At 74.8% G+C, this 53,002-nt stretch carries 57 protein-coding genes and 1 other RNA gene (1 of these 58 cut by a window edge); 29 read left to right on the top strand and 29 right to left on the bottom strand.

The window, feature by feature from the left end; all coding sequences use genetic code 11:
- From ACFVU3_RS34945 to ACFVU3_RS34915, 7 genes are all read left to right on the top strand, one after another.
- Positions 1-129, top strand: partial view of a hemin ABC transporter substrate-binding protein gene (locus tag ACFVU3_RS34945; protein WP_390072763.1) — the end only. 873 nt of this gene lie to the left of the window's left edge; the window shows 129 of its 1,002 coding nt (coding positions 874-1,002); its start codon lies off the left edge, out of view; it ends in the stop codon at positions 127-129.
- Positions 126-1,226 carry a FecCD family ABC transporter permease gene (locus ACFVU3_RS34940; RefSeq protein WP_390072762.1) on the top strand — a complete coding sequence of 367 codons (1,101 nt, stop codon included), beginning with the start codon at positions 126-128 and terminating at the stop codon, positions 1,224-1,226. The genes ACFVU3_RS34945 and ACFVU3_RS34940 overlap by 4 nt, the downstream gene beginning before the upstream one ends.
- Entirely contained in the window at positions 1,223-2,095 is an 873-nt protein-coding gene (locus ACFVU3_RS34935) for a heme ABC transporter ATP-binding protein (protein ID WP_390072760.1), read from the top strand. Before ACFVU3_RS34940 ends, ACFVU3_RS34935 begins: the two co-directional genes overlap by 4 nt.
- A 176-nt stretch (positions 2,096-2,271) precedes the next feature.
- Positions 2,272-3,426 (top strand): iron uptake system protein EfeO, encoded by a 1,155-nt coding sequence (gene efeO, locus ACFVU3_RS34930; RefSeq protein WP_390072759.1) that lies wholly within the window; start codon positions 2,272-2,274, stop codon positions 3,424-3,426.
- A complete protein-coding gene (efeB, locus tag ACFVU3_RS34925; protein WP_390072757.1) occupies positions 3,423-4,667 on the top strand; it encodes an iron uptake transporter deferrochelatase/peroxidase subunit in 1,245 nt (414 codons plus the stop codon). The genes efeO and efeB overlap by 4 nt, the downstream gene beginning before the upstream one ends.
- An 18-nt stretch (positions 4,668-4,685) precedes the next feature.
- Entirely contained in the window at positions 4,686-5,564 is an 879-nt protein-coding gene (gene efeU, locus ACFVU3_RS34920) for an iron uptake transporter permease EfeU (protein WP_390072755.1), read from the top strand.
- A complete protein-coding gene (locus ACFVU3_RS34915; protein WP_390072753.1) occupies positions 5,524-6,561 on the top strand; it encodes a hypothetical protein in 1,038 nt (345 codons plus the stop codon). The genes efeU and ACFVU3_RS34915 overlap by 41 nt, the downstream gene beginning before the upstream one ends.
- Positions 6,562-6,679: 118 nt before the next feature.
- Here the strand turns inward: ACFVU3_RS34915 and ACFVU3_RS34910 are convergent, their stop codons facing one another.
- Positions 6,680-7,456 (bottom strand): bifunctional DNA primase/polymerase, encoded by a 777-nt coding sequence (locus ACFVU3_RS34910; RefSeq protein WP_390072751.1) that lies wholly within the window; start codon positions 7,454-7,456, stop codon positions 6,680-6,682.
- A gap of 112 nt (positions 7,457-7,568) precedes the next feature.
- Positions 7,569-8,192 (bottom strand): TetR/AcrR family transcriptional regulator, encoded by a 624-nt coding sequence (locus ACFVU3_RS34905; protein ID WP_390072750.1) that lies wholly within the window; start codon positions 8,190-8,192, stop codon positions 7,569-7,571.
- Between the two features lie 179 nt (positions 8,193-8,371).
- On the opposite strand from ACFVU3_RS34905, the gene ddaH reads away from it, so the two are divergent.
- Positions 8,372-9,202: a dimethylargininase gene (gene ddaH / locus ACFVU3_RS34900; protein ID WP_390072749.1), complete on the top strand. Its 831-nt coding sequence runs from the start codon at positions 8,372-8,374 to the stop codon at positions 9,200-9,202.
- Here ddaH and ACFVU3_RS34895 read toward each other — a convergent pair.
- Genes ACFVU3_RS34895 through ACFVU3_RS34885 form a run of 3 tightly spaced genes read right to left on the bottom strand, consistent with a single transcriptional unit; the run spans position 9,199 to position 11,985 of the window.
- Positions 9,199-10,185 carry a small ribosomal subunit Rsm22 family protein gene (locus ACFVU3_RS34895; protein WP_390072747.1) on the bottom strand — a complete coding sequence of 329 codons (987 nt, stop codon included), beginning with the start codon at positions 10,183-10,185 and terminating at the stop codon, positions 9,199-9,201. The two genes, ddaH and ACFVU3_RS34895, sit on opposite strands and share 4 nt — an antisense overlap.
- Before the next feature lie 9 nt (positions 10,186-10,194).
- Positions 10,195-10,683: a hemerythrin domain-containing protein gene (locus ACFVU3_RS34890; protein ID WP_390072745.1), complete on the bottom strand. Its 489-nt coding sequence runs from the start codon at positions 10,681-10,683 to the stop codon at positions 10,195-10,197.
- Positions 10,684-10,698: 15 nt separating this feature from the next.
- Positions 10,699-11,985: a Bcr/CflA family multidrug efflux MFS transporter gene (locus ACFVU3_RS34885; protein WP_390072789.1), complete on the bottom strand. Its 1,287-nt coding sequence runs from the start codon at positions 11,983-11,985 to the stop codon at positions 10,699-10,701.
- 77 nt (positions 11,986-12,062) lie between these two features.
- Here ACFVU3_RS34885 and ACFVU3_RS34880 point away from each other — a divergent pair, with 77 nt between their 5' ends.
- Positions 12,063-13,064, top strand: coding sequence for a Gfo/Idh/MocA family protein (locus ACFVU3_RS34880; protein WP_390072743.1), 1,002 nt, complete (start codon positions 12,063-12,065; stop codon positions 13,062-13,064).
- On the opposite strand, the gene ACFVU3_RS34875 is transcribed toward ACFVU3_RS34880, so the two are convergent.
- Complete coding sequence (locus ACFVU3_RS34875; protein WP_390072741.1) at positions 13,051-14,682, bottom strand: alkaline phosphatase D family protein; 1,632 nt, start codon at positions 14,680-14,682, stop codon at positions 13,051-13,053. The genes ACFVU3_RS34880 and ACFVU3_RS34875 overlap by 14 nt on opposite strands.
- Before the next feature lie 167 nt (positions 14,683-14,849).
- Between ACFVU3_RS34875 and ACFVU3_RS34870 the strand changes: the two genes are divergently transcribed.
- Positions 14,850-15,593, top strand: coding sequence for an SDR family oxidoreductase (locus tag ACFVU3_RS34870; protein WP_390072739.1), 744 nt, complete (start codon positions 14,850-14,852; stop codon positions 15,591-15,593).
- 4 nt (positions 15,594-15,597) lie between these two features.
- On the opposite strand, the gene ACFVU3_RS34865 is transcribed toward ACFVU3_RS34870, so the two are convergent.
- Positions 15,598-15,930, bottom strand: coding sequence for a nuclear transport factor 2 family protein (locus ACFVU3_RS34865; protein ID WP_390072737.1), 333 nt, complete (start codon positions 15,928-15,930; stop codon positions 15,598-15,600).
- Between the two features lie 159 nt (positions 15,931-16,089).
- On the opposite strand from ACFVU3_RS34865, the gene ACFVU3_RS34860 reads away from it, so the two are divergent.
- The gene (locus ACFVU3_RS34860; RefSeq protein ID WP_390072735.1) at positions 16,090-16,524 is read left to right on the top strand and encodes a hypothetical protein; all 435 of its coding nucleotides are present in this window, start codon (positions 16,090-16,092) and stop codon (positions 16,522-16,524) included.
- Positions 16,525-16,566: 42 nt separating this feature from the next.
- On the opposite strand, the gene rnpB is transcribed toward ACFVU3_RS34860, so the two are convergent.
- Positions 16,567-16,965: RNase P RNA component class A (gene rnpB, locus ACFVU3_RS34855), an RNA gene on the bottom strand.
- A gap of 102 nt (positions 16,966-17,067) precedes the next feature.
- On the opposite strand from rnpB, the gene ACFVU3_RS34850 reads away from it, so the two are divergent.
- Together ACFVU3_RS34850 and ACFVU3_RS34845 are read left to right on the top strand one after the other, a co-directional pair.
- The gene (locus tag ACFVU3_RS34850) at positions 17,068-17,832 is read left to right on the top strand and encodes a MerR family transcriptional regulator (protein ID WP_390072733.1); all 765 of its coding nucleotides are present in this window, start codon (positions 17,068-17,070) and stop codon (positions 17,830-17,832) included.
- Entirely contained in the window at positions 17,819-18,682 is an 864-nt protein-coding gene (locus ACFVU3_RS34845) for a hypothetical protein (protein WP_390072732.1), read from the top strand. The genes ACFVU3_RS34850 and ACFVU3_RS34845 overlap by 14 nt, the downstream gene beginning before the upstream one ends.
- Here the strand turns inward: ACFVU3_RS34845 and ACFVU3_RS34840 are convergent.
- The gene (locus tag ACFVU3_RS34840; RefSeq protein WP_390072730.1) at positions 18,627-20,075 is read right to left on the bottom strand and encodes an RNB domain-containing ribonuclease; all 1,449 of its coding nucleotides are present in this window, start codon (positions 20,073-20,075) and stop codon (positions 18,627-18,629) included. The genes ACFVU3_RS34845 and ACFVU3_RS34840 overlap by 56 nt on opposite strands.
- A 96-nt stretch (positions 20,076-20,171) precedes the next feature.
- Between ACFVU3_RS34840 and yaaA the strand changes: the two genes are divergently transcribed.
- Together yaaA and eda are read left to right on the top strand one after the other, a co-directional pair.
- Complete coding sequence (gene yaaA, locus ACFVU3_RS34835; RefSeq protein ID WP_390072729.1) at positions 20,172-20,939, top strand: peroxide stress protein YaaA; 768 nt, start codon at positions 20,172-20,174, stop codon at positions 20,937-20,939.
- A gap of 63 nt (positions 20,940-21,002) precedes the next feature.
- Positions 21,003-21,680 (top strand): bifunctional 4-hydroxy-2-oxoglutarate aldolase/2-dehydro-3-deoxy-phosphogluconate aldolase, encoded by a 678-nt coding sequence (eda, locus tag ACFVU3_RS34830; RefSeq protein ID WP_390072727.1) that lies wholly within the window; start codon positions 21,003-21,005, stop codon positions 21,678-21,680.
- Here eda and ACFVU3_RS34825 read toward each other — a convergent pair.
- From ACFVU3_RS34825 to ACFVU3_RS34805, 5 genes are all read right to left on the bottom strand, one after another.
- On the bottom strand, positions 21,664-22,467 hold the full coding sequence (locus ACFVU3_RS34825) for a GNAT family N-acetyltransferase (RefSeq protein WP_390072725.1): 804 nt from the start codon (positions 22,465-22,467) through the stop codon (positions 21,664-21,666). The two genes, eda and ACFVU3_RS34825, sit on opposite strands and share 17 nt — an antisense overlap.
- Before the next feature lie 51 nt (positions 22,468-22,518).
- Entirely contained in the window at positions 22,519-23,934 is a 1,416-nt protein-coding gene (locus ACFVU3_RS34820; protein ID WP_390072723.1) for a bifunctional RNase H/acid phosphatase, read from the bottom strand.
- A complete protein-coding gene (locus ACFVU3_RS34815; protein ID WP_390072788.1) occupies positions 23,934-24,677 on the bottom strand; it encodes a zinc ribbon domain-containing protein in 744 nt (247 codons plus the stop codon). Before ACFVU3_RS34815 ends, ACFVU3_RS34820 begins: the two co-directional genes overlap by 1 nt.
- Entirely contained in the window at positions 24,674-25,492 is an 819-nt protein-coding gene (locus tag ACFVU3_RS34810) for a Nif3-like dinuclear metal center hexameric protein (protein WP_390072721.1), read from the bottom strand. The genes ACFVU3_RS34815 and ACFVU3_RS34810 overlap by 4 nt, the downstream gene beginning before the upstream one ends.
- A gap of 69 nt (positions 25,493-25,561) precedes the next feature.
- Complete coding sequence (locus ACFVU3_RS34805; RefSeq protein ID WP_390072719.1) at positions 25,562-26,596, bottom strand: ABC transporter substrate-binding protein; 1,035 nt, start codon at positions 26,594-26,596, stop codon at positions 25,562-25,564.
- Between the two features lie 239 nt (positions 26,597-26,835).
- Between ACFVU3_RS34805 and ACFVU3_RS34800 the strand changes: the two genes are divergently transcribed.
- Both ACFVU3_RS34800 and ACFVU3_RS34795 read left to right on the top strand, forming a co-directional pair.
- Positions 26,836-28,068 carry a hypothetical protein gene (locus ACFVU3_RS34800; RefSeq protein WP_390072717.1) on the top strand — a complete coding sequence of 411 codons (1,233 nt, stop codon included), beginning with the start codon at positions 26,836-26,838 and terminating at the stop codon, positions 28,066-28,068.
- 60 nt (positions 28,069-28,128) lie between these two features.
- Entirely contained in the window at positions 28,129-28,266 is a 138-nt protein-coding gene (locus tag ACFVU3_RS34795; RefSeq protein ID WP_390072715.1) for a hypothetical protein, read from the top strand.
- 119 nt (positions 28,267-28,385) lie between these two features.
- Here the strand turns inward: ACFVU3_RS34795 and ACFVU3_RS34790 are convergent, their stop codons facing one another.
- Genes ACFVU3_RS34790 through ACFVU3_RS34780 form a run of 3 tightly spaced genes read right to left on the bottom strand, consistent with a single transcriptional unit; the run spans position 28,386 to position 31,309 of the window.
- A complete protein-coding gene (locus ACFVU3_RS34790) occupies positions 28,386-29,330 on the bottom strand; it encodes a 3-oxoacyl-ACP reductase (protein WP_390072713.1) in 945 nt (314 codons plus the stop codon).
- 12 nt (positions 29,331-29,342) lie between these two features.
- Positions 29,343-30,419: a Zn-dependent alcohol dehydrogenase gene (locus tag ACFVU3_RS34785; protein WP_390072711.1), complete on the bottom strand. Its 1,077-nt coding sequence runs from the start codon at positions 30,417-30,419 to the stop codon at positions 29,343-29,345.
- A 35-nt stretch (positions 30,420-30,454) separates the two neighbouring features.
- Complete coding sequence (locus ACFVU3_RS34780; protein ID WP_390072709.1) at positions 30,455-31,309, bottom strand: MaoC/PaaZ C-terminal domain-containing protein; 855 nt, start codon at positions 31,307-31,309, stop codon at positions 30,455-30,457.
- Between the two features lie 304 nt (positions 31,310-31,613).
- Between ACFVU3_RS34780 and ACFVU3_RS34775 the strand changes: the two genes are divergently transcribed.
- Genes ACFVU3_RS34775 through ACFVU3_RS34760 form a run of 4 tightly spaced genes read left to right on the top strand, consistent with a single transcriptional unit; the run spans position 31,614 to position 35,110 of the window.
- Positions 31,614-32,546 carry an ATP-binding cassette domain-containing protein gene (locus ACFVU3_RS34775; RefSeq protein ID WP_390072707.1) on the top strand — a complete coding sequence of 311 codons (933 nt, stop codon included), beginning with the start codon at positions 31,614-31,616 and terminating at the stop codon, positions 32,544-32,546.
- Entirely contained in the window at positions 32,543-33,283 is a 741-nt protein-coding gene (locus ACFVU3_RS34770; RefSeq protein ID WP_390072705.1) for an ABC transporter permease, read from the top strand. Before ACFVU3_RS34775 ends, ACFVU3_RS34770 begins: the two co-directional genes overlap by 4 nt.
- A gap of 19 nt (positions 33,284-33,302) precedes the next feature.
- On the top strand, positions 33,303-34,472 hold the full coding sequence (locus ACFVU3_RS34765) for a sensor histidine kinase (RefSeq protein ID WP_390072703.1): 1,170 nt from the start codon (positions 33,303-33,305) through the stop codon (positions 34,470-34,472).
- Between the two features lie 5 nt (positions 34,473-34,477).
- Positions 34,478-35,110: a response regulator gene (locus ACFVU3_RS34760; RefSeq protein WP_390072786.1), complete on the top strand. Its 633-nt coding sequence runs from the start codon at positions 34,478-34,480 to the stop codon at positions 35,108-35,110.
- 38 nt (positions 35,111-35,148) lie between these two features.
- Here ACFVU3_RS34760 and ACFVU3_RS34755 read toward each other — a convergent pair whose 3' ends face one another.
- The 7 genes from ACFVU3_RS34755 to ACFVU3_RS34725 form a co-directional block, all read right to left on the bottom strand.
- Entirely contained in the window at positions 35,149-35,823 is a 675-nt protein-coding gene (locus tag ACFVU3_RS34755) for a response regulator (protein WP_390072701.1), read from the bottom strand.
- Positions 35,820-37,163 carry a sensor histidine kinase gene (locus tag ACFVU3_RS34750; RefSeq protein WP_390072699.1) on the bottom strand — a complete coding sequence of 448 codons (1,344 nt, stop codon included), beginning with the start codon at positions 37,161-37,163 and terminating at the stop codon, positions 35,820-35,822. Before ACFVU3_RS34750 ends, ACFVU3_RS34755 begins: the two co-directional genes overlap by 4 nt.
- A gap of 7 nt (positions 37,164-37,170) precedes the next feature.
- On the bottom strand, positions 37,171-37,842 hold the full coding sequence (locus tag ACFVU3_RS34745) for a DUF998 domain-containing protein (RefSeq protein WP_390072697.1): 672 nt from the start codon (positions 37,840-37,842) through the stop codon (positions 37,171-37,173).
- A gap of 114 nt (positions 37,843-37,956) precedes the next feature.
- Positions 37,957-39,429 (bottom strand): MFS transporter, encoded by a 1,473-nt coding sequence (locus ACFVU3_RS34740; protein WP_390072696.1) that lies wholly within the window; start codon positions 39,427-39,429, stop codon positions 37,957-37,959.
- A 40-nt stretch (positions 39,430-39,469) separates the two neighbouring features.
- Positions 39,470-40,663, bottom strand: a complete 1,194-nt coding sequence (locus ACFVU3_RS34735) for a lipid-transfer protein (protein ID WP_390072694.1) — start codon at positions 40,661-40,663, stop codon at positions 39,470-39,472.
- A gap of 11 nt (positions 40,664-40,674) precedes the next feature.
- A complete protein-coding gene (locus tag ACFVU3_RS34730) occupies positions 40,675-42,963 on the bottom strand; it encodes an acyl-CoA dehydrogenase (RefSeq protein WP_390072693.1) in 2,289 nt (762 codons plus the stop codon).
- 73 nt (positions 42,964-43,036) lie between these two features.
- Positions 43,037-43,843 (bottom strand): helix-turn-helix domain-containing protein, encoded by an 807-nt coding sequence (locus ACFVU3_RS34725; RefSeq protein WP_390072692.1) that lies wholly within the window; start codon positions 43,841-43,843, stop codon positions 43,037-43,039.
- 234 nt (positions 43,844-44,077) lie between these two features.
- Between ACFVU3_RS34725 and ACFVU3_RS34720 the strand changes: the two genes are divergently transcribed.
- The 5 genes from ACFVU3_RS34720 to ACFVU3_RS34700 all read left to right on the top strand — a co-directional run bounded on the left by ACFVU3_RS34720 (position 44,078) and on the right by ACFVU3_RS34700 (position 47,247).
- Complete coding sequence (locus tag ACFVU3_RS34720) at positions 44,078-44,746, top strand: DUF4097 family beta strand repeat-containing protein (protein ID WP_390072690.1); 669 nt, start codon at positions 44,078-44,080, stop codon at positions 44,744-44,746.
- A 72-nt stretch (positions 44,747-44,818) separates the two neighbouring features.
- Positions 44,819-45,223, top strand: a complete 405-nt coding sequence (locus ACFVU3_RS34715; protein ID WP_390072688.1) for a DUF4259 domain-containing protein — start codon at positions 44,819-44,821, stop codon at positions 45,221-45,223.
- 64 nt (positions 45,224-45,287) lie between these two features.
- Positions 45,288-45,698, top strand: coding sequence for a hypothetical protein (locus ACFVU3_RS34710; RefSeq protein WP_390072686.1), 411 nt, complete (start codon positions 45,288-45,290; stop codon positions 45,696-45,698).
- A gap of 90 nt (positions 45,699-45,788) precedes the next feature.
- Positions 45,789-46,385, top strand: coding sequence for a DUF1349 domain-containing protein (locus ACFVU3_RS34705; protein WP_390072684.1), 597 nt, complete (start codon positions 45,789-45,791; stop codon positions 46,383-46,385).
- A gap of 25 nt (positions 46,386-46,410) precedes the next feature.
- Positions 46,411-47,247, top strand: coding sequence for a hypothetical protein (locus ACFVU3_RS34700; RefSeq protein ID WP_390072682.1), 837 nt, complete (start codon positions 46,411-46,413; stop codon positions 47,245-47,247).
- Here ACFVU3_RS34700 and ACFVU3_RS34695 read toward each other — a convergent pair.
- The 3 genes from ACFVU3_RS34695 to ACFVU3_RS34685 are packed head-to-tail and all read right to left on the bottom strand — an operon-like array spanning position 47,228 to position 48,716.
- The gene (locus tag ACFVU3_RS34695; RefSeq protein ID WP_390072680.1) at positions 47,228-47,629 is read right to left on the bottom strand and encodes a hypothetical protein; all 402 of its coding nucleotides are present in this window, start codon (positions 47,627-47,629) and stop codon (positions 47,228-47,230) included. The two genes, ACFVU3_RS34700 and ACFVU3_RS34695, sit on opposite strands and share 20 nt — an antisense overlap.
- Before the next feature lie 6 nt (positions 47,630-47,635).
- Positions 47,636-47,908, bottom strand: a complete 273-nt coding sequence (locus ACFVU3_RS34690; RefSeq protein WP_390072678.1) for a DUF397 domain-containing protein — start codon at positions 47,906-47,908, stop codon at positions 47,636-47,638.
- Positions 47,877-48,716 carry a Scr1 family TA system antitoxin-like transcriptional regulator gene (locus tag ACFVU3_RS34685; protein WP_390072676.1) on the bottom strand — a complete coding sequence of 280 codons (840 nt, stop codon included), beginning with the start codon at positions 48,714-48,716 and terminating at the stop codon, positions 47,877-47,879. The genes ACFVU3_RS34690 and ACFVU3_RS34685 overlap by 32 nt, the downstream gene beginning before the upstream one ends.
- Positions 48,717-48,800: 84 nt before the next feature.
- Between ACFVU3_RS34685 and ACFVU3_RS34680 the strand changes: the two genes are divergently transcribed.
- Entirely contained in the window at positions 48,801-49,208 is a 408-nt protein-coding gene (locus tag ACFVU3_RS34680; RefSeq protein ID WP_390072674.1) for an ATP-binding protein, read from the top strand.
- 50 nt (positions 49,209-49,258) lie between these two features.
- Positions 49,259-49,891 carry a class I SAM-dependent methyltransferase gene (locus ACFVU3_RS34675; protein WP_390072672.1) on the top strand — a complete coding sequence of 211 codons (633 nt, stop codon included), beginning with the start codon at positions 49,259-49,261 and terminating at the stop codon, positions 49,889-49,891.
- A gap of 22 nt (positions 49,892-49,913) precedes the next feature.
- On the opposite strand, the gene ACFVU3_RS34670 is transcribed toward ACFVU3_RS34675, so the two are convergent.
- On the bottom strand, positions 49,914-50,573 hold the full coding sequence (locus ACFVU3_RS34670) for a dihydrofolate reductase family protein (protein WP_390072669.1): 660 nt from the start codon (positions 50,571-50,573) through the stop codon (positions 49,914-49,916).
- A 120-nt stretch (positions 50,574-50,693) separates the two neighbouring features.
- On the opposite strand from ACFVU3_RS34670, the gene ACFVU3_RS34665 reads away from it, so the two are divergent.
- Positions 50,694-51,275, top strand: coding sequence for a TetR/AcrR family transcriptional regulator (locus ACFVU3_RS34665; RefSeq protein WP_390072667.1), 582 nt, complete (start codon positions 50,694-50,696; stop codon positions 51,273-51,275).
- Positions 51,276-51,329: 54 nt separating this feature from the next.
- Here the strand turns inward: ACFVU3_RS34665 and ACFVU3_RS34660 are convergent.
- Positions 51,330-53,002, bottom strand: a 1,673-nt coding sequence (locus ACFVU3_RS34660; RefSeq protein WP_390072665.1) for a hypothetical protein, incomplete at its 5' end; no start/stop codon positions are given.

Here is a 53,002-nt window from a genome sequence, read left to right as displayed (position 1 = left end):
GCCGAGACCCCGGCCGGAGCCGACCGCCGCGTCGTCTCCGTCGACGACGGCGTCCTCCTCAACTACGGGCCCCGCACCGACCAGGTGCTCGCCTCCCTCGTGGACCAGCTCTACGGGGAGGAGAAGTGACGGCGCTCCAGGAACGTCCGGTGGACGCGCCCGGGGAGACGGCCGCCGGAGCGCCCGGACCCGCGCCCCGGCGCGGCCGCACCGCGCTGCTCACCGGCGGGCTGCTCGCGGCGCTGCTGCTGCTCGCCCTGCTGTCGGCCGGGATCGGCGCGTACGAGATCCCGCTCGGCGACGTCCTCGCCTCGGTGCAGCACCGGATCGGCCTCGGCGGGCATCCGCTCGACCGGACCGCCGAGAGCGTGCTGTGGAACATCCGGCTGCCCCGGGTGGTGCTCGCCCTGCTCGTCGGCGCCTCCCTCGGCTGCGCCGGCGCGCTGATGCAGGGCGTCTTCGGCAACCCGCTCGCCGAACCCGGCGTCATCGGCATCTCGTCCGGCGCCGCCGTCGGCGCGGTGGGCGCGATCGTGCTCGGCGCGGGCTTCCTCGGCACCTGGACGGTGACCGTCTTCGCCTTCGCGGGCGGGCTGGTCACGGTGGTGCTGGTCTACGCGATGTCCCGCTCGGGCGGCCGGACGGAGGTCGTCACGCTGATCCTCACCGGCATCGCCGTGACCGCCTTCGCGGGCGCGCTCATCGGGCTCTTCATCTTCTTCGCGGACAACGCGCAGATCAGCCAGATCACCTTCTGGCAGCTGGGTTCGCTGGCGCAGGCCACCTGGCCGAAGGTGCTCGCGGTGCTGCCGTGCGCGCTGCTGGGCCTGGCCGTCGCCCCGCTCTACTCCCGCCGGCTCGACCTGCTCGCGCTCGGCGAGCGGCCCGCCCGGCATCTGGGCGTGGAGGTGGAGCGGCTGCGGATCGCGCTGATCCTGGTGGTGGCGCTGCTGACGGCGGCGGCGGTCGCGGTCTCCGGCATCGTGACCTTCGTCGGCCTGGTCGTCCCGCACGTGCTGCGGATGGCGAACGGCCCCGGCCACCGCTTCCTGATCCCCGGCAGCGCGCTCGGCGGCGCGGTCGCGCTCACCGCGGGCGACCTGGCGGCCCGCACCCTCGCGGCCCCCGCCGAACTCCCCCTGGGCGTCCTCACCGCCCTCATCGGCAGCCCGTTCTTCTTCTGGCTGCTCCGCAGGACCCGTCGGAAGCAGGGTGGTTGGGCGTGATCGGCGTGATCGACGTGTTCAGGAGGCGTACGAGGGAGCTGCCGGCGCCCGTGGAGCCCGGCGGACCCGTCGTCGAGGCGGACGGGGTACGGGTGGTGCGGGGGCGGCGGGCCGTCCTCGACGGAGCCCGGATCGGGGTGCGCGCCGGCGAGGTGCTGGCCCTGGTGGGGCCCAACGGGGCCGGGAAGTCGACGCTGCTGTCCGTGCTCGCCGGGGACCTGGCGCCCGCGGCGGGGACGGTACGGATCGGGGGCCGGGCCGCCGGCGACTGGAGCGCGCCCGAACTGGCGCTGCGGCGGGCGGTCCTGCCGCAGACCGCCGAGCTGTCCTTCCCCTTCCCGGTCGCGGACGTGGTCCGGATGGGCCGGGCCCCGTGGGCCGGGACCGAGCGGGAGGCGGAGGACGGGGCGGCGGTGGCGGAGGCGATGGCCGCGACCGAGGTCGCGGAGTTCGCCGCGCGCCCGTTCTCCGCGCTGTCCGGCGGGGAGCGGGCCCGGGTGGCGCTCGCCCGGGTGCTGGCCCAGCGGACCGGGCTGCTGCTGCTCGACGAGCCGACGGCGGCGCTCGACCTGCGCCACCAGGAACTGGTGCTGCGGGTCTGCCGGGAGCGGGCGGCGGCCGGGGACGCGGTGGTGGTCGTGCTGCACGACCTCGGCCTCGCGGCGGCGCACGCGGACCGGGTGGGGATCGTCCACGGGGGCGGGGTGACCGCCGACGGGCCGCCCGCCGAGGTGTTCGGCGAGGAGCTGCTGAGCCGGGTCTACCGGCAGCCGGTGGAGGTCTTCCCGCACCCGCGGACGGGCGTCCCGCAGGTGGTCCCCCGCCGGGACGCGCTCACGGCCGATTCCGGGGCGAAACGCCCTGCTTGACCGGTACTTGACCGGGCGATGGGGCGGTCATGGCGCGGCCGTGACCGCCTCGTGTCCGATCCGCCGGACGTGAGAGTCACCTCACTGGACGGGCGGGTTTGCCTGAGGTAAGCCTCGGTTAAGTTAGGTCCGCCTCAGTGGCACGTCCCGTCCCCTCGCCCCGTCCTGGAGCCGTCATGCGAGCCGTCCGCACCACCGCCGCCACCGCCCTGGCGGGCGCCGCCGTCCTGGCCGCCGTCACCGGATGCACCGCGAAGAGCGACGCCAAGGCGGACGGCGGCGGGATCACCGTCACCGCCAAGGACGACTCCTGCGAGGTGTCGAAGAAGGAGTTCCCGGCCGGCCACGTCACCCTGGACGTGGAGAACCGCGGCTCCAAGGTCACCGAGGTCTACGTCCTCTACCCGGACGACCGGATCGTCACCGAGCGGGAGAACATCGGCCCCGGCACCAGGGCCACGCTCACCGCCGAGATCAAGGCCGGCGCGTACGCGATCGTCTGCAAGCCCGGCATGACCGGCGCCGGCATCCGCCAGGCCGTCACCCTCACCGGCGGCGCCGCCGCCCCGAAGCGCTCCGCCGAGATGGACGCCGCGGTCGCCGCGTACCGCCAGTACGTGCAGGCCCAGGCCGAGGAGACGCTGCCGAAGGTGAAGGTCTTCACCGACGCCGTCCGCGCCGGTGACCTGGAGGCCGCGAAGAAGGCGTACGCCCCCTCCCGGATCGGCTGGGAGCGCACCGAGCCGGTCGCCGAGTCCTTCGGCGACATCGACCCGAAGGTCGACGTCCGCGAGGACGGCCTGGAGGAGGGCCAGGACCCGGCGAAGGACTGGACCGGCTGGCACCGCCTGGAGAAGGCGCTCTGGCAGGACAAGAAGATCACCCCCCGCGAGAAGCAGCTCGCCGACCTCCTCGACAAGGACCTCGCGGACTGGGTGAAGCGCGTCGGCACCGCCGAGATCACCCCCACCTCCATGGCCAACGGCGCCAAGGAGCTCCTCGACGAGGTCGCCACCGGCAAGGTCACCGGCGAGGAGGAGCGCTACTCCCACACCGACCTGGTCGACTTCAAGGCCAACGTCGAGGGCGCCCAGAAGTCCTTCGACCTGCTCAAGCCGGTCGCCACCAAGAACGACGCCGCGCTCGTCGCCGAGATCGACAAGCAGTTCGGCGCGCTGAACACGCTGCTCGACAAGTACCGCGCCGACAAGGCCGGTTACGACTTCACCTCCTACGACAAGGTCGGCGAGGCCGAGCGCAAGAAGCTGTCGGACGGTGTCAACGCGCTGGCCGAGCCGCTCTCCAAGCTCGCCGCCGCGGTCGTCAAGTGACCACCGGGACCGGCGGCCCGGGCCGCCGCACCGTCCTCGCCGCCGGCGGCGGACTCGCCCTCGGTGCCGCCGTCGCCGGCGGCGCCGCCGCGCTGACCCGCGACGGCGACCCCACCGCGCCCGTCGCCGACGGCGGCGCCGCCGTCCCCTTCCACGGCCCGCACCAGGCCGGCATCGCCACCGCCGTCCAGGACCGGCTGCACTTCGCCGCCTTCGACGTCACCACCGACGACCGCGGGAAGCTGGTGGAGCTCCTCAAGGAGTGGACCCGGGCCGCGGAGCGGATGACCGCGGGACGCGAGGTCGGCGAGGGCGCGTACGGCGGGCTCCCGGAGGCGCCGCCGGACGACACCGGCGAGGCGCTCGGCCTGAAGCCGTCCCGCCTCACCCTCACGATCGGCTTCGGCCCCTCCCTCTTCGACGGACGGTTCGGGCTGAAGGACAGACGGCCCGGGGCCCTGGTGGAGCTGCCCAGGTTCCCGGGCGACAACCTCGATCCGGCGCGCAGCGGCGGCGACCTGTGCGTCCAGGCGTGCGCCGACGATCCGCAGGTCGCGGTGCACGCCGTCCGCAACCTCGCCCGGATCGGCTTCGGCACGGTCGCCGTCCGCTGGTCCCAGCTGGGCTTCGGCAAGACGTCCTCGACCACCCCGGACGCGCAGACCCCGCGCAACCTCTTCGGCTTCAAGGACGGCACCCGGAACGTCTCCGGCACCGACACCGCCGCCCTCGACCGGCACGTGTGGGTCGGCGCGAAGGACGCCGCCGGCGGCGGCGCCTGGATGGCCGGCGGCTCGTACCTGGTCGCCCGCCGGATCCGGATGAACGTCGAGACCTGGGACCGCACCCCGCTCGCCGAGCAGGAGGACATCTTCGGCCGCGACAAGAAGGAGGGCGCGGCCGTCGGCAAGGCGAAGGAGCACGACGAGCCGTTCCTGAAGGCGATGAAGCCGGACTCCCACGTCCGGCTCGCCCACCCGGACACCAACGGCGGGGCGACGCTGCTGCGCCGCGGCTACTCCTTCACCGACGGCACGGACGGCCTCGGCCGGCTCGACGCGGGCCTGTTCTTCCTCGCCTACCAGCGGGACGTCCGGTCCGGCTTCGTCCCGGTGCAGACCGCGCTGGCCCGGGCGGACGCCCTCAACGAGTACATCCAGCACGTCGGTTCGGCGGTCTTCGCCGTCCCCCCGGGCGTCCGCGACGCGGACGACTGGTGGGGCCGCGGCCTTTTCTCGTAACCCTGGGAGGTATCCGCCGTGTTCGGCAACTATCTGATCGGCCTGCGCGAGGGGCTGGAGGCCAGCCTCGTCGTCTGCATCCTCATCGCCTATCTGGTGAAGACCGGCCGCCGGGACGCCCTGAAGCCGGTCTGGGCCGGCATCGGCGTGGCCGTCGGCATCGCGCTCGCCTTCGGCGCCGGCCTGGAGTTCGGCTCGCAGGAGCTGACCTTCGAGGCGCAGGAGCTGCTCGGCGGCTCGCTGTCGATCCTCGCCGTCGTCCTGGTGACGTGGATGGTCTTCTGGATGAAGAAGACCGCCCGGCACCTCAGGGCGGAGCTGCACGGCAAGCTGGACGCGGCCCTGGCGATGGGCACCGGCGCGCTGGTCGCCACCGCCTTCCTGGCCGTGGGCCGGGAGGGGCTGGAGACCGCCCTGTTCGTGTGGGCGTCGGTACGGGCCTCCTCCGACGGCAGCCACGCGCCGCTGACCGGTGTGGTGCTGGGCCTGGCGACGGCGGTGCTGCTGGGATGGCTCTTCTACCGGGGCGCGGTGCGGATCGACCTGGCGAAGTTCTTCACCTGGACCGGCGGGATGCTGGTCGTGGTGGCGGCGGGCGTGCTCGCGTACGGCGTGCACGACCTCCAGGAGGCGCGCTTCCTCGGCGGCCTCGCGGACAAGGCGTTCGACGTCTCGGCGACGGTCCCGCCGGACAGCTGGTACGGCACGCTCCTCAAGGGCGTCCTGAACTTCCAGCCCGACCCGACGGTCCTTCAGGTCACGGTGTGGACGCTGTATCTGATCCCGGCGCTCGCGCTCTTCCTCGCCCCGATAGGGTCGGGTCCGTCCGTGCGCGTGGAGAAGCAGAAGGCGACCGATGAGAAGGCTGAGGCCGGAACGGCAGACCCGGCGGTCTGAGGAGCGGCGGGGCGGGCGTCCCGCGAGGGCCCTGGCGACCGTCGCCGCGGCGACCGCCGTGGCGCTGACGGCGAGCGGCTGTGTGACCGTCCACGGCGAGACCGCGGTCGTGCCGGGCGCGACGGCGGAGGAGGCGACGGCGGCACTGGCCGGTTTCGTCACCGCCTTCAACCGGGCCGACAAGGCCAACGACCCGGCGCTCGACGCCCGCCAGGTGACCGGCCCGCTGGGGGCGATCAACCAGGCGGGCCTGAAGGCGAAGTCGGTGACCCAGCCGGAGGGCAATCCGCGCCACAAGCCGCTGGAGCTGAGCGACGCCCGCTTCCTGGTCCCCAGGAAGGCGGGCTGGCCGCGCTGGTTCGTCGCGGACACCGACGCGAACCGGGACGACGGCACGTCCGGGGCGGACAACCGCTGGCTGGTGGCCTTCGTCAGGAACGGCCCGGACGAGGCGTGGAAGGCCGCCCACCTGGTGATCCTCGGCCAGGACGAGATGCCCGAATTCGCCGAGGCGGAGGGGGACGAGGTGAGCGTCGCGGCCGGCTCGGACGCGGTCGCGGTCGCCCCCGGCACGCTGAGCGAGCGGTACGCCGCGTATCTGAAGGACGGCGGGGAGAGCCCGTTCGCCGCCGGTCCGCACACGAGCGAGTGGCGCGACGAGCGGGCCCGTACCGCCCAGCGGCCGGGCCTGGCCACCCAGTTCATCGACCGGGCCGCCGACACGGGCGACTTCGCGCCGCTGGCGCTGGGGACGAAGGACGGCGGGGCGCTGGTCTTCTTCGCGAGCCGGCACTTCGAGCGGCAGACGACGGCGAAGGGCTACCGGCCGAAGCTGGGCGCGGAGCTGCGGGCCCTGATGAAGGGCGAGATCGTGAACACGGTGACCAAGGAGTGGGTGTCGAGCCAGGCCGTCCTGGTGAAGCCGGCGGGCGCGGACCGGGACGCGGTCACCTTCGCGGGCCGGCTCCAGGGCGTGGTGTCCGTCGAGGGCTCGTAGGTCCGGTCCGGGCGGCGGGCCGGGCGGGAATCCCGGACGGGTCCCCGGCTCCGGTCCGGAGCGGTCGCCTGCCGCCCGCCCGGTACGGCTCCGGGGGCGGGGTGCGGCGGGCGGGGACTCAGCGCGTGAGGGGCCAGGCGACGCCGTGGGCGGTGTGCTCGTCGCCGTCGGCCTTCCGCTCGGCGGCGTGCCGGGCGCAGGCTTCGGTGAGCGTCTCCAGGAGGTTCAGCGGGTCGGGCAGCGCGTGCTCGGGGCCGCGGACCCAGCCGACGACCGGGTGGTCGTCCTCGTCACCGGGCAGCCGGGCGGGCGGGACGAGGACGTAGCTGCCCCGGCAGTGCCAGCGCAGGCCGGGATGCTCGTCCATGGTCTCGGGGTGGCAGTCCAGCTCGCAGGGCCACCACTCGTCCTCGTCCTCGGGGGTGCCGCGGGTGGCGGTGAAGAAGAGCATCCGGCCGCCGTCTCCGGTGCTGTCCGGGGACTCGGCGACGGGTCCGACCTCGACGCCCTCGGCGAGGAGGCGGTCCAGGGCGGCGCGGCCGGCGGACAGCGGCACGTCGAGGACGTCGTGGACCATGCCGGTGGCAGTGATGAAGTTCGCCTCGGGCTCGTTCCGCGCCCAGCGCTCGATCTGCGCGCGGTCGGTGGTCGACTGGGTCTGCCAGGCGAAGGAGACCGGGTGGCGGGCGGGGGTGGGACAGCCGATCCGCTCACAGGAACAGCTGTAGCCGACGGGGTAGGCGGCGGGGGCCAGGGGCAGGCCGGCGGCGGCGATGGCCAGGAGCAGCGTCTCGCGGGTGTTCCCGTCGTCGGCCGCGGTGCGTTTCGGGCGCCTGCGCAGCCACTGTGCGAGTTTGCTCTCCGTGCCGCGGTAGCGGCCGATGCCGTCGCCCATCTATCCCCTCACACCTCATGCTCGCCCGTTCGGCTCTGCCCATGGTCCCACCATCCTGCTCCCCGGGTGACCGGAGTGGGGAACCGGGGGCCGGTGACGACGCTCACGCTCGTCACGGGCGGGGCGTGAGGCCGCGCAGGGCGAGGTCGACGAGGGCGTCGGCGTAGGCGTGGGTGAGGGGGCCGGTGCGGTGGAGCCAGCGGTGGTGGAGGGGGCCGACGAGGAGTTCGGTGGCGAGCCGGGGGTCCACGCCGGGATCGGCCTGGCCGGCGGCCTGGGCGGCCTCGATGCGGCGGGCGAAGACCTGGAGCTGGGGTTCGAGCAGGGCCTCGGTGAAGCGGGCGCCGAGCTCGGGGTCGGTGGAGCCCTCGGCGGCGAGGGCGCGGGTGGGGGCGTCGTAGCGGGGGTTGGTGAGCTCGTCGACGGTGGCCCGCAGGACGAGCCGGAGGTCGGCGGCGAGGTCGCCGGTGTCGGGCAGCTCGGTCTGTCCCTCCGCGGCGCCGGCCTCCTCGGCGGCGCGGGCGGCGAGGTCGAGGAAGGCGTCGAGGAGGACGGCCGCCTTGGAGGGCCACCACCGGTAGATGGTCTGCTTGCCGACCCCGGCGCGGGCGGCGATGCCCTCGACGGTGGTCTTCGCGTAGCCGGTCTCGGAGACGAGGGCGAGGGCGGCGTCGAAGATGGCGCGGCGGGAGCGCTCGCTGCGGCGGGAGGCGTCGGGGGCCTTGGGTGCGGACATGGCGCCCAACCTACCACCAGGCGAGACGATACGTCTCGCCATCCTGGCCCGGGCGTCGACCAGGTGTGCGGGGGACGAACCACCCGAACGGTCCACTGCGCGCGGGGCCGCGACGGCGGACCATGGCTCCACCGATCCACGGCCCGCCCCGCGGGCCGCCCGTCCGTGAGGAGGCCCGATTGCGCCCCACTCCGCGCGAGTCCTCGCCCCGCCGCTACCTGATGTGCCCACCCGCGCACTTCTCGGTGACGTACTCCATCAACCCGTGGATGGATCCGACGAAACCCGTCGACCTGCCGCTCGCCCTCGCCCAGTGGGAGGACCTGCGCGACCGCTACCGGGCCCTCGGCCACACCGTCGAACTCCTCGCCCCCGACCCGGCGCTGCCCGACATGGTCTTCGCGGCGAACGGCGCGACCGTCGTCGGCGGACGGGTGCTCGGCGCCCGGTTCGCATACCCGGAGCGGACCGCGGAGGCCGACGCGCACCTCGCCTGGTTCCGCGGCAACGGCTGGGCCGAGGAGGACCTGTGGATCCCCCGGCACGTCAACGAGGGCGAGGGCGACTTCGCCGTCACCGCCTCGTGGATCCTGGCCGGCACCGGCTTCCGCTCCAGCCCGCTCTCCCACGGCGAGGCCCAGGAGTTCTTCGGCCGCCCGGTGATCGGCCTGGAGCTGGTGGACCCGCTCTACTACCACCTCGACACGGCGCTGTGCGTCCTCGACGAGGCGGGCGACGAGGTCATGTACTTCCCCGGCGCCTTCTCCCCCGGCAGCCGGGCCGTCCTCGCCCGGCTCTTCCCCGACGCCCTCCTGGCGACCGAGGAGGACGCGGCGGCCCTCGGGCTCAACGCGGTCAGCGACGGCCGCCACGTGCTGCTCCCGCAGACGGCGACGGGCCTCTTCGGCCCGCTGCGGGACCGGGGCTTCGAGCCGCTCGGCATGGACCTCGGCGAACTCCTCAAGGGCGGCGGCAGCGTGAAGTGCTGCACCCAGGAGCTACGGCCCTAGGCTCCGTCCTCCGGCGGCCAGGAGTCGCCCCACTCGGCGTCACGGGCCTGCTTGTAGAGGGGTCCGTGGCGCTTGGTGACGGTCTCGCGGCCGAGTCCCTCCGGGGCGCAGAGGTCGAGCAGGACGAGGCCCTTGCGGATCTGCGGCCTGCGGACGACGCGGCCGGGCGCCGGGCGCACGGGGAACCGGGTGGCGGCGACGTACGCGTACTTCTCGTCCTCGTAGGGCAGCGAGCCGCCCTTGACCTTCCGGTGCAGCGAGGAGCGGCTGACCCGCGCCGAGAAGTGGCACCAGTCGGTGCCGGGCTCGATCGGGCAGGCGCCGCTGTGCGGGCAGGGCGCGGCGACGGTGAGGCCGGCGTCGATCAGCACGGACCGGGCGGCGATGATCCGCTCGTAGCCGTCGGGGGTGCCGGGCTCGACGACGACGACGGCGCCGCGCGCCGCCCGGGCCGCCTCGGTGACGAGCGCGGTCCGGTCGGCCTCGGTCAGCTCCTTGAGCACGTACGAGACGGTGACCAGGTCGGTCTCGGCGAGGCGCAGCGCCGTGCCGATGCGCTCGCGCCGCCACTCGGCGTCCAGGACCCCGCCGGCCAGCTCGCGCCCGAGGACGAGGGCGGGCTCGGCCCAGTCGAGGACGGTGGTGCGCGGCGGGGCGTCGCCCCACGCCTCGGCGACCGCCCAGCTCGCGGCGCCCGTCCCGCCGCCCACGTCGGTGTGGGTCGCCGGGACCCACTCCGGCGCCGCGTCCCGCAGCGCGTCCAGCGCCCCGCGGGCGGCCTCGAAGGTGGCGGGCATCCGGTAGGCGGCGTAGGCGGCCACGTCCGAGCGGTCCCGCAGCACGGGCGCGTCGGTCGGTGTCGCCCCCCGGTAGTGCGTGATCAGCCGGTCCACGGCCTTCGCGGCCTGCGTGGGCGGCAGCCCGTCCAGCAGCCCGGCGAGGGCGGCGCGCAGGGACTCGGCGGAGGCGGCGGTTTCGTTCACCGACCCAGTCTAGGCGGCGCCGTCGCCCGCCCCGGCCGGGGCGACGGGGCGGCCGTGGACCTCGCTCCAGGCGGTCATCGCCTCGTTCCACTGGGGGCCCGTGAGCTCCGTGAGGGACGCGGGGAAGAGGCCGTCCTCCTCCTTGGCGATGTGGTGGTGGAGCTCGTCGACCGCCGCGGCGAAGGCCGCGCGCTGCGCCGCGTCCTCCAGGTCGAGGCCGGTGAGGAACGCGTCGAGTGCGCGGTGCTCGGAGGCGAGCGCCGCCACGTACCCCGCGTACTCCTCGTTCTCGGCCATGACCCGGAAGAGGCCCGCCTCCTCGCCCGCCCAGTGGCGGCGCAGCAGCACCGCCATCTCGGCGGCGAGGAGCGCCGCCCGGGCGCGGTCGCCCGTGCCGAGGGCGCGGACCGCGTCGCCGCCGAGGTCGGTGACGGCCTCGTGCTCGGCGATGAACTCCTTGATCAGCGGGATGTCGCGGCAACCGCAGTAGTGGCACATCCCGGGATCGTCACATCAGATCCCGGTCTTCTCCCGGGCGGCGCGCCAGGGCCGGCACAGCAGCAGGAAGCAGGCGAGCGCGGCGGCCGCGCAGACGAGCTGGACGACGGCCATGGGGACGGCGGTCCGCTCGCCCGCGATGCCGACGAGCGGCGAGGCGATCGCGCCGATGAGGAAGGAGGAGGTGCCGAGGAGCGCGGAGGCGGAGCCGGCGGCGTGCGGGGTGCGCATCAGCGCCTGCGCGTTGGTGTTCGGCATGGCCAGGCCCATCGCGGACATGAGGACGAAGAGTCCGGCGGCGATCGGGACGAGGCCGACCTCGCCGAAGACGCCGGTGGTCATCAGGAGCAGCGCCGCCGAGGCGAGCAGGATGACGGTGAGGCCGCAGCCGAGCGCCTTGTCGAGGCTGACCCGGCCGACGAGGAGCTTGCCGTTGACCTGGCCGACGGCGACGAGCCCGATGGAGTTCAGCCCGAAGAGGAGGCTGAAGGTCTGGGGGGAGGCGCCGTAGATCTCCTGGACGACGAACGGCGAGGCGGAGATGTAGGCGAAGAGGGCCGCGAAGGCCAGGCCGCCGGCGAGCATGTAGCCGGTGAAGACGCGGTCGGCGAGCAGTCCCCGCATGGTCCTCAGCGCCTGCCCGACGCCGCCCTGCTGGCGGCGTTCCGGGGGGAGGGTCTCGTGGAGGAAGCGCCAGACGACGAGGGTGAGGAGGACGCCGATGACGGCGAGGACGTGGAAGACGCCCCGCCAGTCGGTGATCCGCAGGATCTGGCCGCCGATGAGCGGCGCGATGATCGGCGCGACGCCGGAGATCAGCATGAGGGTGGAGAAGAAGCGGGCCATCTCGACGCCGTCGTAGAGGTCGCGGACGACGGCGCGGGCGATGACGATGCCGGCGGCGCCGGCGAGGCCCTGGAGCAGCCGGAAGGCGATGAGGAGCTCGGCGCTGGGGGCGAAGGCGCAGACGGCGGTGGCGAGGACGTAGACGACCATGCCGGCGAGGAGGGGCCGGCGGCGGCCCCACTTGTCGCTCATGGGGCCGACGACGAGCTGGCCGAGGGCCATGCCGGCGAGGCAGGCGGTGAGGGTGAGCTGGACGGTGGCGGCGGGGGCGGTCAGCGCGCGGGTGACCTCCGGCAGGGCCGGGAGGTACATGTCCATGGACAGCGGCGGGAGTGCGGTGAGTCCGCCGAGGACGAGGGTGACGAGGAGTCCCGCCCGCCGGGCGGCGGGGGCGGGAGCGGCCGGGGACGGTCCGGTTATGTGTCCTTGTGTTGTTTTCTGGCCGCTCTCCGGCATCGACTGCTCCATTTCGTTGAAACCTTGCCTATGCTCTCAGCTCGATCGGACAGGGCGAAACCAGTGGGGTGGCACGCATGAGCGACGGCATACGGTGGGGCGTTCTCGCGACGGGCGGGATCGCCGAGCGGTTCGCGACGGATCTCGCGGAACTGGACGGCGCCGAGGTGGTGGCGGTGGCGTCCCGCACGGAGGCGTCGGCGCGGGCCTTCGCCGACCGGTTCGGGATCGCGCGGGCGTACGGCGGCTGGGACGGCCTCTTCGCCGACCCCGAGGTGGACGTGGTGTACGTGGCGACCCCGCACCACGCCCACCGGGAGGCGGCCGGGCGCGCCCTGGAGGCCGGCAAGGCGGTCCTGTGCGAGAAGGCGTTCACGCTGAACGCCCGGGAGGCCCAGGAACTGGTCGGCCTCGCCCGGGACCGCGGCCTCTTCCTCATGGAGGCCATGTGGATGTACTGCAACCCGCTGATCCGGCGCCTCGCGGAACTGGTCCGGGACGGGGCGGTCGGCGAGGTGCGGACCGTCCAGGCCGACTTCGGGCTCGCCGGCCCCTTCGGCCCGGACCACCGGCTGCGGGACCCCGCGGTCGGCGGCGGGGCCCTGCTCGACCTGGGCGTCTACCCGGTGTCGTTCGCCCAGCTGCTGCTCGGCGAGCCGGACTCGGTGCGGGCGCACGCGCGGATCTCCCCCGAGGGCGTCGACCTGAACACGGCCATGCTGCTGGGCTGGGAGTCGGGCGCCTCGGCGCTCCTCTCCTGCTCGCTGGAGGCGGACACCCCGCTGACCGCCTCGGTGACGGGCACGGAGGGCCGGATCGACGTGCCGCGCGGCTTCTTCTTCCCGGAGCGGTTCACGCTGCACCGGAACGGGGCCGAGCCGGAGGAGTTCGCGAACACGGACGACCCGCACTCGCTGCGCCACGAGGCCGCCGAGGTCATGCGCTGCCTGCGGGCCGGGGAGACCGAGTCGCCGCTGGTCCCGCTGGACGGCACGCTCGCGGTGATGCGGACGCTCGACGCGGTGCGGGACCGCGTCGGCGTCCGCTATCCGCAGGAGGCGGCGCTCACGCGGGGGTGAGGCCCGGGTCGCCGGCCTCCGTCACGAAGGAGCCGGCCGTGGTGACCGGGGCGCCCGGCGTCGTCACGTACGGGACCGTACGGAAGTCGGCGCGGGCGCTCTCCTCGGTGAGCGCCACCGTGACGTAGCCGCGCCGCCCGTTGAAGAACTTCAGGTGCGGGTTGGCCTGCATGAGCTTGTCGTAGTTCGACGGGCGGTCGGCGCCGTCCTTGCCGCTGGCGATCGAGGTGGCGACGATCTCGGTGCCGACGGTGCGGGAGCCGGGGTCGCGGAAGTCGGCCTTGAGGTCGAAGCCGTAGCCGACGTGCACGTCGCCGGTGAGCACCATCAGGTTCTCCACCCCGGCGGACTCGGCGCCCGCGAGGATCCGCCCCCGCGAGGCCGGATAGCCGTCCCAGGAGTCCATGGAGAGCTTGAAGTCGGCGGTGGAGCGGTCCCGGCGCTCGGCGAACACGACCTGCTGGGGCAGGACGTTCCAGCGGGCGTCGGAGGCGCGCCAGCCGTCGAGGAGCCAGCGCTCCTGGGCGGCGCCGGTCATCGTGCGGGACGGGTCCTCGGAGAGCGGGCCCGGGACCTGCCAGCCGTCGCCGTACGCCTGGTCGGAGCGGTACTGGCGGGTGTCGAGGATGTCGAACTGGGCCAGCCGGCCGAACCGCAGCCGCCGGTACAGCCGCATGTCCGGTCCCTCGGGGAGCTGGGGGCGGCGCAGCGGCTGGTGCTCCCAGTAGGCGCGGTAGGCGGCGGCGCGGCGGAGCAGGAACTCCTCCGGCGGGACGCCGTTCTCGGGGATGCCTCCCGCGTAGTTGTTCTCGGTCTCGTGGTCGTCCCAGGTGACGACGAAGGGGTGCGCGGCGTGCGCGGCCCGCAGGTCGGGGTCCGTCTTGTAGAGGCCGTACCGGAGCCGGTAGTCCTCCAGGGTGATCGTCTCGCGGTTGAAGACGGCCGGGAGGGTGCGGTCGGTGTAGGCACGGGCGCCGCCGGTGGCGTTGACGGCGTACTCGTACAGGTAGTCGCCGAGGTGGAGGACGACGTCGAGGTCCTCCTCGGCGAGGTGCCGGTAGGCCGTGAAGTACCCGTCGTGGTACGCCTGGCAGGAGACCGCGCCGAGCCGCAGCCCGGCGGGCCGGGCCCAGGGCGCGGGCGCGGTGCGGGTCCGCCCGGTCGGGCTGGTCCACTCCCCCGCCCGGAAGCGGTAGAAGAACTCCCGTCCCGGCTCCAGGTGTTCGACCTCCACGTGCACGGTGTGGCCGAACTCCGGGTGCGCGGTGGCGCGTCCGCGCCGCACGGGCCGGGCGAAGCGCTCGTCGCGGGCGAGCTCCCAGTGGACGGACACCCGCTCGGCGGGCAGGCCGCCGCCGGGCTCGAAGGGGCGCGGGGCGAGCCGGGTCCACAGCAGGACGGAGCCGGGGTGCGGGTCGCCGGAGGCGACGCCGAGGGTGAACGGGTCCTCGGTGATGCGGCGGCCGTCCAGCTCCGCGGCGGCGGCGGTGCCGGCGGCGGGCAGCTGGGTGGCGAAGGCCAGCGCGGCGGCGGCGCCGGTGACGGTGAGGAACCGGCGGCGGCCGAAGTGGCGTGCGGCGGCGCGGAGTTCCTCGCTGTGCTGCGGTGCGGGTGTCATGTGCCCCTCCCCTGACGGTTGGTGTCCGTCGGTATTCGAGGGGTCCGGGGCGACATCGCATTGTCGGGGACAGGTCATCCACGTGTCGGACGGATGAGTTCATGGGGCACGCGTCTGGCGTACGCTGCGCGGCCGGGGGCGACACGAAGCTGGAAGGTGGGTTCGGCATGGGCGTCGCTGTGGTGACGGGAGCGGGTTCGGGCATCGGCCGGAGCGTGGCGCGGGCACTCGCGGAGGCGGGCTGGTCGGTGGCGCTCGCGGGCCGGCGGCTCGCACCGCTGGAGGAGACGGCCGGGGGCCTGGCGGACGACCGCGTCCTCTGCGTCCCGACGGACGTGACGTCACCGGAGGCGGTGGCGGCCCTCTTCGGCGCGGTACGGGAGCGCTTCGGCCGCGTCGACCTGCTCTTCAACAACGCGGGGACGTTCGCCGGCGGCGGCACCCCGGTCGAGGAGCTGTCCTACGACACCTGGCGCGCGGTCGTCGACGTCAATCTGACGGGCGCCTTCCTCTGCGCCCAGGCCGCCTTCCGGGCCATGAAGGAGCAGTCCCCGCAGGGCGGCCGCATCATCAACAACGGCTCGATCTCCGCCCATGTGCCGCGCCCGCACTCGATCGCGTACACGGCCACCAAGCACGCGATGACGGGCCTGACCAGGTCCCTGTCGCTGGACGGCCGCCCGTACCGGATCGCCTGCGGTCAGATCGACATCGGCAACGCTGCCACGGAGATGACGGCCCGCATGCAGACCGGCATCCTCCAGGCCGACGGCGGGCTGGCGGCCGAGCCGGTGATGGACGCGGCGGACGTGGCCGCGACGGTGGTCCACATGGCGGCCCTCCCCCTGGAGGCGAACGTGCAGTTCGCCACGGTCATGGCCACGGCGATGCCGTACATCGGCCGCGGCTGACGGTTCACTCCGCGGGGGCCTGCCCCGTCTCGAAGCGGGACACCTTCCCTCCCTCGACGGTGAACCGCCAGGCGGTCCGCATGGCCCCCCACGTGTCGTTGCTGTAGGTGGCGACGAGGGCGAGGCCGTCCTCCTCCTCGCTCTCCACCTCCATCCGCCCGCGCGAGGAGAAGACCTCCCGCTCGGTCCACTCCCGCAGGTCCCGCTCCGACCCGTCGTCGGACATGGTCGCGCCGGGCGCGAGCGCGTCGGCGAAGGCCGCCCGGTCGTTGGCGTTCAGGGCGGCGACGAAGGCGCGCACGGCGGGCTCGGTGAGGCGGTCCACGGGAAGGGTCATGGACCAGCCGTACCCGCCGCGGGGCCCGGCGCCCCGCTCCGGCGCCCGGGATGGGCCAGTCGGGCGAGCCCCGTACCGGCCCCCCGGCAGCCTCCGGCGGCCCGGCCGCCGTCCCGTGCAGTATCGGGGGGCCAGGCCCCCGTCCCCGCTGGAGGAGCGATGTCGGAGCACGACCGGATCGTCAGGCTGTACGCGAAGGGGGTCCCGGTCGGGGTCCACGAGGGGAGACTGGTCGGCTTCCCGGCCGACGGGCACCGCACCGCCGAGTGGGCGCTCGGCCGGGCGGACGGCGGCTTCCGCCTCACCGTCAAGGGCACCGAGGACTCCGTCACCGCCCCCGGCAGCGACCGCGCCCCCGCCCTGGTCCGCCCCGACGACTCCCCCGCCTCGGTCTGGCGCCTCCAGCGCGTCACCCCCGAGGGCACCATCCCCGTCACCGAGCTCGCCGGCCTCGGCACGGGCACCTACGTCATCACGCAGAACGGCCTCGCCCTCGGCCGCGACCTCTTCGAGGACCCCGCCGCCACCCCGAGACCGATCGTCATCCGCACCGACGACCGCGCGCCCCACTGGACGGTGGAGGTCCTGGTCTGAGCCCCGGACGCCACGAAGGGCCCCCGAGGGGGCCCTGAGGGGCAGACGAGCCGGGCTGTACGCCGGGTTCTGTACCCCGGGACCTCGCGGTCGTCGGGGTGACGGCCATCCATCTAGGGCCGGCGTCGCCGCCGGCCTCGTGCGGTCTACCCGCGAACTCGGGCGAGCAGCCCTCGATCATTCGCGCAGGGACACCGGGGTGTCCCCTCTTGACCTTGCTCCGGGTGGGGTTTACCTAGCCGCCTGAGTCACCTCAGGCGCTGGTGGTCTCTTACACCACCGTTTCACCCTTACCGTGGGCCGAGGCCCCCGGCGGTCTGTTCTCTGTGGCACTGTCCCGCGGGTCACCCCGGGTGGCCGTTAGCCACCACCCTGCTCTGTGGAGCCCGGACGTTCCTCGGGGGGATCCGAAGACCCCCACGCGGCCGCCCGCCCGGCTCGTCTGCCGTGCCGACCATGCTACCTGGCGGGACGGAGCCGGAGGGACGGAGCCGGCGGGACGGCGCTTGACCTTGTCGTAGCGTCAGGGTTTCTACTGAGGTCATGCGTATCGGAGAGATCGCCGCCCTGGTCGGGGTCACCCCCCGCGCGGTGCGGCACTACCACCGGCTGGGTCTGCTGCCCGAGCCCGAGCGGCTGCCCAACGGCTACCGGGAGTACGGCATCCGGGACGCGGTGCTGCTCGCGCGGGTGCGGCGGCTGACCGAGCTGGGGCTCGGGCTCGACGAGGTGCGCGACGTGCTCGCGGACGACGAGGGGCGGGAGCTGGTGGAGGTGCTGGAGGAGCTGGACGCGGACCTCGCACGCCAGGAGGCGGTGATCCGCGCGCGGCGGACACGGCTCACCGGGCTGCTCGCCGAGGCCAGGGCCGGGCGGATCACCGCCGAGGGGCCGGTCTCGCCGGAGCTGGCCGCGCTGCTCGCCGGGGTCGGCGAGCTGCCGGACTCGCCGATGGCCGTGAAGGACCGGGAGATCCTCGCGCTCCTCGACACCGTCGTGCCCGAGGAGGAGCGCGCGCGGCTGATGGAGCTGATGCACGAGGTCGCCGGGAGCGCCGGGCACGTGTACGGGCTCCTCGACGCGCTGGCCGGCGCCCCGGTGGACGACCCCCGGGTCGAGGAGGCCGCGCGGGCGCTCGCCGGGGCGCTGCCGGACGGGATCGGCGGCTTCGAGCTGCCCGCGGAGGGATCCGGCGGGCTGGCGGACGTGTTCTTCGCGGATCTCGCGCCCGCCCAGGCGGCCGTCGTGCGGCGGGCGCTCGGGCTGGTCCAGGAGCGGCAGGAGGGTGGCGGTCATGGCGGGCGGTGAGCGGGGGCCCGTGCTGCGGGTGCTGCGCGGGGTGGCGTACGCGGCGCTCCCGGCCGAGCTGGTGGTCCTGGTGCTGCTGCTCGGCGGGGTGCGGATACCGGGGGCGGTGCTCGCCGGCGCGGAGCTGGTCATGGTCGCGCTGCTCGCCGCCGAGGCGGTGGTGTGGCTGCGGCTGCGGCGGCGCGGTCTCTCGCGGCGGGAGGCGCTGGCGGAGCTCGTGCCGGAGCGGGTGCTGCGGCTGATCGGGCACGAGCTGGCGCTGATGGCGAGCCTCGGGCGGTGGGTGGCGCGGCGGCCGCACGGGACGGCGGGCGCCGCGGGGGTGTTCCCGCACGCCCGGGACCAGGCCGCCCTCATGTACGGCTTCGCCTTCGTCTGCCTGGTCGAGACGGCCGGCATGTCGTGGCTGCTGGCGGAGTGGCCGGTGGTCCACGCGGTCGTCCTCGTCCTCGACGTGTACACCGTCCTCTTCGTCCTCGGGCTGCACGCGGCCTCCGTCACCCGGCCGCACGTGCTCGCCGGGGGCCGGCTCCGGGCCCGGCAGGCCGCCCACGTGGACGTGTCCGTCCCGCTGGACCGGATCGCGGCCGTGCGCCGCGAGAACCGTTTCACCCACGAGAAGAAGGACGGCGAGCTGAACCTCGCGGTCGGGTCGCAGACCTCCGTCACCCTGGAGCTGAGCGAGCCGGTCGACGTCGTCGGGCTGCTCGGCCGGGTCCGGCCCGTGACGACCGTCCGGCTGCACGCCGACGACCCCGGGGCGCTGTACGCGGCGGTGCGCGACGCCGTCGCGCTCACGCGGGCGCGAACAGCACCTTCGCCCGCCCCGGATCCGCTTCCGCGAGCCTGACCCGCAGCCACTCCCCCAGCGGCAGCGCGGCGGTGCCGCCCGCGACCCGGGCGACGACCGCCGGGTCGTCGACGTGGACCGTGCCGACGGACGGCTCCCGCTCCTTGACGTCGATCACGTACGCGTCGAAGAGCTCCCCGACCCGGCCGCTGAGCAGCGCCGCCTCGACGATGTCGACGCTCTCCCGCTCCACGGTGTTGGCGCGGCGCGAGCCGGCCGCCATGGTGTCGGGCAGGCCGGGGAGCGCGGCCCGCACCCACTCGGGCGGCTCGTTCCCGGCCACCGCCGCCACGCACAGTTCGGAGGCGTACCGGTCGACGAGCCGGCGCAGCGGCGCGGTGCAGTGGGTGTACTCGTCGGCGACGGCCGCGTGGACGGCCGGGTCGGGGAGCTGCCCGTCGGTGAAGACGGTGTAGCCGGCGCCGCGCAGCAGGGCGGTGCACTCCTGGAGGAAGGCGGCCTGGCGCGGATCGGTGGGGTCGGCGTTCCTGACCACCTCCGCGTACGGCACGTGGTGCGGCCAGGCGACGCCGAGCGCCTCGGCGGAGCGGCGCAGCCGGGCGACGGCCCCGTCGGGGGCGACCGGCAGGGTGCGCAGGATGCCGGTGCCGGCGGCGGTCATGAGGTCGGCGGCGGCCATGCCGGTGAGAAGGGAGATCTGCGCGTTCCACCCCTCGGCGGGGACGGGCGCGCGGTAGGCGAGCGTGTAGGTGTGGTCGCCGGGGAGCTCGACGATCTCCTGCTCCGGCACGTCGAGGGAGATCCCGCCGCGCTCGATCTCGCGCTCCTCGCGGAGCCGGCCGATGTCACGGAGGAGGGCGAGGGGCTCCTCGGCGGTGCCGGAGTCGATGAGCCGCTGGACGCCCTCGTAGTCGAGCTTGGCGCGGCTGCGGACGAGGGCGCGGCGCAGGTCGGTGGCGACCCTGCGGCCCTCGGCGTCGAGGTCGATCCGCCAGAGGAGGGCGGGCCGGGTCTCGCCGGGCAGCAGGCTGGCGGCGCCCTCGGAGAGGACCGGCGGGTGGAGGGGGACCTTGCCGTCGGGGAAGTAGAGGGTGAGGACCCGGCGGTGGGCCTCGGCGTCGAGCGCCCCGCCGGGCGCGACGAAGGCGGCGACGTCGGCGATGGCGTAGTGGACGCGGTAGCCGCCGTCGGCCCGCCGGGCCAGGTGCATGGCCTGGTCGAGGTCGGTGGAGGCGGGCGGGTCGATGGTGAGGAACGGCAGGTCGGTGGCGTCGTACGCGGGGAGGCGCGGGTTCTTCGCGGCGGCCTCGGCCTCGGCGAGGACGGCGGGCGGGAAGCCCTCGGGGACCGCGAGCTCGGTACGGAGTGCGCGCAGGGCGGCCCGCAGCGGAGCCTCGGCTGCGCCGGTCACGTGGATGTGGCGGCGGGGCATGGAACCGAGCGTAGGGCGGGGGACGGTGCCCGGCACCTCGTACGCTGGCATGCCGGGGCCGCATCCCCGTTCCCGTCCGCATGAAGGAGAACCACCGTGCTCGTGCTGCTGCCGCCCTCCGAAGGCAAGGCCCCCTCCGGGTCCGGGGCGCCGCTCAAGCCGGAGTCGCTGTCGCTGCCCGGGCTCGCGGAGGCGCGGGCGGCCGTCCTGGACGAGCTGGTCGAGCTGTGCGCCGCCGACGAGGAGAAGGCGCGCGAGGTGCTGGGCCTGAGCGAGGGGCTGCGCGGCGAGGTCGCCAAGAACGTCGGGCTGCGCACGGCCGGCGCCCGCCCGGCCGGGGAGATCTACACCGGTGTGCTGTACGACGCGCTGGGCCTGGCCACGCTGGACGCGGCCGCCCGGAAGCGGGCCGGGGCCTCGCTCCTCGTCTTCTCCGGGCTGTGGGGCGCGGTGCGGGTGACGGACCGGATCCCGTCGTACCGCTGCTCGATGGGGGTGAAGCTGCCGGGGCTCGGCGCGCTGGGCGCGCACTGGCGCGGGGCGATGGCCTCGGTGCTGCCGGAGGCGGCCGGGGACGGTCTGGTGCTGGACCTGCGGTCGTCGGCGTACGCGACGGCGTGGAAGCCTAAGGGCGAGCCGGCGGCGCGGACCGCGACGGTGCGGGTGCTGCACGCGCCGACCCGGAAGGTGGTCAGCCACTTCAACAAGGCGACGAAGGGCCGGATCGTGCGGAGCCTGCTGGAGGCGGACGCGGCCCCGGGCACGCCGGCGGAGCTGGTGGAGGCGCTGCGGGACCTCGGGTACGTGGTGGAGACGGGCGCGAAGGCGGGGGCCCTGGACGTGCTGGTGGACGAGATCCACTGAGCCGCCGTTGCATTCTCCGCAACGGTCGTTGCGTGCGCTGGGGGCGCTGGGCAGGATGAGGCCATGCTCAGCACCCCCGGTCTCTTCGCGCTCGCCCCGCACGCCCCCGTCGTCCCGGTCGTGGTGATCGAGGACGCCGCCGACGCCGTGCCGCTGGCCCGCGCCCTGGTCGCGGGCGGGCTGCCGCTGATCGAGGTCACCCTGCGCACCCCGGCCGCGCTCGACGCGGTGCGGGCCGTCGCGGCCGAGGTGCCGGAGGCGGTGGTCGGCGCGGGGACGGTGGTCTCGGCGGCCGGCGCGGCCGGCGCGGTGCGGGCGGGCGCGCGGTTCCTGGTGAGCCCGGGGTGCTCGGGACGGCTGCTCGGGGCGCTGCGGGAGTCGGGCGTGCCGTTCCTGCCGGGCGTCTCGACCGCCTCCGAGGTGCTCGCGCTGGTCGAGGAGGGCGTCACGGAGCTCAAGTTCTTCCCGGCCGAGGCCGCGGGCGGCGTCCCGTATCTGAGGTCCCTGGCGGGTCCGCTGCCGCAGGCCCGTTTCTGTCCGACGGGCGGTGTCTCGGCCGCCTCGGCCCCCGCCTACCTCGCCCTGCCGAACGTCGCCTGCGTCGGCGGCACCTGGATGCTGCCGCCGGACGCGCTCGCGGCCCGCGACTGGGGCCGGGTGGAGGCGCTGGCGCGGAAGGCGGCCGGGCTGCGGACGGCCGGGACCGCGGCGGGAGCCGGGGGAGCTACCCCCGGGGCGTGAGCCGGACGCCGAGGTGGTCGGTCACCGGGCGGTAGCCGAGGCGCCGGTAGAGGGCGTTGCTGGTGGGGTTGGCGAGGTCGGTGAAGAGGAGGACGTGCGCGGTCCCGGCGTCGAGGGCGGCGCGGCTGATCGCGGTGGTGGCCCCGGCGGCGTAGCCCCGGCCGCGCTCGGCGGGCGGGGTGTAGACGAGGTGGACGCGGGCCTGGCCCTCGATCGTGCGGGAGACGGCGGCCATCGACACCGCCTGTCCGCCGGGCGCCTCCCAGAGGTGGAGCCGGCCCTCGCTGACGCGCTCGGTGAGGAAGCCGGTGTAGTCGGCCGCGGGTTCCTCGCCGATGGCGCGGACGAAGGCCGTGGTCCAGGCGCCGAGCAGCGGGAGGTCCGCCTCGGTCGCGGGCCGGGAGCGGCCGGCCGGGGCCGGGTCGGGCGGGGTGAGCTCGCCGAGCCGGAAGAGCCGCATCCGCGCGAGCGGGGTCGCGGCGCGGCCGGTGGCGTCGAGGTACGCCTCCACCGCCGCGGTCTCGCCGCGCACCTCCAGCGGCTCGTCGCCGTCGGGCAGGACCAGCGCCCGGGCCGCCTCGTCGGGCATCGCGCCCAGGGACGGCATGCCGGCCGGGGACTCGGCGAGGACCCCGGTGACGGTCCCGTCCGGCGCGGTCCACCAGCCGAGCCGTTCCGCCCCGTCCATCAGGGTCAGCACGGCGGTGTTGCGGGCCGGTTCGGCGGCGAGACGGGCGCCGGCTGCGGCGCGGAAGACCTCCGGGTCGGAGGTGAAGTGCCAGCTCATGCCGGGATGGTGGTCCAGGGGCGGGGGTGTCCGCCACCGGTTTCCCGGACATCAGCGCCGGAGGTGCGAGGTGTCGTTGAGGAGCCGTACGGAGGCGTTGCCGTCCGCGTAGTAGGCGACGGCGGAGAGCGAGGCGGCGGACAGCTCCATCTTGAACAGGGACTCCGGCGGGGCGCCGAGGGCCAGCCTGACCAGGGTCTTGATGGGCGTGACGTGGCTGACGAGGAGGACCGTGCGGCCCGCGTGGGCGGCGGCCAGCCGGTCGCGGGCGGCGGCCACCCGGCGGGCGACGGCGGCGAAGCTCTCTCCGCCGCCGGTGGGCGCGGCCTTCGCGGAGGCGAGCCAGGCGTCGAGGTCCTCGGGGTGGCGGGCGCGGACCTCGGCGAAGGTGAGGCCCTCCCAGGCGCCGAAGTCGGTCTCGCGCAGCCCGGGTTCGACGACGACGTCGAGGCCGAGGCGGGCGGCGACGGCCTCGGCGGTCTGGCGGCAGCGGACCAGCGGCGAGCTGACGATGTGCTGGACGGTGCCGCGCGCGGCGAGCGCCTCGGCGACGGCGGCGGCCTGGCGGCGTCCCGCCTCGGACAGCTCGGGATCGCTCCCCCCGCTCCCGGAGAACCGCTTCTCGGGCGTGAGCGCCGTCTCCCCGTGCCGGAGGAGGACGAAGGTGGCGGGGGCGGCCATGTCCGGCGGCGCGGCGGCCGCGGGCGCCTGGGCGGCGGCCGAGGGCGTGGGGGCCGCGGCCGCGGGTGTCTGTGCGGCGGCCGAGGGCGTGGGGGCCGCGGCCGCGGGCGTCTGTGCGGCGGCCGGTGCCGGCGCGGGCTCGGCGGCGGACGGGTCCTGGGGGGCGGTGCCCGGCACCGGGGGCTGTGCCCACCCGTTCCCCACGGCCGCGCCGGCGCCGCCCGCCGCGGGCGGGGTCGCGGCGGCACCGGCGGCCGACAGGGCCGCACGGGCGCGGGCGGCGCCCGCCGCCGCGTCGCCGGGCGGGCCGGACGGGGGCGGCGCCGCCGCGTTGCGCGCGGCCGCGCCGTCGCGGGCGGACGGCGTCCACTGCTCGCCGCGCCGGCCCGCGTCCATCGCCTCGTTCGCCAGCCGGTCGGCGTGCTTGTTGCGCTCGCGGGGGATCCACTCGTAGGTGACCCGGTCGCGCGGGAAGGCGCGGGCGGCCTCCGCCGCCAGCGGCTTCATGTCGGGGTGCTTGATCTTCCAGCGGCCCGACATCTGCTCGACGACGAGCTTGGAGTCCATCCTGACCCGGACCGTGGCGTCGGGCGCCAGGTCCAGGGCGGCGCGCAGGCCCGCGATGAGGCCCTTGTACTCGGCGACGTTGTTGGTGGCGACGCCGATGTACTCGGCGGCCTCCGCGAGCGTCTCGCCCGTGGCCGGGTCGAGGACGACGGCACCGTAACCGGCGGGTCCGGGGTTGCCCCGGGAGCCGCCGTCCGCCTCGACCACGAGCGCGCGCATTACAGGCCGGACTCCGCCGTGCGGACGAGGATCCGGCGGCAGTTCTCGCAGCGCACGACGGTGTCCTTGGCGGCGGCGCGCACCTCGTTGAGCTCGGTGATGTTGAGCTCGATGTGGCAGCCCTCGCACTTGCGCTGGTAGAGGCGGGCCGCGCCGACGCCGCCCTGCTGCTCGCGCAGCTTCTCGTACAGCTTGATGAGGTCGGCGGGGACGGTGCCGGCGACGACCTCGCGCTCCTTGGCGACGCCGGCGGCCTCCTCGTCCAGACCGGACTGGGCGACGTCCCGGCGGCCGGTGGCGTCGTCGACCTTGGCCTGGACGGCGGCGGTGCGCTCGGTGAGCTCGGCGACGCGCTCCTGGGCGGACTCGCGGCGCTCCATCACCTCCAGGACGATCTCCTCCAGGTCGCCCTGGCGCTTGGCGAGCGAGGTGATCTCGCGCTGGAGGCTCTCCAGGTCCTTCGGGGAGGAGACGGCGCCGGAGTCGAGCCGCTGCTGGTCGCGGGCGGCGCGCTGGCGGACCTGGTCGACGTCCTGCTCGGCCTTGGTCTGCTCGCGGGAGCAGTCGCTCTCCTCGGTCTGCGCGGCGACGAGCAGGTCGCGCAGCTGGGTGAGGTCCTTGGTCAGCGCCTCGATCTCCGCGTGCTCGGGCAGCGCCTTGCGCTTGTGGGCGAGCTGCTGGAGGCGGACGTCCAGGGCCTGGACGTCGAGGAGGCGGATCTGGTCGGCGGGCGCGGCGTTCAGTTGGGGGCTCCAGGAGAGGTGTGGTGGGAGGACCAGGGGTCGGTGACCGTCTTCGAGACGTGGACCCGGAGGTCCCAGCCATGGCGGTCGGAGATCTCGTCGAGCTGGGCGGCGGCCAGCTCGCACCAGGGCCATTCGGTGGCCCAGTGGGCGGCGTCGACGAGACCGAGCGGAGAGTGCTGGGTGGCCTCGGAGACGGGGTGGTGGCGCAGGTCCGCGGTGAGGAAGGCGTCCACCCCCGCGGCCCGCACGGCGTCGAAGAGGCTGTCGCCGGAGCCGCCGCTGACGGCGACGCGGCGGACGGTCATCTCCGGGTCGCCGGCGACCCGGACGCCCTGCGCGGTGGCGGGCAGCCGCTTCGCGGCGCGCGCGGCGAACTGCGCGAGGGTCTCCGGCTGGTCGAGCTCGCAGATCCGGCCGAGGTTGTTCTCGGGGACGAGCGGACCGGTGACGCGGAGGTCGAGGGCGCCGGCGAGGGCGTCGGAGACGCCGGGGTCGGCGGTGTCGGCGTTGGTGTGCGCGACGTGCAGGGCGATGTCGTGCTTGATCAGGGTGTGCACGACGCGGCCCTTGAAGTGGCCCGCCGCGACCGTCGTCGTCCCGCGCAGGTAGAGCGGGTGGTGGGTGACGATCAGGTCGGCGCCGAGGGCGACGGCCTCGTCCGCGATCTCCTGGACGGGGTCGACGGCGAAGAGGACGCGGGTGACCCCGGCGTCGGGGTCGCCGCAGACGGTGCCGACGGCGTCCCACTGCTCGGCCCGCTGGGGCGGCCAGAGGGCGTCGAGCTCGGCGATGACTTCAGACAGACGGGGCACGGAGGAAAGGCTACCTGTCCTCCGTGCCCCGCCGTCCTGGCCCGTGGACGACCGGGCGTCCCGGTGTCCCTACTTCTTCACCAGGTCGGCGCGCAGGTCGTCGAGGACGCTGTTCGCCGCGGTGACGCCGAGGCCGAGGTACCAGGTCTCGTCCGGGACGTCCTTGGCCTGGCCGGCCTTGACGGCCTTGAGGTTCTTCCAGAGCGGGTTGCCCTGGGCGGCGTCCTTCTTGGTCGCCTTGGCGTCGCCGTAGACGCCGGTGAAGATCCAGTCGCCGTCGGCCTGGTCGATCTTCTCGGGGCTGATCTCGGCGGCCAGCTCGTCGATCTGCTGGTTCTTCGGGCGGGGCAGGCCGGCGTCCTCCAGGATGGTGCCGATGAACGACGCCTTCGCGTAGAGGCGGATCTTGCCCGGGAGGTAGCGGACCATCGAGACGACCGGCTTGTTCGGGCCGACGTCCTCGCCCAGCTTCTTCGCCTTGGTCTCGTAGGCGGCGAGCTTCTCCTTCGCCTCGGCGGTCCTGTCGAGCGCGGCGGCGTTGAGGAGGTAGTTCTCCTTCCAGGTGAAGCCCGGGCGGATGGAGAAGACGGTCGGCGCGATCTTCGACAGCTCGTCGTACTTGTCGGCGGCGCGCAGCTGGCTGCCGAGGATGAGGTCGGGCTGGAGGTTGGCGATGGCCTCCAGGTTGAGGTTGTTGATGGTGCCGACGGACTTGGGGGCGCCGGCGTCCTTCGCGAGGTAGCCGGGGATGCCGTCGTCGCCCTCGGAGGGGGCGTAGCCGACGGGCTGGACGCCGAGGGAGACGACGTTGTCGAGCTCGCCGACGTCGAGGACGACGACCCGCTTGGGGGCGGCCTTGAGCTCGCTCTTGCCCATGGCGTGGGTGAGGGTGCGGGGGAACTGGCCGGGCTTCGCGTCGGTGCCCAGGGCGGCGGTCCTGGCGGCGGCGTCGCCGAAGTCCTTCCCGCCGGTGGCGACGTCCTTCTTCTTCGCCGTGTCCTCCTTCGTGGAGGCGTCGGACGAGTCGCCGCCTCCGCAGGCCGCGAGGGAGAGCGCGGCGGCGAGGGCGACGGCGGCGGCGGTGCCGCGGCGGCGGAGGGACATCGGGAGGGCTCCTCTTCGATGGCGGACGTCGAGGTGGGACGACGGACGGGCGGCTCACGGCGGAGTCACAGAATCCGCTTAGGTTCGCCTTACCTTACGTACCCCTGGCCCCGTCAGCACAATCGGCCCCTCCGCTCAATGGAACCCGCGGACCGCCATCCTTATGTGTGAAGTGCGGGGGCTCGTGTTGTTCGGCTGGAAGTGCGAAAACTAGCTTCGTGGCCGGAGGTGACGAGTCGATGACAGCGTGTGCCATCGAGACCACGGCCGAGGACGGCGACCGCGAGAGGACGGCCGTCCGCCCCGCGGCGGGATTCGCGATCACGGCGAACGGCGCGTACGGGGCCAGGCTCGCGGGCTCCGGGGACGCCCTGTACGCGGAGCGGTGGACGCTCGACGGCCCGGAGCCGTACGCCGTCCCGCTCCCGCTGGACCAGCCCGAGGAGCCGGACACCCGGCTGCTGCCGCTGGCCGACGGCCGGGTCCTGGTGTGCCGCCGGGTGGACGGACGGCGCCACACCTTCTCGCTGCTCTACCCGACGGGTCCCGGCACCGGCGAGCTGCGGCTCGGCTCGGTGGAGGCCCCGGGCCCGGGGCGCGTGGAGCTGCTGCCGCCGTCCCCGGACGGCATCTGCGCGTACGCGATGCACGCCGGCCCGGACTCCACCACGCTCTGGCTGGTGGCGGGCGGGGCCTTCGGCCCGGAGCGGGTCGCGGAGCTGCCGGGGCACTGCGCGGGCGGGGTCTGGCTGGACCGCACCGGGCGGATACTCGCCCTCGACCGGCGGCTCGGCGACGGGCCGGTGAAGACGGTGGCGGTGGACCTGGAGCGGGGCGGCGAGGTGTCGCCGCTGCTCCAGATCACCGGGGCGAGCCACGACCGGCTGCTGCTCGCCGACCCGGACAGCGGGCTGCTGCTGATCCGTTCGGACGCGCCGTCACCGGGGCACGAGCGGCTGGGCTGGGGGGTGCTGGGGAGTCTGCTGCCGGTGCGGTTCCCGGAGTGCCTGCGGCTGGACGACGCGGCGGTGACGCCCTTCGCGATCCAGCCGGGGCAGGTGCTGATGCCGGAGAGCTGCGGGGTGGCGCTGCGGATCGACGCGGCGGGCGGCAGCTGGGTCGGCCTGTGGCGGCCGTCGGGGCGGCGGATGCAGCAGGTGGCGGCGCCGCCCGGGTGGGTGGCGGGGGCGGGGACCTGGTCGCCGGAGGGGATACTGCGGCTGCCGTGCTCGACGGAGGAGCTGCCGTGCGCGCTGGCCGGGCTCCCGGTGCCGCGGGAGGCGGATCCGGAGCCGGGAGCGCTGGCCGGGCTCCCGGTGCCGCGGGAGGCGGAGCCGGAGCCGGGCGCGCGGGCGGCGGAGACCGCCGCGGCGCCGTCGGCGGGGGCCGGCGGGGAGCCCGGGCCGCCGCGCGCCTGCCGGCCGGTGCCGCTCCAGCAGGCGCCCCTGACGGACCGTAAACCCGCTGGTTAGACTCACCGCCGCACCACAGCACAGCACAGCACAGCACGTTCCAACGGGGTGAGTACGTCCATGACGCAGAACAGCACGGAGGCGACGCAGGAGTCGCAGGACACGGGTGCCGGACGGCACCGCGGTTCGGCCGCGGCGGCGGAGGAGTCCTCCTCCGCCCCGCACGGCCGGCACCGCCGGGAGGCGGACGAGCGCTAGCGCTCGCACGCGCGCGTGACGAAGGGCCCCGGGGGATCCGCTCCCCCGGGGCCCTTCGTCTCCCCTCCCCCTCCGTGACGGTCCGGCGCTTCCCGGCGCCGTCACCCCCCGGGGCCGGTTCAGCCCTTCTTCAGCCCCAGGACCTCGGAGGCCGCGAAGGTCTCGCCGGGCGGGCGCTCGGCGAAGTACGGGGTGAGCAGCCCGTCCAGTTCCTCGAAGCCGAAGGCTTCCTTGGTGGTGTCGAACTTGGCCGCCACCCGGGGCCGTTCGACGACCGCGACCATCCCGCCGTGGACGACGAGCAGCTGTCCGTTGACCCGGGCCGCCGCCGGGGAGGCGAGGTAGCCGACGAGCGGTGCCACGTGCTCCGGCGACAGCGGGTCGAGCTCGTCCTCGGCGGTGGGCTCGGCGAAGCCGGCGAAGACGTCCTCCGTCATGCGCGTGCGGGCGCGGGGGCAGATGGCGTTGGCGGTCACCCCGTAGCGGGCGAGGGCGAGCGCGGTCGAGGTGGTGAGGCCGACGATGCCGCCCTTGGCCGCCGCGTAGTTGGGCTGTCCGGCCGAACCGGCGAGGAACGCCTCGGAGGAGGTGTTGACGATCCGGCCGTAGACGCCGGCCTCCCCCGCCTTGGACCGTCCGCGCCAGTGCACGGCGGCGAAGTGGGTGGTGTTGAAGTGGCCCTTGAGGTGGACGCGGACGACCGAGTCCCACTCGTCCTCGCTCATCGAGAAGACCATCCGGTCGCGGAGGATGCCCGCGTTGTTGACGAGGACGTCCAGCTTGCCGAACTCGGCGACGGCCAGGTCGACCAGGCTCCGCGCGGTCTCGAAGTCGGAGACGTCGCCGAGGTGGGCGACGGCGCGGCCGCCGGCCGCGGTGATCTCGGCGGCCACCTCCTCCGCGGGGGTGGCGGACGCCTCCCCGGAGCCGTCCCGGCCGGGCTGCCCGTAGTCGTTGACGACGACGGCGGCGCCGAGCCGGGCCAGTTCGAGCGCCTCGGCGCGGCCGAGCCCGCGCCCGGCGCCGGTGACGATCGCGCTGAGCCCCTCTAGAGGCAGTGACATGTCCGGTTCCTCTCAGATCTCGATGCAGGTACGGAGGGACGCGCCGGTCCGCATCTGCTCCAGGGCGTCGTTGATGCCCGCGAGCGGGACCCGGTGGGTGATGAGCGACTCCAGGTCGATGCGGCCGGCCCGCCAGAGCGCGATGGCCCGCTCGTACGACCGGAGCACGTCGCCGCCGCCGTACATGGAGGGCAGGATCCGCTTCTCGTCGAAGAACAGCTCGAACATGTTGAGCTGGAGGTTGTCGTCCATGGCGCCGGCGCCGACCACGCAGAGGGTGCCGCCGCGCCGGGTCGTCTCGTAGGCGGTGCGGGCGGTGGCGGACTTCCCGACGACCTCGAAGACGTAGTCGAAGCCCTCGCCGGCGGTGATCCGCTGCTTGGCGTCGCCGAGGGCCTCGGGGGCGACGGCCTCGGTGGCGCCGAAGCGGAGCGCGGCCTCGCGGCGGGACTCGACGGGGTCGACGGCGACGATCTGGGCGGCGCCCTGGAGCCGGGCGCCCTGGATGGCGGAGATGCCGACGCCGCCGCAGCCGATCACGGCGACGGACGAACCGGCCTCCACCTTGGCGGTGTTGATGGCGGCGCCGAGGCCGGTGGTCACCCCGCAGCCGATGAGGGCGGCGATGTCGAAGGGCACGTCGTCGGGGATCGGGACGGCGCAGCCGGCGTCGACGACGACCTCCTCGGTGAAGGTGCCGGTGCCGGCGAAGCCGAAGACGTCTCCGCCGGGGCGCTTGAAGTTGGGGGTGCCGGCGTTCATGAAGCCGGCGAGACAGAGCTGGGTCTGGCCGCGCCTGCAGGCGGCGCAGGTGCCGCAGGCGGGGAGCCAGCAGAGCAGGACGCGCTGGCCGGCCGAGAGTCCGGTGACGCCGTCGCCGACGTCGAGGATCTCGCCCGCGCCCTCGTGGCCGGGGATGAACGGCGCCGGCTGCGGCAGGACGCCGTTCATGGCGGAGACGTCCGAGTGGCACAGGCCGGTGGCCCGTACCCGGATCCGCACCCTGCCGGGGCCGAAGCCCACCGCCTCGACGTCGTCGAGGACTTCCAGTTTGTCCTGGCCGATCTCGTGCAGTACGGCTGCGCGCATGGTGCGGCTCCCCTCGTTCGAGGTGGTGGGTCGGGTCAGGAGTGCTCGACGACGGTGTCGGCGAGCACGGGTGCGTCGTCGCGCTCCACGGCGGTGACGGTCGCCTGGACGCGGCCCTCGCCGGCCCACATCCGGATGCGCAGGGTCTCGCCGGGGAAGACGATCCCGGCGAAGCGGGTGCGGTAGGCGCGGACGCGGGTGACGTCGCCGTCGAGGAGGGTGTCGACGACGGCCTTGAGGGTCATGCCGTACGAGCAGAGGCCGTGCAGGATCGGGCGGTCGAAGCCGGCCAGGGCGGCGAACTCGGGGTCCGCGTGGAGCGGGTTCCAGTCGCCGGAGAGCCGGTAGAGGAGGGCCTGCTCCTCGCGGACCGGACGCTCGACGGTCTTGTCCGGCTCGCGGTCGGGCACGTCGAGGCGCTCGGACGGGCCGCGGTCGCCGCCCCAGCCGCCCTCGCCGCGGACGAAGATCTGGGCGTCGGAGGTCCACAGCGGGCCGTCGGCGTCGGCGGCCTCGGAGCGCAGCACGAGGATGGCGGCCTTGCCCTTGTCGTACACGGCGGCGACGCGGGAGGTGGAGACGGCCCGGCCGCCGGTGGGCAGCGGTCGGTGGAGGGTGATCGACTGGCCGCCGTGGAGGACGGCGGCGAGGTCGATGTCGATGCCGGGGGCGGAGAGCCCGCCGACGACCCCCATGCCGGCGCCGGCGACGGTGGCGAAGCTGGGCAGCACGTGGAGCCGCGATTCGAGGGTGTAGCGCAGCTCGGCGGGGTCCGTGGCGGGGCTGCCGGCCCCGAGGCCGAGGTGGTAGAGCTGGACGTCCTTGTGGTCCCAGGCGATCTCGGCGCTGCGGGGTTCGGCGGCGAGGGCCTTGGCGGGGTCAATGGGCATCGACTTGCTGCTCCTTGGAGGTCCTTGGAGTGGAAGACCTCGGCGCGACCGTCCGCACCGTCGGTCACGCCGAGGCCGTGCGGGAACCGTTCCGTACGCGCCCTTCTAGAACGCGTTCCAGTTCGGTGTCCCCCATGTATAGCGGAGGGCCGATGGGTTGGGAACCCTCGCACGCCACACTTCTGACGGTACGTCAGACACTTGTGCGCGGGTAGCCGGCGACGTCCGCCCAGGACTTTTGTCACGGCCGGATCCGTACGCGGACGCCTGCCGCGGCGGGCCCGCCCCTCCGTAGCGTCGAGGCATGACGAACGAACCCGCGGCCGTCCTCGCGACGGTCACCAAGACGTACGGCTCCGTCCGCGCGGCGGACGGCCTCGACCTCACCATCCGGCGCGGGGAGACCGTCGCCCTGCTGGGGCGCAACGGCGCCGGGAAGTCGACCGCGATCGGCCTGCTCCTCGGCCTCGACACCCCCGACAGCGGCCGGGCCGAGCTCTTCGGCGACCCGCCCGCACGGGCCGTCGCCGCGGGCCGGGTCGGGGCGATGCTCCAGGAGGGCCGGCCGGCCCCCCGGGTCACCGTCCGCGAGCTGGTCGGGTTCGTCGCCGGCACCTACCCCGAGCCGATGCCCGTCGCCGACGCCCTCGCCCTCGCCGGGCTCACCGCCCTGGCCGACCGCCGGGTGGGCGGGCTCTCCGGCGGCCAGGCCCAGCGGGTCCGGTTCGCCGTCGCGCTGGCCGGCAACCCCGGGCTGATCGTCCTGGACGAGCCGACCTCCGCCCTCGACGTCGAGGCGCGCGGCGTGTTCTGGGCGGCGATGCGCGGCTACGCCCGGCGGGGCAACACGGTCCTGTTCTCCACCCACTACCTGGAGGAGGCCGACGCCTTCGCCGACCGGATCGTCGTCCTCGACGGCGGCCGGATCGTCGCCGACGACACCCCGGAGCGGCTGAAGCGGACGGCCGGCGGGGCGCTCGTCGCCGTGGACCTGGCCGGCGCCCCGGCCGCCTTCCTCTCCGGGCTGCCCGGAGTGACGGAGGTGGAGGTCCGCGGCGACCGCGCCCGGCTGCGCACCGACGACTCCGACGCCACCGTCCGGGCCCTGGCGGCGCGGGACGCGATCCACGGCCTGGAGGTGGCCCCGCTCTCCCTCGACGACGTCTTCCTCGGCCTCACCCGGGGCCACGCCACCGACCGGACGCGCCCCGCGCGGGAACTGGAGCCGAACCGATGAGCACCGCCCTGTCCACCACGACCGCGTACGCCCGCCTGGAGATCCGCCGCACCCTGCGGGACCAGGGCTTCGTCATCTCCACCCTCGGCGTCCCCGTCCTGATGTACCTGCTCTTCACCAACCTCGGCGGGCAGGACGACCCCGCCTTCAGGACCGGCGCCATGGTGGGCATGGCCGCGTACGGCGCGCTGGGCGCGGCCCTCTCGCTCGGCGGCGGCGTCGCCGAGGACAAGTCGACCGGCTGGCTGCGCCAGCTGCGGGTCACCCCGATGACCCCGCGCCGGGTGGTCGCGGGCCGGGCCCTGACCGGCGCGGTGGTGGTGCTGCCGGCGATCACGGCGGTGATGCTGGCGGGCGGGCTGGTCAACGGCGTGCGGATGCCGCCGCTCCAGTGGGTGGCGGTGGCGCTCGCGCTCTGGCTGGGCTCGCTGCCCTTCACCCTGCTCGGCCTCGGCAACGGCTACCGGCTGACGCCCCAGGCGACCGGGGCGGTGAACGTGGCGTGCAACCTCGGTCTGGCCGTCGTCGGCGGCCTCTGGTTCCCGGTGTCGCTCTTCCCCGGCTGGCTGGCCGCGCTCTCCTCCTGGACCCCGACCCACCGCTTCGCCGAGGTGGGGACGGCCCTGGCCGGCGGAGACGCGCCGCCGGCGGCCGCGCTGCTGGTGCTCGCCGCCTGGACGGCGCTCTTCGGGGCGTACGCGGCGGTCTCGTACCGTCGTTCCGCACGGACCGTGTGACCGGAGGGGCGGGGGCGGCATGAGGACCTGGTGGCGGAAGCGGTGCGCGGCCCGGGAGGAGCGCGGGCCGAGCGGGATCAGCCTCCTGCCGTGGCTGCTCCTGGGGGTGGGCGCGCTCGCGCATCTGACCAGCGGTGAGGCGGCCCGGCCCTGGCTGGGCCTGCTCGGCCTGGTGACCTTCAACTCCCTGTACATCGCGATCGTCTTCCGCGCCTTCGCGCCCTCGCTCCGCGACTCCCGCACCACCCGTGTGCTGCTCGGCGCGGCCGTCCTGGTCTCCTTCGCCCTCGCGATCGGCTACGGCCGGGAGTGGCTGCTGCTCTTCCCCCTCCTCGGCCTGGCGCTGGGCGCGGTGGTGCGCGGCGGGAGACAGCTGCGGCGCACCGCCGTCCCCCTGGTCGCCGCCGTCGGGGCCGTCACCGTCTGGCGGGACGGCTGGGACTCGCTCGGGATCGTGTACGGGACCTTCATCTCGGTCATGGTGACGGCGGCGATCCTCGCGCTCAACGAGACGGTGCGGGAGCTGCGGGAGACCCGGGAGGAGCTGGCGCGGGCGGCGGTGGAGCAGGAGCGGCTGCGCTTCTCGCGCGACCTGCACGACCTGCTCGGCCACACCCTGTCGGTGATCGTGGTGAAGTCGGAGGCGGCCCGGCGGCTCGCGCCGCGCGACCTGGACGCGGCGCTCGGGCAGATCACCGACATCGAGTCGGTGGGCCGGCAGGCGCTGACCGAGATCCGGGAGGCGGTCACGGGCTACCGCGAGGGCAGTCTCGGCACGGAGCTGGACCGGGCGCGCGACGCGCTCGCCTCGGCCGGCGTGGAGCCGGTGGTGCGGCGGTCGGGGCCGCCGCTGGAGCCGGCGGAGGAGGCGCTGCTCGGCTGGGTGGTGCGGGAGGCGGCGACGAACGTGGTGCGGCACGCGCGGGCGACCCGGTGCGAGATCGCGGTGGAGAGCGGCCCGGAGCGGGTCCGCCTCACCGTCACCGACAACGGCCGCGGCCCCTCCCCCGCCGCCTCCGGCAGTGGCCTGCGCGGTCTGTCCGAGCGGCTCGCGGCGGCCGGCGGCACCCTCGCCGCGGCCGCGGCCCCGGACGGCGGCTTCCGTCTGGCGGCGGAGCTGCCGGCGGGCCGGACCGTGCTCGCTCCGTCCGGCGCGCAGGAGCCGCCCGCTCTAGGCTTTCGGTCGTGAACGAGATGCCGCGGGACCACCGGCCGGTCAAGTCCATCCGGGTCCTCCTCGCCGAGGACCAGGGGATGATGCGCGGGGCGCTCGCGCTGCTGCTCGGGATGGAGGCGGACATCGAGGTCGTCGCTCAGGTCGGGCGGGGGGACGAGATCGTGGACCGGGCGCTGCTCGCCCGGCCCGACGTGGCGCTCCTCGACATCGAGCTGCCGGGGCGGTCGGGGCTCGACGCGGCGGCGGAGCTGCGCGACGAGGTGCCGGACTGCCGGGTGCTGATCCTGACGACCTTCGGCCGGCCGGGGTATCTGCGGCGGGCGATGGAGGCGGGGGCGGCCGGGTTCATGGTGAAGGACGGGCCGGTGGAGGAGCTGGCCGAGGCGGTCCGGAAGGTGCTGCGCGGGGAGACGGTGGTCGATCCGGCGCTCGCGGCGGCGGCGCTCGGCGCGGGGCCCAACCCGCTGACGGCCCGTGAGCGGGAGGCGCTGTCGGCGGCGGTGGACGGGGCGACGATCGCGGACATCGCGGGGCGGCTGCACCTGTCGGAGTCGACGGTGCGGAACTACCTGTCGTCCGCGATCGGGAAGACGGGCACCCGGAACCGGCTGGAGGCGGCCCGGGCGGCCCGGCAGCAGGGCTGGCTGTAGGGCCGGCCGCGGGACCCCCGCGGGAGGCGCGGGTCGCCTCAGGGGGCTGTGCCGCCGGGGCGGACCAGGCCCGTCTCGTAGGCGAGGATCACCAGCTGGGCGCGGTCCCGGGCGCCGAGTTTGGCGAGGGCCCGGGTGACGTGGGTCTTGGCGGTGAGGGGGCTGATGACGAGCCGTTCGGCGATCTGGTCGTTGGAGAGACCGGTGGCGATCAGGCGGGTGACCTCCCGTTCGCGCGCGGTGAGGACGTCGAGGCGTTCGGGGGACTCGGCGGGGGTGACCGGGCGGTGGGCGAACTGCTCGACCACCCGGCGGGTGGCGCTCGGCGAGAGCAGGGCGTCGCCGGCGGCGACCGCGCGGACGGCCTGGCGCAGGTCGTCCGGTTCGATCTCCTTGGTGAGGAAGCCGCTGGCGCCGGCGCGGAGGGCCGCGAAGACGTACTCGTCGGTCTCGAAGGTGGTGAGGACGATGACCCGGCACCCCGTCAGGTCCGGGTCCCCGGCGAGGGTGCGGGTGGCGGTGAGGCCGTCGGTGCCGGGCATGCGGATGTCCATGAGGACGACGTCGGGGCGGACGGCGCGGGCGGTGCGGACGGCCTCGTCACCGGTGCCGGCCTCGCCGACGACCTCGATGTCCTTGGCACGGCCGAGGAGACTGCGGAAGCCGGCCCGCACCAGGGCCTGGTCGTCGGCGAGGAGCACCTTGATCGTCATGAGGGGAAGCCTGGCACGGGGACGACGGCCCGGACCAGCCATCCGGCCCCGGCCGCGGTCCCGCCGCCGGTTCCGTCTCCCGCCCCGGCCCCGTCACGAGCCCCTTCTCCGGCCCCGTCTCCGGCACCGTCCCCCGGCCGTCCGGCGGTGAGTTCGCCGCCCAGCGCGTGGACCCGCTCGGCCATGCCCCGCAGCCCGTGGCCGGGGGCGGGCGCGGGGCCGGCGGCCGGCCGCTCGGGCGGACGGCCGTCGTCGGCGACGGTCACCTCGACGCGGCCGCCGCCGATCCGGACGGTGACCTCGGCCCGCGCGGCACCGGAGTGGCGGACGGTGTTGGTGAGGGCCTCCTGGACGACCCGGTGGACGGCGAGGGAGACCGGGGCCGGGACGGCGGCGGGGTCGCCGGTGGTCTCCAGCCGGATGTCGAGGCCGGGCGTGCGCATCCGGTCGACGAGGGCGGCGAGCTCCGGAAGTCCGGCGGCGGGCTCCTCCGGGGCCGCGGACGGGGACTCCCCGGGTGCGCGCAGGACGTGGACGAGGGAGCGGAGGTCCCGTACGGCGGCGGTGCGGACCTCCTGGGCGGTGGCGAGGGCGGCCCGGGCCTCCGCCGGGGAGTCGTCCAGGGACTCGGTGGCGACGCGGAGCTGGAGGCCGACGACGGTGAGGGTGTGGCCGACGACGTCGTGGAGTTCGCGGGCGATCTCCAGGCGGGCCTCGGCGATCCGCCGGCCGGCCTCCAGGTCGCGCTCGCGGGCCTCCCTGAGCAGGCGGGCGTCGCGTTCGGCCCGCCAGCGGAGGCGGTCGCGGTGGGCGGTGGCGGCGGCGAGCAGCAGCGCCAGCCACAGCGCCTCGGCGCCCAGCGAGGCGAGGGCCTCGCGGGGCCCGGTGCCGAGCGTCGTCACCTCCCAGCCGGCGGCGAAGGCGAGTTCGGTCAGGCCGACTCCGGCGGCCCACGGCAGTCCGGGGCGGCCGGGGCGGTCGTCGGCGGCGAGGCAGGCGTACGCGGCGGAGACCGGCCAGATCCAGCCGAGGTCGGTGAGTCCGGAGGTGCGGAAGACGAGGACGGCCTGCACGGAGAGGAGCAGGACGGCGAGCGGCCACCGGCGGCGGCCGAGGAGCAGCAGGCCCAGCCAGAGGGCGAGCGGCAGGGCGCCCGCCGCGTCCAGCCGGCCGCCGAGGCGCGCGGTGCCCGCCAGGACGGCGACGACGGTGCCGGCGGCGAGGAGCGCGTCGACGGGGCGCACGGCCCGCGCGACCCCCCGCAGCGCGCCGGCGGCACGGCCGGTGGCGGTGGAGCGGGCGCGGCCGGTGGCGGCGGCGGGGGCACTCGGTCGGTCCATCCGTCGATCATGCACGACGGCCCCGCTCCCCGGTCGCGGTCGCGACGAGCGCGACGGCGACCCAGGCGAAGTCGGCGGCGAGCACGAGCCGTTCGACGAGGCCGAGGAGGGTGGGGGCGCCGCCCAGGCCGAGGGAGGGGCCGCCGTCCATGACGTCGGCCAGGAAGACGGCGAGGGCGGCCGTGCTCAGCAGGGAGGCCGCCGTGAGGGCGTTCAGGGCGGTCCGCAGCCGGGGCAGGGCCGCCGTGAGCGTCCGGCGGAGGAGGAGGGCGGCCACCGGGAGGGCGGCGAAGGCGAGGAAGGCGGCGTTGCCGTGGACGAGTTCGGAGGCCGAGGGGCGGTGGTGGTGGCCGGGCGGGTCGGCGGGGAAGACCCCCGCGATCAGGATCCCGGCGGCCCACACCGCCACCACGATCCGCCCGGCCCCGGCCCGGAGCCGTGCCGCGAGGACGGCGGAGGCGGCGCCGACGGCCAGGAGGCCCGCCGGGAGGAGTCCGCCGGCGGTGCCGTGCACGTACCGGCTGAGGGCCTCGCCCACCAGGTCGTATCCGGGGTTGAGCAGCTCCACGGCCGTCAGGGCCAGGGTGCCCGCGCCGATCAGGCCGAGCGGGAGCCGCACCCCCGCGGTCGTCGCCTTCCTCGTCTCCGTCGCCGTCGTCGCCGCCGTCGTCGTCGTCATGCCGTCCTCCTGGTGTCGTGGCCGTGTCCGGTGGTCCGGACGCTACGGAGGGGGCGGGGACGGTCGCGTCCTCCCGGCGCGGTCACTCCGGCGTACGCCGGACGGTGACGGCGGCTAGGGCTTCTGCACCGTCCGGTGTACGGCGCGGGGCAGCCAGGCGGCCATCAGGGCGGCCGCGGTCAGGAGGACGCCGGCCGAGACGCGGAAGGCCAGGGCGTAGCCGGGGACCAGGTGGGAGCCGTCCGGGGGGCCGATGACGGAGAAGTCGGGGCCGGTGGGGGCGGAGGCGGCGACGGTCGTCAGGACGGCGAGGCCGAGGGCTCCGCCCATCGTGCGCGCGGTGTTGACCAGGCCGGAGACGAGTCCGGCGTCGCCGGGGGCGGCGCCGGAGGTGGCGAGGGTCGCGAGGGGGGTGGTGGCGAGGCCGATGCCGCCCATCATGAGGATGCCGGGGCCGAGGATGGTGCCGAGGAAGGTGCCGTCGGCGGTCAGGGTGGACTGCCAGGCGAAGCCGGCGGCGGCGACGAGGATCCCGGTGACGGCGAGGGCCTTGGCGCCGGTGACGGCCATGACGCGGGGCGCGGCCTTGGAGCCGACGAGGACGGCGAGGGAGCTGGGGACGAGGGCGAGGCCGGCCTGGAGCGGGGTGTAGCCGAGGACGTTCTGCGCGTACACCGTCATGAAGAACCACATGGCGAAGGAGCTGGAACCGCAGAGCAGGATCCCGGCGTTGGCGGCGGAGACGGCCCGGTTGCGGAAGATGCCGAGCGGGACGAGGGGTTCCCGGGTGCGCCGTTCGACGGCGACGAAGACGGCGAGGAGGGCGAGGCCGCCGAGGAGCGGGAGGAGGGTGGCGGCGGAGGTCCAGCCGGACATCTCGGTCTGCACGATGCCGTAGGCGAGGGTGGCGAGTCCGGCGGTGACCAGGACCGCGCCGGGCAGGTCGAGGCGGCGGCCGGCGGTGGTGTCGCCCTCGCGGAGCCAGAGCGCGGCGGCGGCGAGGACCAGGACGCCGGCGGGGACGTTGACGAGGAGGACCCAGCGCCAGTCCAGCAGGTCGACGAGGAGGCCGCCGACGAAGCCGCCCGCGGCGCCGCCGGCCGCGCCGACGGCGGTCCAGGTGCCGATGGCCCGGGTGCGGGCGGCGCCGGCGGGGACGGCGGAGGTGACGAGGGTGAGGGTGGCCGGGGAGAGCGCGGCCGCGCCGAGGCCCTGGGCGGCCCGCGCGCCGATGAGCCAGGCGCCCTCGGGGGCGATGCCGCCGACGACCGAGGCGGCGGTGAAGAGCCCGAGGCCCGCCAGGAACATCGTCTTGCGCCCGTACAGGTCGGCCGCCCTGCCGCCGAGGAGCATGAAGCCGGCGAAGGCGATGGAGTAGGCGTTGAGCACCCACTGGAGGCCGAGGGTGCCGAGGCCGAGGTCGGCCTTGATGGAGGGCAGGGCCACGTTCATGACCGACACGTCGAGGACGACGAGGAACTGCCCGGCGCAGGCGACGAGGACGACGAGCCAGGGACGGGGGGCGCGGAGGGAGGGGCGGGGCGGGGCGGATCCGGTGGTGGAGTCGGTCTGCGGCATGGGTGTCATGGTCGCAGACCGCTTCCGCCCCGTACATGCGGGAAAAGTCCTACGCCTTGCGGAGCAGGGTCACCACCGCCGCGCCGCCGAGGCCGACGTTGTGGGCGAGGCCGACGCGGGCGCCGGGGACCTGGCGGGCGTCGGCCTCGCCGCGGAGCTGCCAGACGAGTTCGGCGGCCTGGGCGAGGCCGGTGGCGCCGAGGGGGTGGCCCTTGGAGATGAGGCCGCCGGAGGGGTTCACGATCCAGCGGCCGCCGTAGGTGGTGGCGCCGGACTCGACGAGCTTCCCGGAGGCGCCCTCCTCGCACATGCCGAGGGCCTCGTAGGTGAGGAGTTCGTTGATGGAGAAGCAGTCGTGGAGTTCGACGACGTCGACGTCCTCGATGCCGAGGCCGGAGGCTTCGTACGCCTGGCGCGCGGCCTCCCGGGACATGGGGCGGCCGACGGCGTCGACGCAGGAGCCGGAGGCGAAGGACTCGCCGGTGTCGGTGGTCATGGCCTGGCCGGCGATCTCGACGGCCCGGTCCTCCAGTCCGTGGGCGGCGACGAAGCGCTCGGAGACGACGAGGGCGGCGGCGGCGCCGTCGGAGGTGGGCGAGCACTGGAGCTTGGTGAGGGGGTGGTGGACGGTCTTCGCGGCGAGGATCTCGTCGACGGTGTACACGTCCTGGAACTGGGCGCGGGGGTTGCGGGAGGAGTGCAGGTGGTTCTTGGCGGCGACGGCGGCGAGCTGCGCCTCGGTGGTGCCGTACCGCTCCATGTGCTCGCGGGCGGCGTTGCCGAAGATCTGCGCGGTGGGCGGGGACGCCTCGAAGCCGTGGGCGGCGGCCATGATGCCGTAGTGACGGGCGACGGGTGAGGTCCTGAAGTCTCCGGCGCCGCCCGCTCCGCCGCCGAGGGAGCCCTTGCTCATCTTCTCGAAGCCGAGGGCGAGGACGCAGTCGGCGATGCCGCCCTCGACGAACTGGCGGGCGGTCATGAGGGCGGTGGACCCGGTGGCGCAGTTGTTGTTGAGGTTGTAGACGGGGAGGCCGGTGAGGCCGAGTTCGTAGACGGCCCGCTGGCCGGCGGTGGACGCCTGGAAGCAGTAGCCGACGGCGGCCTGCCCGACCTCCTCGTACGGGATCCCGGCGTCGGCGAGGGCGGCGGTGCCGGCCTCGCGGGCCATGTCCCAGTACTGCCAGTCGCGGGTCTCGGGCTTCTCGAACTTCGTCATGCCGACACCGACGATGTACGACTTCATGGTGTGCCCTCTCAGTCCCTGGGGAGGCCGAGCAGCCGCTCGGCGACGACGTTGAGCTGGACCTGGGTGGTGCCCCCGGCGATGGTCAGGCAGCGGGACATGAGGTGTCCGTGGACGGCCGCCGCGCCGGGGCCCTCGCACACGGCGCCGTCGGGGCCGAGGAGTTCGAGGGCGAGTTCGGCGGTCTTCTGCTGGTGGAGGGTCTGGACGAGCTTGCGGACGCTGGCGCCGGCGCCCGGTTCGAGTCCGGAGACCTGGAGGAGGGTGGTGCGCAGGCCGATGCAGGCGAGGGCATGCGCCTCGGCGAGGAGGGCTCCGGTGCGGGCCCGGACGGAGCCGTCGGCCTCGGCGGACGCCTTGATGAGCGCTTCGAGGCCGGTGTCGAAGACGACCTGGTCGGCCATGTGGACGCGTTCGTTGCCGAGGGTGTTGCGGGCGACGCGCCAGCCGTCGTCGACCTCGCCGACGACGGCGTCGGCGGGGAGGACGGCGCCGTCGAACCAGACCTCGTTGAAGAGGGAGTCCCCGGTGATCTCCTTGAGCGGGCGGATGTCGATGCCGGGGGTGTTCCTCATGTCGACGAGGAAGTAGGTGAGTCCCCGGTGCTTGGGGGCGTCGGGGTTCGTGCGGGCGAGCAGGATGCCGTGGTCGGCCCCCTGGGCGGCGCTCGTCCACACCTTCTGGCCGGTGATCCGCCAGCCGCCGTCCCCGGTGCGCTCGGCGCGGGTGCGCAGGGAGGCGAGGTCGGAGCCGGCGCCGGGCTCGGAGAAGAGCTGGCACCAGCGCTGTTCGCCGCGGAGGGTGGGCCCGAGGTGGCGTTCCTGCTGCTCGGGGCTGCCGTGGGCGAGGAGCGAGGGGACGACCCAGGTGGCGATGCCGAGTCCGGCGACGGTGATCCCGGCCTCGTCGAGTTCGCGCTGGACGGCGAGCTGCTGGAGGGGTCCCGCGCCGAGGCCGTACGGCTCCGGGAGGTGCGGGGCGGCGTAGCCGGTGGGGGCGAGGGCGCGGCGGGCGGCGGCGGGGTCGAGTCCGGCGGCGGGGGCGAGGGCCTCGCGGGCGGCGGCGCGGTACGGCTCGGCGGCGGGCGGCAGGTCGAGGCGGAGGCCGCGGCGCAGGCCGGTGGCGGCGTGCCGGAGGGCGTCGAGGCGGTGGCGGTCCCCGGTGCCGAGGAGCTGGCGGGCGACGAGGGCCCGGCGCAGCAGGACGTGGGCGTCGTGTTCCCAGGTGAAGCCGATGCCGCCGAGGATCTGGATGCAGTCCTTGGCGCAGCTGTGGGCGGCGTCGAGGGCGGTGGCGGCGGCGAGGGCGGCGACGAGGGGCCGGGCGGGGTCGTGGACGGCGCGGGCGGCGTCCCAGGTGAGGGCGCGGGCCTGTTCGAGCCGGACGAGCATGTCGGCGCAGAGGTGCTTGACGCCCTGGAACCGTCCGATGGGGCGGCCGAACTGTTCGCGGGTGCGGGCGTGTTCGGCGGCGGTCTCGACGGCGCGGGCGGCGGTGCCGCAGGCGTCGGCGGCGAAGAGGACGGCGGCGAGGTCGTGGACGAGGCCGGTGTCGAGGGCGAGGACCCGGTCGGCCGGCACGTGGAGGGCGGCGGCGGTGACCTCGGCGGTGGGCCGGGTGGGGTCGGCGGAGGCGTGGGGGCGGACGGTGAGCCCGGTGGTTCCGGCGGCCCCGGTGGACTCCGCGGATCCGGTGGACTCGACGGCCCCGGTGGACCTGGCGGATCCGGTGGGCTCGGCGGCCCCGGTCGTCCCGGCGGCTTTCGCGGCCCCGGCGGCGGGCTTGTCCACGGCGAGCCAGACGGTGCCGTCGGCGGTGGTGGCCTGGAGGAGGAGCAGATCGGCCTGGCCGGCGCCGAGGACGGGGGGCGCGGTGCCGTCGAGGACGTGTCCGGTGCCGGTGCGGACGGCGGTGAGGGTGCCGGTGCCGCCGAGGGCGACGGCGCCGATCCGGCGGCCTTCGGCGAGGTCGGCGAGGAGCGGGCCGACCGCGCCCGCGCGGTGGAGGAGTTCGGCGGCGAGGACGGAGGGGAGGTAGGGGCCGGGGAGGAGGGCGCGGGCGGTCTCCTCCACGACGACGGCGAGGTCGTCGAGGGCGCCGCCGCCGCCTCCGTGCTCCTCGGGTACGTGGATCCCGAGGAGGCCCTGCGCGGCGGCGGCGTCCCAGTGCCGGGGCCGGCCGGCCGGCGGCTCGGGCGCGTCGAGCCACCGGCGGAGTTCCTCGGGGGGTGCGGCGCGGGTGAGCCAGGCGCGGACGGATCGGGCGAGGTCCCGCTGTTCGTGCGTGATGGCGATGCCCATGGCGCGCAGAGTAGAACACGTTCCATTCTGACGGAAGGTCAGATACGGAGCGGATCCTGGCGCGCCGGACCGGTCAGCCCCGCTCCCCGGCACCCTCCGGCCCGGAGGCCGGACCGGACTTCGATCCGGACTCCGCCCCGGATTCCGCCCCGGGTTCCGGCCGCGGCTCCGGCCGCGCGGGCTTCGACAGCAGGATCTCCCGGGCCTGTTCGGCGGCGCGCACTATCCCTTCGCTGACGAAGTCCATGAAGCGGGCGACGTTCTCCAGCCGGGCGGCGGCCGGGGTGCCGGCCCCGAGGACGGCGACGCCCTGCCGGGCGATCTCGACCATCTGCTCGTTGGCCTTGGCGGCGGCGATCATCGACTGGTACCAGAGCTCGTCGTCGACGATGTAGCGCTCGCGGCGGCGGTCGTCGCGCTCGCGCCGGATGAGGCTCTGACTCTCCAGGAAGGCGACGGCCTTGGAGATGGAGCCCGCGCTGACCTGGAGCCGCTCGCCGAGCTCGCCGGCGGTGAGACTGCCCGCGTCGGTGGCGTAGAGCGCGGCGAGGACACGGGCCGTCATGCGGGGCAGGCCGCTCTGCATGAAGACGGTGGCGAACGCCTCCTCGTAGTCGCGCACCGCGGTCGCGTCGCGCCCGTCGCCCCGCGCGGCCGGCCGGGCGTCGCCGCCGGGCCGGCGCCGGCGCGCACGGCCCTCGGTGGCGCGGTGGGCCAGGTCGGGGCGGTAGGCGGTGGGGCCGCCGTTGCGCATGACCTCGCGCGTGACCGTGGAGGTGGGGCGGTCGAGACGCCTGGCGATCTCCGCGTAGGCGAGCCCGTCGCCCAGTCCCAGCGCGATCTGCTGACGTTCCTGCTGGGTGAGTCTGCCTCCCGGCATCGCGATCTCCCTTCATCCGTGCCCGATACGGCGCCAGCATAGCGTTCAGCGTCCAATCATTGCAACGAGACCATCTACACCGTTGCATCAATCTAGCTTCCATTGCAACGAATTTCCAGCATTGACCTGCATGAATTTCATTCCAGTGCAACGAACTAGTTGCTACATCATGGAAAGCAACGTAGCTTTTCCCATGTCGGAAACACCGACCACGACCATACGGGAGCAGTCACCATGCAGTCCTTCGCCACCACCGCCCCGATCGCCGCCGTCGTCACCGTCCCGGCCGGTCACCTCCGCTTCATCGCCGCGGACCGCGCCGACGCGACCGTCGAGGTCCGCCCGGTCACCGCCGGCCGGAGCCGCGACATGAAGGCCGCCGAGGAGACCACCGTCTCCTTCGCCGACGGGGTGCTGCGGATCGCCGCGCCCGAGGCGAAGAGCCAGCTCTTCGGGCCGTCCGGCGCCGTCGAGATCACCGTCCAGCTGCCGGCCGGCTCCCGCGTCGAGGCCAAGGCCGCCGGCGCCGGCCTGCGCGGCGTCGGACGCCTCGGGGACGTCACCTTCGACAGCGCCCAGGGCCCGGTCAAGCTCGACGAGGCCGGCAGCGTCCGCCTCACCCTCCAGGACGGCGACATCACCATCGGCCGCCTCAACGGCTCCGCCGCCCTCACCACCGCCCGCGGCGACCTGAGGATCACCGAAGCCGTCACCGGCGACCTCGCCCTCACCACCCAGTCCGGCTCCATCACCGTCGGCGCCGCCCGCGGCGTCTGCGCCACCCTCGACGCCGGCACCTCCTACGGCCGCGTCCACAACACCCTCCAGAACACCGGCGGCAAGGGCGCCCTCACCATCCGCGCCACCACCACCCACGGCGACATCTCCGCCCACTCCAACTGACCGGGCGTTGTCAGTGGGTCCTGTCACGATGACGGCACCTGGACGACACGACCGCGAAAGGGCGAACACGCCATGGGGACCTGGGACATCGGACCGTTCGACAACGACACCGCCGCCGACTTCTCCTACCGGGTGGACTCCGCGTCCGCGGAGAAGAAGGCGGACGTGCTCCGCACGGCCTTCCGGGAGGTGACGGGGACCGGGGACGCGTACCTGGACGCGGACCTGTCGATGGAGGCGATCGCGTCGGCCGCGCTGGTGGCGGCGCAGTGCCCGGGCGGGGAGGCCGTGACGACCTCGTACGGGCCGAAGGAACCGCTGGGGGTGCTGCCGGTGGAGCTGCGGGCGGAGGCGGTGGCCGCGCTCGACCGGGTGCTGGCCGAGCCGTCCGAACTCCTGGAGCTGTGGGAGGAGTCGGACGGCGAGGAGTGGAAGACGGGGGTCCGCACGCTGCGGGGCGTGCTGGCGGGGGGCTGACCGCCCGCGCGGTCCGGGTGCCGCCGCCTACTGTGGAGGCACGGACGAGAACGGGGGGTGTTCCATGGACGTGCCGACATGGGGACTGGTCATGGAGATGACCGTGGGCCTGGGGGAACGGAAGCACACGGAGGCGTACGTGGTCGCGCACGTCACCGGTTCGCGCGAGGAGGCGCTCGCGGAGCTGGAGCGGCGGGCGCGGAGCCACGAGCCCGCCCATCCGCGAAGTCCGCGGCGCCGCCGGCTGCTCCGGCAGGCGGACGGGTTCCTGCTCGTCGTCGACGGGGCGTGGCAGTCGTACGTCACCCGGTTCACGGTGGCGGAGCTGCTGGAGGACTCGGCCGCGCCCGCCGCCGGGCCGGAATCCGCACCCGACCCCGCACCGGAGCCGGAGCCGGAGGAGGATCCGGTCGAGCGGGACGCGGACGGCGTGCCGGTCCGGCCGGCGTGGCTGGGCCGCGCCGACCTGGCGTGAGACCACGGCTCCGCTTGGACTTCCGTGCGGGTTGTTGGATCCTCGGCCGGCGGGACGGCTGCGGGGGCGGAAGGGCGCGATCATGGCGGCATGACGACCGATGCCGCCCTGCCCCTCGCCCTGGAGTGGGTGACCGCCCCCGCCTCCTGGTCCTACGACGGTGACGTCCTGACGGTCACCTCCGGACCCCGCACCGATCTGTTCACCGACCCGCTGGACGGCGCCCGGCGGCAGGACGCGGCGCTCGCGCTCACCGTGCCGCCGGAGGGGGACTGGCAGTGGTCGGCCCGGGTCCGGGCCGGACTGCGGGACTCCTGGGACGCCGGCGCGCTCGTCGTCCACGCCGACGACGACCACTGGGCGAAGCTGACGTTCGAGCGGGCGCCCGACGGGACGCCGGGTGTCTTCTCGGTCGTGACCCGGGGCCGCTCCGACGACGCCGTCGCCGCGCCCGTCACCGCGGACGCGCTGTGGCTGCGGATCAGCCGGACCGGCGACCGGTTCGCCTTCCACTCGTCCGAGGACGGACGGAGGTGGAGCCTGGTGCGACAGTTCGCCCTCGGCGCCCCCGGCCCGGTGCGGGTCGGCGTCGTCGCGCAGTCGCCCGTCGGGGAGGGCTGCCGCGCCGACTTCGGCGCCCTCCTCCTCACCCCGGCGCCCCTGGCCCACCTGTTCGACGGACGCTGAGCCCGGCGGGCGTTACGCTCCCGCCATGGCGAGCATCGGAGCGTGGCGCGCGGAGGCCGTCGACCACCGCCGGGAGGAGGGCCCGCCCCCGTACGAGCGGGCCCGCCGCCCCGGCGAACCCCTGGCCCGGCGCGGCGAGTTCGCCGTGCACGGCGCGGAGGGATCGGTCCGCGCGACGGACGCCGGCGGCCGCACCCTCTGGACCCACACCTTCGCCGGCCGCCCCAACGCGGCCCATGTCTCCGGCGGCCGGGTCCTCGTCACCACCGACTCCCTGGAGTACACGCCATGGGGCTTCCTCGGCCCCGCGTACCTCCTCGACCTGGCCGACGGCCGGCTCGTCGCCGAGCTGCGCGGCGAGCGCGGGGCGGCCCGCGGCGGCGGGCGGTTCCTCCTGGGCCTGGAGGGCTACGGCATCTTCGAGACCCGCGAGTACGACCGCGACGGCGCCGAGACGGACCGCTGGGCCTCGTACGGGCACTACGCCGTCGGCACGGGCGTCCGCGTGGTCGAGGCGGACCGGCGCGTCCCGACCGGCAACCGGGTCGTCCGGCTCCTGCCCGGCGGCACCGTCTCCCCCGGCCCCCGCCTCGACGACCCGCAGCCGCCGAAGCCGGTCGTCCTCCCGGACGGCACCCTGCTGGTCCTCGACGGAGGGGTGATCCGCACCGTCGGCCGCGACCTCGGCACGACCGTCCTCGCCCGGCTGAGACCCCTCGCCGCCGCCCGGACGATCCGGTCCCTGCGCTGGGACGGCGACCTGCTCGTCGCGACCGTCGCGGAACCGCACCCGGCCGACCCGACCCGCTACACCGTCGACTCCTGGGCCTTCCGGCTCTCCCCTACCGGCGCCGGTTCCTGACCGCCAGCACCGGCGACGCCACGGTCAGCCCCACGGCGGCGAGCGCCAGCAGGAGCAGCCCCGGGTTCACCCACCACGGGACGATCTCCTCCCCCGCGCAGACGAGACTCACCGGCAGCGCGGAGCTGGAGTCCGGCACCGCCATGTGTCCCGCCTTGAACCAGCAGGCGTCCTCCGGCTGGAGGAACGACATGTACGAGAGCCCGTACAGGTGCAGCGCCCCGCCGAGCAGGTACGCGAGCACCGCACCCCAGGCGGCCCTCCGCGCGGCGGACCGCCGCGGCCGGACCCCGGCGCGACGGGCCTTCAGCGTCTCCCCGACGGTGATCCCCGCCCACGTCGCCAGCGCGACGCCGAGGATCATCAGCCCTATGAAGGTCACCGGCGGTCAGCGCCCGACGCGTCCCTCGGCGGCGGCCCGCACGAACGCGGTGAACGCGGCGGCGCCGGCGAGGAGGACGGGGCCCTCGGGATCCTTGGAGTCACGGACGGCCACGTGAGCGGCGAGCTCGGCGACCTCGACGCAGTCGCCGCCGTCGGGGCCGCTGTACGAGGATTTACGCCAGACGGCTGCGCCGAGCGGGGCGCACTCGATGCACTCGCCGCCGTCGGGACCGCTGTACGAGGATTTACGCCACCGCGGGTCCTGGATGGTGCCCATACCGCTCCCTCATGACACGTTCGATCAGTGCCGCCGAGCCCTGCGGGGAGAGGGCAGCGGCCTGAAGCCGAGCGTAGCCGACGGACCGAGCCCTGATCGTGTGCGGATCGGCCGTCATATGACCCCCGCCGTAGACCGGAACGTAGAAGAGCTCCGGGTCGTCGTCGAACCGCAGAAGGGTGAACGAACCCAACAGACCGGAGTGTTGCCCCACCTCGAACGGCAGCACCTGCACCTGGACCCACGGATGCTCCAGGAAGCCCAACAGGTGGACGAGTTGGTTTCGCATGACTTCAGCGCCACCGACCTCCCGGTGCAGCACGCTCTCATCGAGCACGACGAACAGAACCGGCGGATGCGTTCGTTCCAGAATGCGCTGACGTTCCATGCGGGCCGCGACCATCTCGTCCAGCCGCCCGGGGTTCTCCACACGCAGGACCGCCCCGGCGTACTCCTCGGTCTGAAGCAGGCCGTAGACCAACTGCGACTGGTACGTCGAGATGTACGTCGCCTTCGCCTCCATCTCCGCGTACGGCTGGAACCACGTCGGCAGCTGGCTCTTCAGCACCAGCCCCACCAGCCGGGTGAACAGGCCGCCCGTCATCAGTGCCGCGTCCAGCCGGACCGAGAACTCGCGCGTGGGGACCTTCTTCGCCGTCTCTATCTGGCCCACGAGCGACGCCGTGCAGAAGAGGATCGAGCCCAACTGCGCCTGGTTGAGGCCCGCCTCCTCTCTCAGCCGGCGGAGTTCCGAACCGTAGTAGTCCAGCGGCGAGGCGCTCGGATCCAGGTTGCGGATGTTGACCACGGCGAGGTCACCCCCAAGGTCACGCGGCAAGGCGTTGCGTTCACGTCGTAGCCGAGCGTAACCACCCCCGCCCACCCTGGAGGCATGAATGACGCAACAGACCTCCACCCCGCCGCACTTGAGGCCAGTTACCGCATGGGGTTCACCGTCGGTGAGCACTCCGCACGTCACATGCGCCGCATCCTCCGCATGTTCCTCACGCGGTGGGCGCTCGGGCATCTGGCCGGTCCGGCGACGCTCGCGCTGACCGAGCTCGTCGCGAACGTCGTCCGGCACGTGCCGGGGCGCCGGTGCTCGGTGCTGATCCTGCGGGAGCCGTACGGGCTGCGGGTGGAGGTCGCGGACCACGTGCCCGGCGCCCTCCACGCGAAGGCGCCCGCGCCGGAGGCGGAGGGCGGGCGGGGGCTCGTGCTGGTGGAGGGGGTCACGGACCGGTGGGGGGTGGAGGAGCGGCGGGACGGGAAGACGGTGTGGTTCGAGTGCGACGGGTAGGGCACGATGGGCGCCCGTAACGACGTACTACTCGCCAGTAGGAGACCGCCATGTCCGAGCCCAGTGCCGAGATCCTCGCCGCCTTCGAGGCCGCGAAGGGGTTCATGCCCGCCGGGGAGGGCCTGGCCCTGTACGCGGCGGCGGCCGAGGCCGGGAAGCTGGGGCTGCCGCTCCTGGAGGTCGGCACGTACTGCGGGCGGTCGACGATCCTGCTGGCGGACGCGGCGCGGCAGGCCGGGACGGTCGCGGTGACGGTGGACCACCACCGGGGCAGCGAGGAGCAGCAGCCGGGGTGGGAGTACCACGACCCGACGGTGGTGGACCCGGAGGTGGGCGCGATGGACACGCTGCCGACCTTCCGGCGGACGCTGCGGAAGGCGGGCCTGGAGGAGCACGTGATCGCCGTGGTGGGGCGCAGCCCGCAGGTCGCGAAGGTGTGGGGCGGGGAGCTGGGGCTCGTCTTCATCGACGGCGGGCACACGGACGAGCACGCGACGAACGACTACGAGGGCTGGGCCCCCCGGGTCGCCCCCGGGGGCCTGCTGGTGATCCACGACGTGTTCCCGGACCCGGCGGACGGCGGGCAGGCGCCGTACCGGATCTATCTGCGCGCGCTGGAGTCCGGCGCCTTCGAGGAGGTCTCGGTCACGGACTCGCTGCGGGTGCTGCGCCGTACGGCCTGAGGCGCGGGGCCGGGCGGCGGGGTCACTTCCGCCAGAAGAGGTGGTGGGTGACCCCGCTGGGGCTGGGGACGACGTCCAGGTGGAAGCGGTCGGTCAGCTCCTCGGGCGCGTCCCACAGCTTGAGGCCGGTGCCGGCCTTCACCGGGGAGACGGCGACGTGGAGGGTGTCGACGAGGTCGGCGTCGAGGAACTCGCGGACCGTCGTGACGCCGCCGCCGAGCCGGACGTCCTTGCCCTCCGCGGCCTCCTTGGCGCGCTCCAGCGCGGTCACCGGGTCGGCGTCGAGGAAGTGGAAGGTGGTGTCGGAGAGCGTGAAGGACGGGCGCTCGTGGTGGGTGAGGACGAAGACCGGGGTGTGGAACGGCGGCTCCTCGCCCCACCAGCCCTTCCACTCCTCGTCGAGCCAGGGACCGCGCTGGGGGCCGAACTTGTTGCGGCCCATGATCTCGGCGCCGATGCCGTGGTGGAAGTCGCGGACCAGGTAGTCGTCCAGGCCCCGGCTGCCGCCGGGGTCGGTGCGGTTGGGCCAGCTGGCGGTCGCCCCGGCCCAGCCGAAGAGCCGGCCCGGGTCGAGGTGGCCGAAGGGGCGCTCCAGGGTCTGGTCCTCGCCGGCGGCGATCCCGTCGGCGGTGACGTTGAAGTTCTGGACCTTGAGCAGCTGGGGCCGGGGGCCGGCGGTCATGGCTTCCTCCTCGTTCGGGTGTTCCGGAGTCATGACTGCCCGGGCGGCGCGAACTCATCGCAGGTGCGCGTACGCTACTCAAAGGGGTTCGACTGTAGTACTACGAACGGAGTGGTCTTCATGGCCAGGCGGAACGACGAGCGGCGCGCCGCGCTGGTGGACGCCGCGATCGAGGTGCTGGCCCGCGAGGGCGCGCGGGGGCTGACCTTCCGGGCGGTGGACACCGAGGCCGGGGTGCCGACCGGGACCGCCTCCAACTACTTCGCCAACCGGGACGACCTGCTCACCCAGGCCGGCGCCCGCGTCTACGAACGGCTCCGGCCCGACGAGGCCGCCATCGAGGAGACCCGGACCGCGCCCCGCGACAAGGCGACCTACACGCGGATCATGCGGGAGCTGGTCGTCCGCGTCTCGTCCTTCCGCACCGGCTACCTCGCCCTGCTCGAACTGCGCCTGGAGGCCACCCGGCGGCCCGCGCTCCGCTCGATCCTCACCGAGCGGGTCCGGGCCGACGTCGAGCAGAACGTGGCCTTCCACGAGGCGTCCGGCCTCCCCGGCGACGCCACCGCCGTCAAACTGCTCATCCTCACGCTGAACTGGCTGATCGTCGAGCAGCTGACCCTCCCCGACGTCTTCGCGGAGGAGGAGCGCGACGCGCTGGTGGCGGCCGCCGTGGACCGGATCGTCTTCGCGGACCGGTAGGCGCCGGCCCCCGCGGGGGCCGGCCCCGTCCCGGCACGATCCGGAAGAGACGGCCTAGTACACCCCCGACGTCACGTAGAGGCAGTTGGTGTACGAGTAGCCGGACTCGATCTTCGCCTTGCTGCTCTTGGTGTCACCGGCCGTGGAGAAGCCGGTCCCGGCCCGCTTCTGGAGCAGGTGGTACGAGCCCGCCGGCAGCTGGATCGTCACCTTCGGGTACTTCGAGGAGGCGCCGGAGCAGGGCTTGAAGCCCGGCCGGAGGGTGTCGCTCGTCCGGTAGCTGCGGCAGTCGCCGCACGCCTTCAGGGTGACCTTGCCGGTGACCGGTCCCGTGTAGAGGAGCTCGACCGGCTCCGAGGCGTCGTTGCTGATCACCATGGTCATGCGGGCCCCGCCGGGCGCCGTCGCCGGAGGCAGCTTCTTCCCGGCCTCCGGCTCCTCGCCGGCGATCTGCGCGGCGATGGCGATGGAGCGGGCGTGGCCGGCGGACTCGCCGTCCGGGTAGTCCTTGACGTAGGCGTTCATGGTCTCGGCGGCCTTGCCGAACTCCTTGTCCGCGAACTGGTCGGTGCCACAGGCGAAGACGCCCCTGCGGACCCCCCGGTCCGCGTCCGCCCGCGCCCCGTCCAGCGAGACGCCCTCGACCTCGTCCGCGACCGTCCGCAGGGCCTTCAGCTCCTCGGTGGTGTCGCACCGGTCGACCGCGGTGTCGCCGACCGCGGCGACCTTGGTCCTGATCGCGTCCTCGACCGCCTTCTCCGCCTTCGCGACGTACGGCGACTGCGGGAACGTCGAGGTCAGGTCGTTGAACTGGACCGTGGCCCCCGACACGGCGGAACCGCCGAGGGCGGCCGCGCCGCACTCGTACAGCGACTGCGCGAGCGGCTCGTCCATCCGGGCCGGGCGGTCGCCCAGCAGCCCCTTGTCGACGGTGTCCGGCAGCGACCGCAGGTGCTTGAGCGGGGCGACGGCGTCGCAGTACGCCTTCCGCCCGTACGGCTGGGAGACGGTCACGTAGTACGCGTCGAGCCGGTCCGGCACGAGCTTCGCGGCGCGCGAGCCGCCCTCGGACCGGGCGAGGTCCTGGTACGCGGCGAGCGCCTCGCGGTAGCCCGCCTCGGCGCTCGCGAACGGCTTCCCCTCCCCGTCCTTCACCAGCGCGTCGGCGTCCGCGAGCCGGGCCAGCAGGGCCTGCTGGCGCGCCTCCTCGCGGGCGTCGGCGTGGGCACCGGCGTAGGCGACGGCGCCGCCGACGGGCGCGGCGAGCAGCACGACCGCGAGCGGCAGCGCCAGGCGGCGGACCGTGGTCCCGAAGGAGATCCGGGCGCGCAGGCCCCGCCGGGCCCCGTCGGCCGCGGCGGCCGCCAGGAGGACGCCGTACCCGATGAGCACGGCCGGGGGCACGCCGTCCGCGTCCGCCGGGAGCGCCACCAGGAGCAGGCCGGCGGTGGCCGCCCAGCAGAGCGCCGCGCTCACCCAGTGGCGGAGCACGACGTAGCCGAGGCCGAGGCAGGAGAGGTTGAGCAGCGCGACCAGGACGGCCTGGAGGGGCCGGGCCTCGCCGCGCGGTCCCGTGCCGCCGCCCTCGACCATCTGCTGCGCGAACGGGGCGACGAGCGGGTCGGTCGAGGCGAGAGCCTCTTCCATCGCCGACTGGACACCGGGGAAGTAGCCGGTCTCGTCAGCCCACTGCTCAGCGAACTCTCCGGTGGTCATCAGCTTGACGA

Source organism: Streptomyces sp. NPDC058052 (assembly GCF_042885515.1).
Lineage (GTDB): Bacteria > Actinomycetota > Actinomycetes > Streptomycetales > Streptomycetaceae > Streptomyces.
The sequence above is the reverse complement of the archived record's forward strand: the minus strand, read 5'-3'. Positions and strand labels throughout refer to the sequence as shown.

Excerpts from the sequence above, each read along its gene's own strand:
- ACFVU3_RS34770 (WP_390072705.1), top strand. The coding sequence starts at position 32,543 with ATGAGCACCGCCCTGTCCACCACGACCGCGTACGCCCGCCTGGAGATC.
- eda (WP_390072727.1), top strand. The coding sequence starts at position 21,003 with ATGCTCAGCACCCCCGGTCTCTTCGCGCTCGCCCCGCACGCCCCCGTC.
- ACFVU3_RS34845 (WP_390072732.1), top strand. The coding sequence starts at position 17,819 with ATGGCGGGCGGTGAGCGGGGGCCCGTGCTGCGGGTGCTGCGCGGGGTG.
- ACFVU3_RS34740 (WP_390072696.1), bottom strand. The coding sequence starts at position 39,429 with ATGACACCCATGCCGCAGACCGACTCCACCACCGGATCCGCCCCGCCC.
- ACFVU3_RS34670 (WP_390072669.1), bottom strand. The coding sequence starts at position 50,573 with ATGACCGCCGGCCCCCGGCCCCAGCTGCTCAAGGTCCAGAACTTCAAC.
- ACFVU3_RS34850 (WP_390072733.1), top strand. The coding sequence starts at position 17,068 with ATGCGTATCGGAGAGATCGCCGCCCTGGTCGGGGTCACCCCCCGCGCG.
- ACFVU3_RS34800 (WP_390072717.1), top strand. The coding sequence starts at position 26,836 with ATGACAGCGTGTGCCATCGAGACCACGGCCGAGGACGGCGACCGCGAG.
- ACFVU3_RS34860 (WP_390072735.1), top strand. The coding sequence starts at position 16,090 with ATGTCGGAGCACGACCGGATCGTCAGGCTGTACGCGAAGGGGGTCCCG.
- ACFVU3_RS34755 (WP_390072701.1), bottom strand. The coding sequence starts at position 35,823 with ATGACGATCAAGGTGCTCCTCGCCGACGACCAGGCCCTGGTGCGGGCC.
- ACFVU3_RS34680 (WP_390072674.1), top strand. The coding sequence starts at position 48,801 with ATGAATGACGCAACAGACCTCCACCCCGCCGCACTTGAGGCCAGTTAC.
- ACFVU3_RS34690 (WP_390072678.1), bottom strand. The coding sequence starts at position 47,908 with ATGGGCACCATCCAGGACCCGCGGTGGCGTAAATCCTCGTACAGCGGT.
- ACFVU3_RS34885 (WP_390072789.1), bottom strand. The coding sequence starts at position 11,985 with ATGCCGGAGAGCGGCCAGAAAACAACACAAGGACACATAACCGGACCG.
- ACFVU3_RS34775 (WP_390072707.1), top strand. The coding sequence starts at position 31,614 with ATGACGAACGAACCCGCGGCCGTCCTCGCGACGGTCACCAAGACGTAC.
- ACFVU3_RS34760 (WP_390072786.1), top strand. The coding sequence starts at position 34,478 with ATGCCGCGGGACCACCGGCCGGTCAAGTCCATCCGGGTCCTCCTCGCC.
- ACFVU3_RS34880 (WP_390072743.1), top strand. The coding sequence starts at position 12,063 with ATGAGCGACGGCATACGGTGGGGCGTTCTCGCGACGGGCGGGATCGCC.
- ACFVU3_RS34870 (WP_390072739.1), top strand. The coding sequence starts at position 14,850 with ATGGGCGTCGCTGTGGTGACGGGAGCGGGTTCGGGCATCGGCCGGAGC.
- ACFVU3_RS34705 (WP_390072684.1), top strand. The coding sequence starts at position 45,789 with ATGACGACCGATGCCGCCCTGCCCCTCGCCCTGGAGTGGGTGACCGCC.
- ACFVU3_RS34735 (WP_390072694.1), bottom strand. The coding sequence starts at position 40,663 with ATGAAGTCGTACATCGTCGGTGTCGGCATGACGAAGTTCGAGAAGCCC.
- ACFVU3_RS34905 (WP_390072750.1), bottom strand. The coding sequence starts at position 8,192 with ATGTCCGCACCCAAGGCCCCCGACGCCTCCCGCCGCAGCGAGCGCTCC.
- ACFVU3_RS34765 (WP_390072703.1), top strand. The coding sequence starts at position 33,303 with ATGAGGACCTGGTGGCGGAAGCGGTGCGCGGCCCGGGAGGAGCGCGGG.
- ACFVU3_RS34790 (WP_390072713.1), bottom strand. The coding sequence starts at position 29,330 with ATGTCACTGCCTCTAGAGGGGCTCAGCGCGATCGTCACCGGCGCCGGG.
- efeO (WP_390072759.1), top strand. The coding sequence starts at position 2,272 with ATGCGAGCCGTCCGCACCACCGCCGCCACCGCCCTGGCGGGCGCCGCC.
- ACFVU3_RS34890 (WP_390072745.1), bottom strand. The coding sequence starts at position 10,683 with ATGTGCCACTACTGCGGTTGCCGCGACATCCCGCTGATCAAGGAGTTC.
- ACFVU3_RS34750 (WP_390072699.1), bottom strand. The coding sequence starts at position 37,163 with ATGGACCGACCGAGTGCCCCCGCCGCCGCCACCGGCCGCGCCCGCTCC.
- ACFVU3_RS34915 (WP_390072753.1), top strand. The coding sequence starts at position 5,524 with ATGAGAAGGCTGAGGCCGGAACGGCAGACCCGGCGGTCTGAGGAGCGG.
- ACFVU3_RS34795 (WP_390072715.1), top strand. The coding sequence starts at position 28,129 with ATGACGCAGAACAGCACGGAGGCGACGCAGGAGTCGCAGGACACGGGT.
- ACFVU3_RS34675 (WP_390072672.1), top strand. The coding sequence starts at position 49,259 with ATGTCCGAGCCCAGTGCCGAGATCCTCGCCGCCTTCGAGGCCGCGAAG.
- ACFVU3_RS34720 (WP_390072690.1), top strand. The coding sequence starts at position 44,078 with ATGCAGTCCTTCGCCACCACCGCCCCGATCGCCGCCGTCGTCACCGTC.
- ACFVU3_RS34725 (WP_390072692.1), bottom strand. The coding sequence starts at position 43,843 with ATGCCGGGAGGCAGACTCACCCAGCAGGAACGTCAGCAGATCGCGCTG.
- ACFVU3_RS34780 (WP_390072709.1), bottom strand. The coding sequence starts at position 31,309 with ATGCCCATTGACCCCGCCAAGGCCCTCGCCGCCGAACCCCGCAGCGCC.
- ACFVU3_RS34715 (WP_390072688.1), top strand. The coding sequence starts at position 44,819 with ATGGGGACCTGGGACATCGGACCGTTCGACAACGACACCGCCGCCGAC.
- ACFVU3_RS34875 (WP_390072741.1), bottom strand. The coding sequence starts at position 14,682 with ATGACACCCGCACCGCAGCACAGCGAGGAACTCCGCGCCGCCGCACGC.
- ACFVU3_RS34730 (WP_390072693.1), bottom strand. The coding sequence starts at position 42,963 with ATGGGCATCGCCATCACGCACGAACAGCGGGACCTCGCCCGATCCGTC.
- ACFVU3_RS34865 (WP_390072737.1), bottom strand. The coding sequence starts at position 15,930 with ATGACCCTTCCCGTGGACCGCCTCACCGAGCCCGCCGTGCGCGCCTTC.
- ACFVU3_RS34825 (WP_390072725.1), bottom strand. The coding sequence starts at position 22,467 with ATGAGCTGGCACTTCACCTCCGACCCGGAGGTCTTCCGCGCCGCAGCC.
- ACFVU3_RS34820 (WP_390072723.1), bottom strand. The coding sequence starts at position 23,934 with ATGCGCGCGCTCGTGGTCGAGGCGGACGGCGGCTCCCGGGGCAACCCC.
- ACFVU3_RS34785 (WP_390072711.1), bottom strand. The coding sequence starts at position 30,419 with ATGCGCGCAGCCGTACTGCACGAGATCGGCCAGGACAAACTGGAAGTC.
- ACFVU3_RS34665 (WP_390072667.1), top strand. The coding sequence starts at position 50,694 with ATGGCCAGGCGGAACGACGAGCGGCGCGCCGCGCTGGTGGACGCCGCG.
- ACFVU3_RS34805 (WP_390072719.1), bottom strand. The coding sequence starts at position 26,596 with ATGTCCCTCCGCCGCCGCGGCACCGCCGCCGCCGTCGCCCTCGCCGCC.
- ACFVU3_RS34910 (WP_390072751.1), bottom strand. The coding sequence starts at position 7,456 with ATGGGCGACGGCATCGGCCGCTACCGCGGCACGGAGAGCAAACTCGCA.
- ACFVU3_RS34745 (WP_390072697.1), bottom strand. The coding sequence starts at position 37,842 with ATGACGACGACGACGGCGGCGACGACGGCGACGGAGACGAGGAAGGCG.
- ACFVU3_RS34700 (WP_390072682.1), top strand. The coding sequence starts at position 46,411 with ATGGCGAGCATCGGAGCGTGGCGCGCGGAGGCCGTCGACCACCGCCGG.
- ACFVU3_RS34710 (WP_390072686.1), top strand. The coding sequence starts at position 45,288 with ATGGACGTGCCGACATGGGGACTGGTCATGGAGATGACCGTGGGCCTG.
- ACFVU3_RS34840 (WP_390072730.1), bottom strand. The coding sequence starts at position 20,075 with ATGCCCCGCCGCCACATCCACGTGACCGGCGCAGCCGAGGCTCCGCTG.